The organism is Aeromonas sp. QDB31, assembly GCF_027707605.1.
Classification (GTDB): Bacteria; Pseudomonadota; Gammaproteobacteria; order Enterobacterales; family Aeromonadaceae; genus Aeromonas; species Aeromonas media.
Genome location: NZ_JAPCIX010000024.1, coordinates 1 through 47963, shown reverse-complemented (window position 1 = coordinate 47963; position 47963 = coordinate 1). Strand labels below are relative to the sequence as shown.

The window sequence follows — 47963 nt, the reverse complement described above, 5'->3', positions numbered from 1 at the left end:
CGCGGGGTGGAGCAGCTCGGTAGCTCGTCGGGCTCATAACCCGAAGGTCGTCGGTTCAAATCCGGCCCCCGCAACCAACTTGTCATCTATTCCTCTTTTTATATCCATCTCGACTCCCTCGTGTATCACCCTGATCCAGCACATTAATTTATGTGGTGGCGATCCTTTGTCCCATTTGTTCGGTATCATTCTGGCTTCTGTTCATGGATGAGGCCTCTCCCTGTGATGCACGCTTTCAACTACCTTCCTCCCAAGATAACCATGCAGACCACCACCCTGAATGAGGTGATGGCGAGCAACATTCCCGTCAAACTGCTGCTGGTAGCCGAGACCGGGCGCGATGCCCTGCTGGCGCAGCCGGCCTTCGCCGGGGTGGCGTCCCAGATAGCCCTGGGTCTGCCGGCCCCTTACCGGCTGGCGGATGGTCAGGGTCTGCAACTGGTGCTCTTCGTGGACTCGGCGCCCGTTGTGGATCACCGGCTCTACAAGCAGATCCGCACCTGGACAGCCCCCCTCGCGGGCCTCAAGGTGGCGCAGCTGGCGCTGCACCTGGAGGGCTTCGATGAGGCGCCCCGGGCGCTGCTGGCCGAGCTGGTGCTCGCCACCCTGCTGGCGGCCGATGTGCCGCTGCCCACCCAGAAGCGCGCTGACGAGGCGCCCATCGGCTATCAGAGTCTGACCCTGTCTCCCCCCTGCGTCCTTGATCTGGCCCGCATCGAGGCCGAGGCGCAGGGCAACGGGCTGGCCCGTCACCTGGCCGTCCTGCCTGCCTCAGAACTCAATGCCGGCAGTTACCGTGCCTTCGCGCGGCAGCTGGCGCAACAGGAGGGTTGGCTGTGGCAGGAGTTCGACGAGGCGGCCCTCGCCAAACTCGGTGCCGGCGCCTTCCTGGCGGTGGCCAGGGGCTCGGAGGACAACCAGGCTGCCATCGTCAGGCTCAGCTATTGCCCGGCCAATCCGGTGCGTCGCATCGCATTGGTGGGCAAGGGGATCTGCCACGACTCCGGGGGCTATAACCTGAAAGTGAGTGGCAGCATGTATGGCATGCACCTGGACATGGGGGGCAGCGCGGTGGCGCTCGGGACCCTGCATGCCATCAGCCGGGCCAAGTTGCCCGTTGAGGTACACTGCTGGCTCGCCATCGCCGAGAACCACATAGGCCCCAAAGCCTATCGACCGGGGGAGGTGGTGACCGCCCTCAATGGCACCACCATAGAGGTGGTGGACACGGACGCCGAGGGGCGCATGGTGCTGGCGGATGCCCTGGCGCTCGCGGCCCAAGGGGAGCCCGATCTGCTGATCGACTACGCAACCCTGACCGGTGCCTGCAAGCGGGCGCTCGGCAGCCGCTACAGCGGCGCCTTCACCAATCGCCCCGACTGGCTTCCCGAGCTGATACGCCTGGGGCAGCAGAGCGGTGAACGGATCTGGCCCTTCCCGCTGGACGAGGATTTCGATGACAACCTCGATAGCGAGTGGGCCGATCTGTTACAGTGCGCGCCGGGTACCTCGCCGGATCACATCGATGCGGCCCGCTTCCTCAGCCGCTTCGTGCCCGGGCAGACACCCTGGTTGCACCTCGACTTGAGCGGTTTTCGCAACAAGGGGGGCAACGGCGTGGTCGGCAGCGAAGTGACCGGGTTTGGTGTCAGGCTGTCGCTGACCCTGCTCGCCAGCCCGCTCGGGATGGCCGAGCCTGGCACCCAGGCAACGACATGAATCGCCAAGTACAACCAATAAGGACAAGCGTGAAACAAGCAAGCTATGACTGGGTGCTGTTCGATCTGGACGAGACCCTGCTCGATTTCCCGGTCGCCCAGGCACTGGAGCGCACCCTGCAGATCTATGGCGTGACGCCGACGCCCCCCAGGATGGCGGCCTATCACGAGCTGAACCACAGGCTGTGGCAGCAGTACAATTCGGGTGAGATCGATGCTACCCGGCTGCAGCAGACCCGTTTTTCGATGTTCGCCGAGCAGGTGAACGTGGCGCCCATGGCGATGAATGACACCTTCCTGCAGCAGATCATCGCCCTGAGCGTGCCGCTGGAGGGGGTGGAGGAGACCCTGCTGGCCCTGAAGAGCCGGGTCAGGATGGGGATCATCACCAATGGTTTCAGCCTGCCACAGCGCGGTCGTCTCGACAAGCTGGGCTGGAACGAGTGGTTTGAGCCCCTCGTTATCTCCGACGAGGTGCAGGTGACCAAGCCGGCCGCCGCCATCTTCCAGCACGCCCTGGATCTGATGGGGCAGCCGAGCCCGGCGCGGGTGCTGATGGTGGGGGACAACCCCAAGACCGACATCGCCGGTGCCGCCGCCCAGGGGCTGGCGACCTGCTGGTACAATCCCGCCCGCCAGCAGGGGCCCTGCGAGGCGACCCACGAGATCCATCACTTCGCCCACCTCTCTGACATAGTACTGGGACGCTGAGCTAGGCGCCAGACGACTTCGCAAAGACAAGAAAGGCAGCCCTCGGGCTGCCTTTTTCATCGGTGGCGTTCTCAACTGCCGAGGCGGCTGAGCAGCCAGGCCTCGAGCAGGGCGACGCCGGGAGCCAGCACGGCCTCGTCGAAGTCGAACTCCGGATGGTGGTGAGGCGCCGCCAGATTGGCCCCCAGAATGAGGTAGGCGGCCTCACCGCCGTGTTGCTGCACCCGCTCGATGAGAAAACCGGCATCCTCGCTGGCGCCGAAGCGGCGGGTGTGGATGGTCTCAAGCTTGAGCGCCTCGGCCAGCGGCACTATCTCCTCGAGCAGGGCCGGGCTGTTCTCTATGCCGATGGCTTCCCCCTGCTTGCGAATGAGGTAGCTGGCCCCCTGCATCATGGCGGCCCCTTCCACTATCTGCTGCACCTGGCCGAACATGTAGTCATTGAGAGCCGGGGTCGCGCCACGGGTCTCTCCCTGCAGTCGGGCGTGACCCGGGATCACGTTGCGACCGCTGCCCCCATTGAGCTGGCCAATGTTGATGCGGGTCATGCCGTCCCGGTGGCGGGCAATGCCGAGCATGGCGGTGGTGGCCATGCAGGCCGCCGCCAGGGCATTGCTGCCGGCGTTGGGCTCGAGCCCCGCGTGAGCGGCGCGCCCCATAAATTCCACGTCAAATTTTGTTGAACAGAGAAACTCGGTGGGGTTGATCACTAGTTCGCCGCTGTTGGCGTGAATGCCGATGTGAAGCGCCAGCAGGGCATCCACGTCATCGAGCTGACCGCCCGCCGCCAGCGCCTTGCCGCCGCGGCATCCCTCCTCGGCAGGCTGGAAGAACAGCTTGATGCGGCCGTTCAGACCATCGGCCAGGGCGCTGATCCGCTCGGCCAGCACCAGCCCGGTGGCGGTGTGGCCGTCGTGGGCGCAGGCGTGCATCCAGCCCGGGTTGGCGGAGTGCCAACCCTCCTGGCAGGGTTGGTGTGCCGGCTCCCTGCTCTCTTCCACTTCTACCGCATCGATGTCGAAGCGAAAGCCCAGGGTAGGGCCGGGGCGGCCGCTGTCCCAGACCCCCATCACCCCGGTGATCTCGTCGATGCGGGCCAGCCAGTCGGGGTGGGCCCCCTGACGCAGGGCACGCTCCTTCTGGGCTGCGACGTCTATCTCCCGTCCCATGATGAGGTTGCTGGCCAGCAGTTTGTCCCCCAGCATGACGGAAAAACCGAGTTCACAGAGGTGGTGGGCGATGAGGGCGCTGGTGCGAAATTCACACCAGGCGGCTTCAGGGAGACGGTGAAGGTCACGGCGCCAGTGGCGCAGAGCATCCTGAGTCATGGTGATTCCTGCATGGCAAATCCAGCGGACATTGTGACGGGCAGGGGGGCAAGAGTAAATCCCGCAGAGACAGATGCGGCAAGGGGAGCACTGAGGCTCCCCTTGCAAGAACGGCGATCATGACGTTCAGGTCGTTAAATGCTCACAGATAGCCAATAAGTCCGGACTGACATCCTGTTCCTGTGCAAGCCTTCAAAAAACCACCTTTGCGGGTGTTTTTGCGGCCTGGTGGCGCTATCAAGACGCAGGCCAAGCAGCTGCCTGACCGATTAACCGCCTTAGAGCTGTGCCAGCGAGGGCAGAGAGACGGCAACCAGAGTGAAAAACACGGTAAAAACGGCGGTAACAACGAACTCTTTCATTATTTTGTCTCCCTTGGCTGACTGATGATGAGACCAAGATACCACAATGACAGGGGATAACAATGAAAAATGTATTTATGTGGCAAAATTAAGTCACTAGTGTCGTAGTGCTATGTTTTTGTAATTTTGTGGGCGTTTTATCACCCATTCATGAGGTGGTGGATTTTTAGCATATGATATTTATCACTATATTGTTTATATACAGTCACTTATGGTTTTTTTTTTGCGTTTTTTGATGGGGTTTGTACGAGGCCATTTTGGTGGTTATCAACTTTTGTGGCGAGAAATGGCAGGGTGGTGCGCCTGAAAGTGTCGCCAATGATGGGTTGGCTGGCTGGTGGCGCCATTTCCCTTATCCCATCATTTTTATCTGCCCGCCATGGGGTAAACCCAGTAGTGACGGTGCTTTATCGCCATCACCTCCCGACATAATTTCAATTCACAGGGGAAAACAGGGTAAAACAGCAGACATTCGGCAGGGAAAAGCCCCGCTGCCCCGCCCGCCGAGCCGCGCTTTTGGGGTGGGTGTCATGGTGGGAGAGGTGGGCTTTCATTCACAGATGCCCAGAGATAAGTACGCAGAGACTGACACCCAGGCAGGGGGCTCCTGTCAGAGGAGTAGGGGCAGGGCGAGGGGGCAGAGTCTGCTGGAGAGGGGGAAACCTCAGTAGAGCGCGGCGACACGAAAGAGAGCGCCTGTATCGCCGTCTATCAGGCAGAAGCACAACAGGGCAAGCTGGCTCGTTACAGGTCGGGGAGGGCGGTTGCCTGTGTTTGCCGGGGCACTGATGCTGGCATAAAAAAACCCTCCGATGGAGGGTTTTTGTCACAACAACCTGTCTGAAGCGCGATGGCTTAGAACAGGGTGGTGGAGAGATCGTACAGCTCCTGATCGAACGGGCGCTTGAGGTTCTCGATGCAGTCGATGATGTCGTGGTGCACCATCTCGTTGCCCTGGATCCCGACGCAACGGCCACCCTGACCGGCCAGCAACTGCTCGACGGCAAAGGCACCCATGCGGCTGGACATGATGCGATCGCGGGCGGTCGGCGAGCCGCCACGCTGTATGTGACCCAGTATGGTGGCGCGGGTTTCGCGGCCTGTCATGGCTTCGATGTCCTTGGCCAGGGCATTGACGTCGGTGACGTGCTCACAGATGGTGATGATGGCGTGCTTCTTGCCTTTGGCTTCGCCTTCCTTGATCTGTTGCAGCAGCTTCTCTTTGTCAAAAGCGACTTCCGGCACGATCACGTACTCGGCGCCACCGGCAACGGCGGCGGACATGGCCAGATCGCCACAGTGGCGGCCCATGATCTCGACCACGGAGATGCGGTGGTGGGAGCTACAGGTGTCACGCAGACGGTCGATGGCGTCGACGACCACGTTCAGCGCGGTGTCAAAGCCGATGGTGAAGTCGGTACCGGCGATGTCGTTGTCGATGGTGCCCGGCAGACCGATACAGGGGAAACCCTCTTCGGTCAGCTTCTTGGCACCCATGTAGGAGCCGTCACCACCGATCACCACCAGGGCATCGATGCCGTGTTTTTTAAGGTTCTCGATCGCCTCGGCACGCACTTTCGGGTCTTTGAAGGCGGGGAAACGGGCGGAGCCTAGGAAGGTGCCGCCGCGGTTGACCACGTCGGAGACGCTGTGGCGCTCGAGCTTGACGATCCTGTCCTGATGCAGACCAAGGTAGCCATCATAGATGCCGTAGACTTCCAGGCCATGATGCAGACCGGCGCGTACCACGGCGCGAATGGCTGCGTTCATACCCGGTGCGTCACCACCACTGGTCAAAACACCAATACGTTTGATTTGTTTGGTCATGAGTGCCTCTGGATCTGAGTTGTCGAATATCAATATCTGAATAATACGGCCAGCCGTTTTTACTATATCGGCTTTCCTATGGAAGAAGGGGACCCATAGGAAAGCGATATCAAGAGAGGGGCCAGGCCCCTCTCTTGTGTCACTTACTGGGCGGCGCCAGCGATGATCTGGGAGAAGTCGTCCACTTTCAGGGACGCACCACCCACCAGGCCACCGTCGATGTCCGGCTGACCGAACAGGTCGGCAGCGGTCGCGCCAGTGACGGAACCACCGTACAGGATCTGTACCTTGGCAGCCACGGCGCCGTCGAAACCGGCCAGGTACTGACGGATGTGAGCATGCACGGACTGAGCGATTTCCGGGGTAGCGGTCTTGCCGGTGCCGATGGCCCATACCGGCTCGTAAGCCACGACGGCGTTGGCGAAGGAGGCGATGCCGCAACGGTCGATGACGGCTTTGAGCTGGGTCTCAACCACGTTCTTGGTCACACCGGCTTCGAACTGCTCCAGGGTCTCACCGATGCACAGAACCGGTACCAGGCCAGCTTTCTGGATGGCTTCGTACTTGGCAGCCACCACGTCGTCGGTCTCTGCGTGCAGGGTGCGACGCTCGCTGTGGCCGACCAGGGAGTAGGTGCAACCGAAGGCTTTGAGCATGGAGGGGGCGTTCTCGCCGGTGAAGGCGCCGGACTCGTGAACGTCGGCGTTCTGGGCACCGTAAGCAATCTTGCTGCCAGCGGTCAGCTGTTCAACCAGACCCAAAAAGATAACCGGCGGGCAGACGGCGACTTGCACGGAAGGATGAGCGGCAGCAGCCGGGGTCAGTCCTTTGATCAGAGCTTCGACAGAAGCTTTGGTGCCGTTCAGTTTCCAGTTACCCATTACCAGGTGCTGTCTCATCTTCTCAATCTCCTAGGCATTTGATTGCGCAACATTATATGAATTGAACCGAGCCCAAGATAGCTGACCCGGCGGCAAATGACGTAATTTTTTTTCGCTTTCCTGATCCAAATCAGGAATGCAAGAACCGATCGCTCATTCGTTAACCTGCCCCCGCAAACGGGCCCACCATACCCCAATCCATTCGTGAATGGCAGCCTCGGAATACATCAGGTAACGCCCCTTGGGCAGGTAGCTGTAGAGGGGTTGCGGCTCCTGACTCTGCTTGGCGGTATAGTCGGTGGGGGCCGGCACCGCATCGAGTCCCTGACCGCGATAGAGCGCCATGGCCCGGGGCAGGTGGGTGGCCGAGCTCACCAGCGCCACCCGCTTGCCCTTGAGGTGGGCGCTGATGCTGACCGCCTCGTCGTGGGTGTCTTTGTTGTTTTCAAACAACGTCATTCGGGAACGGGGGATGCCGAGGCCCGCCGCCATGCGGGCATTGACCTCGGCGTTGGAGAGGGGATCCCCCGACACATAGCCCGAGAAGACCAGCTCCGCTTGCGGGTAGGCCTGGGCCAGGCGCACCCCTTCCAGGGTGCGGGTCAGGGAGATGTTGTTCTGCCAGGCGCGTTCAGGCACTGCCGGATCGCTGACATGGCCGTTGCCGAGCACCACAATGGCGTCGATCTGGGGATGCAGGCTCACCTCGAAGGGCGGATAGGTCTGCTCCAGGCTTCGCGCCAGTTCATAGCTGACGGGCCTCATCCCCATCAGGGTAATGAGGAGCAACGAGAAGGTGGCCAGCAGTTTGCCGGTTTTCTGAAAGCGGGTGAACCAGAGTAGCGCGAGCGCCAGCAACAATAAGGAGAGGGAGAAGGGCAGCGGCATCAGCAGCTGGCCCAGCCACTTCTTGGCAGTAAACAGGTTGAGCTCAAACACAGCAGCGTCGTCCTTGAGTTTTCAGCAAATTCCGGATGTGACAGAATACCCCTCTTTTTGGTCTGGCCCAATCCTGCGGCCGAAGATGAGCATTGTCTTGAAGCAAGATCAGAGTTTTGACGGGCGCGCCGACAAGTTCGCCCGCAACATTTACGACTCCACCAAGGGGCGCATCCGCACCGCCGTGGTGTGGAGCGACATCGAAGCCTGCCTGGCGCGCCTGGGCAACCGACCCCTGCGGATCCTGGATGCCGGCGGCGGCTTTGGCTATTTCGCCCAGAAGCTGGCGGCCATGGGCCACCAGGTGGAGCTGTGTGATCTGTCGGCAGAAATGCTGGATCTGGCCCGGGAGCAGATCGCCGAAAAGGGACTGGAAGACAGAATTCGTCTCATCCATTGCCCCATTCAGGATCTCAAGCAGCATGTGATCGGCACCTTCGATCTGGTGCTCTGTCACGCGGTGCTGGAGTGGCTCGTCGAGCCCCGTCAGACCCTGCTCGGTCTGTTCCCTTTCGTCAAGGCAGGGGGCATACTGTCGCTGCTTTTTTACAACCGTCACGGCCTCTTGTTCCAGAGCCTGGTAGTGGGCAATTTTGACTATGTGCGCCAGGGGCTGAACAAGAAGCGCCAGACCGCGCTTACGCCCACCAACCCCCAGTTGCCGGAACAGGTCTACGACTGGATAGGACGGGGGGGCCTCAAGATCATCGGCAAGACGGGGGTGCGGGTCATTCACGACTACATGCGCCACAAGCAGGATCAGGTCGAAAAGTTCGAGGATCTGCTGGTCATGGAGCAGCACTATTGCCGTCAGGAACCCTTTGTGTCCCTTGGGCGCTACATCCATGTGATGGCCCAGAAACCAGCCGGTTGAGACGAACCGGCGTGAATGTGATGCGGGATCGAGCCGTCGGGGTGCCACCGACCCCGGCCTATATCACCACGGCGGGCGAGTGACCCGTCGGTTATAACAACGAGATGATAACGTCATGATGAGTACATCCCGTACCCTGCCAGAGACGGTGGGATGGGTCAGACAGGAGGGGTTGTCCCTGAACCTCCCCACCGACAGGCTGGCCTTTCTGATCGCGATCAAGACACTCTCCGAGGATGAATCGGATCTGTCGGAAGCCGCGCTGCACGACGCCTTCGGTTATGTGAGCAACGCCTTCGGCCAGATGGACGAGACCCTCTCCGGTCGCGCCAACAACGCCATCAACGATCTCATTCGCCAGCAGTTGCTGTCGCGCTTCACCACCGACATGGTGGCGGGCGAAAGCCTCTATCGCCTGTCGCGCCTTGGCATGAGCATCGTCGACTTCTTCCTGGAGAGCCGCCAGGTGGACTCCATCAAGCTCTCCATTTTGCTCGAACACCTGGCGGCCGAGCTCGATACCGCCCGCAAGGCGGCGCTTGAGACCAACACCCGGGAGCAGTGGGACGCCGAGGTGTTGCCGCGCCTCTCCTTCTCCCTGGAGGAGACCCTGGGGCGCATCGATCTCACCCAGCGCGCCATGGACGAGCAGCAGAACCAGGTCAAGAACGAGATAGCGGCCCTGCTCACCCAGAACTGGATCGACGCCATCCACAGCTGCGAAAAGCTGCTGCGCGAGACCGGCCAGACCCTGCGCGAGCTGCAAGATACCCTGGACGCCGCCGGCCACCGCCTGCAGGCGGGGCTGCTCAACATCCAGGAAGCGGCGCAAGGGCGGGACGATTTGTTCCACGTCGAGGAGCTGACCCATGCCCTGCAGGGGCGGCTCGACGTCATCACCTCCTGGGGCCAGCAGTGCATCGAGCTCTGGTCCCGCTATGACAGGCACGTCCACAAGTTCATCCGCAACGCCATCGACATGGACAAGAATCGCGCCTTCAGCCAGCGGCTGCGCGAATCCATCCGCAACTTCGAGCAGCACAACTTCTTGCTGAGGGTGGCCGAAGAGCCGCGCCTCTTGGAGCTGCGGGATGAAACCATCGCCATTCACGACGAGGAGGTGACCGGCGAGGTGCCCCTCGAGATGGAGTTCATGGAGATGGTGGACATCAATCAGGCGCTGGCGGAGCGCATCGAGCGCTATCTGGCTCGCTATCCCGAGCAGGGGCAGCAGCTGGACTTGGCCGACGTGTTGCGGGAATACCTGCTCGACTTCCCGGCCCACGCCCACTTCGACGTGGCGCGCCTCTTGATAGACCAGGCCGTGCGCCTCGGCCATGCCAGCGGTGAGCGCGAGCTGCACCGCCAACCCGCATGGAAACCCATTAACCAAGCTGGATCCAAGGTTCAGGCCTATGTCATTGATCAATTCTGAGTTCCCCTTGCCCCTGCGGCTCGCAGAGGCCATCGCCAACCCCTTGTTTCCGCGCATCGACACCGCCTTGCGCTCGGGGCGCCACATCAGTGCCGACGAGTTCGAACAGCATTCGGCCCTGGTGGAGTATCACGGCGAGCTTGAGATCTTCTACGGCCGCTATCAGGTCGAACTCATCAAGGCGCCGGAAGGCTTCTTCTACCTGCGCCCGCGCCCGAGCGCCGACATCGGCACTACCGTGCTCTCCGAGCTCGACATGCTGGTGGGCAAGGTGCTCTGTTACCTCTATTTGAGCCCGGACCGGCTCGCCTCGGAAGGGGTGTTCGCCATGGGCGAGCTGCAAGAAGAGGTGCTGGGTCTGGCCGACGAGAAGCAGCTGCTGCGCATGGTCAACAGCCGCTCCGGCGGCACCGATCTGGACAAGAAGAAGCTCTTGGAGAAGATCCGCACCTCCATGCGCCGGCTCAAGCGGCTCGGCATGATCACCGCCCTTGGCAACAGCGACAAGTTCAGGGTCAACGAATCCGTGTTCCGCTTCGCCGCCGACGTGCGCTCCGACGAGGATCCCCGCGCGGTGCAACTGCGGATGATCCAGGAAGGGGAGGCCATCTTCCACGACGACGAAATGCCGAGCAGTGACTCGCTGTTTGACGACATCGAGGGAGATCTGGATGAAGAGCAACTGGAGCTGGAGGTGGAAGATGATCTGCAACGTTAATGTTCTGGCACCGATGGCGTCTGCCGGTTTGATGGAGAGTGCGGCGTGAGAGGCAAATTCAAATCCCTGACCATGGTCAACTGGAACGGCTTCTTCGCCCGCACCTTCGATCTCGACCAGCTGGTCACCACGCTCTCCGGCGGCAACGGCGCGGGCAAGTCCACCACCATGGCGGCCTTTATCACGGCCCTCATTCCCGACCAGTCTCTGCTCCATTTTCGCAACACCACGGAGGCGGGCTCCAGCAGCGCGTCCCGTGACAAGGGGCTCTACGGCAAGCTGCAGCGCGGCCACTGCTATTCCCTGCTGGAGGTGATGAACAGCCGCGAGCAGCGGATCTGGGTCGGCGTCCACCTGGAGCAGGTGGCGAACCGGGACAACAAGGTCAACATCACCCCCTTCGCCCTGGTGGACGTGCCGGAGCAGTTGCAACCCACGGATCTGCTGCTGGAAAAACTCGAGGGCGGCAAGGGGCGGGTGCGCGCCTTTACCGATCTGAAGGGGGCCGCCGCCGAGCTCGGCGCGATGAAAGTCGCCAAGTTCAATACGGTGACCGACTATCACAACTTCATGTTCGAGTTCGGCATCACGCCCAAGAAGCTGCGTGATCAGAAGGATCGCGGCAAGTTCTATCGGCTGATCGAAGCCTCCCTCTACGGCGGTATCTCCTCGTCCATCAGCCGATCGCTTCGTGAATACCTGCTGCCGGAGAACTCCGGCGTGCGCAAGGCGTTCCAGGACATGGAGGCGGCCATCTACGAGAACCGCCGCACCCTGGAGGCCATCAAGGAGACCCAAGGCCAGCGGGATCTGTTCAAGAACCTGATCACCGAGACCACCCACTACGTGGCGGCCGAGTATGTGCGGGGCGCCGCCGAGAAGAATCGCCTCTCCGAGCTGGCCCTCAAGGCCCGTGCCGAGCTGGCGGGCAAGCGTCGCCTGCTGGCGGAAGAGAAGCAGCGCGCCATCTATCTGGCGGACGAGGTGGATCAGCTCACCAACCGCGAGAAACTGCTGACCGACGAGCTGGAGTCCGCCGCCGAGCACCTGGCCAAGGTGATGGCGGCCGTGGCCCTGCAAAAGAAGATCGCCCTCTACCGCGCCGATCTGGCGGAGCTCAACGACAAGCTCGAGCAGCAGCAGGCGATCGTGGAGGAGATCCACGGCCAGTTGCTGGAGGTGGAAGAGCGCAAGGAGCTGGCCCAGGCCGAGGTGGACAGCCTCAAGACCCAGCTCGCCGACTACCAGCAGGCGCTGGACATTCAGCAGACCCGCGCCATCCAGTACCGCCAGGCGGTGCAGGCCCTCGATGCTGCCCGCGAGCAGTGCGAGCTGCCGGGGCTGACCCCCGAGCAGGCGAGCGACACCCTGCACCAGTTCCGCGCCGCCGAGCAGAGCTTGACCGGCCGGGTGCTGGGGGCCGAGCAGCAGCTCGCCCTGGCAAAAGCCGCGGTGGCCGAGCACCAGGCCGCGCTGACGCTGCTTTTGAGCATCGCCCCCGAGACCGCCCGCGAGGCCGCCTGGCCCACGGCGCAGGCGCTGCTCAAGCGTCATATCGAGGACAAGGCCCGCGTCAGTCAGGGGCAGGGGCTGCGCGCCGCCCTGGCTCGCCTCGAGAAAGAGAGCGACAGCCAGAAGAATCTCTTCCGCTTGCGCGACGAGTTGCAGCAGGCCTCCGGTCAGCTGATCCAGAGTAGTGACGAGCTGGAGATCTTCCTCGAAGCCCAGCGCACCCGTCAGGAGGAGCTCGCCGATCAGCAGGCGGAGGTGAACCAGCGCCGCGCCAGCCTCGAGCATCAGGGCGCCCAGCTGGGGCGCGACATCAAGGATCTCACCGCACTGGCACCGCGCTGGCTGAAATCCTTTGAAAAACTCGAGCAACTGCGCGAGCAGAGTGGCTTGGCCTTGGCCACCGCCGAAGAGCTCTCTTCCGGCATGCAGAGCGTGCTCGACAAGGAGCGCGAATTCGAGCAGGAGAGCAACCGCATCGCGGCCCAGAAGCAGGCGCTGGAGCTGCAAATTCGCAACCTGCAGCTGGGGGCCGGGGAGGCGGATCCGCGTCTCGCCCGCGTTGCCGAGCAGGTGGGGGGGGTGCTGCTCTCCGATGTCTACGACGACATCTCCATCGACGATGCCCCTTACTACTCCGCGCTCTACGGCCCGGCTCGCAGCGCCCTGGTGGTGCTCGACCTTGAGGGCGCCATCGAGCGGCTGAAAAAGCTGGAGGATTGCCCGGAGGATATCTACCTCATCCAGGGCAACCCCGACTCCTTTGACGAGGATCTGGTAGAAGCCGACGAGCTGGGGGACGCCGTGCTGGTGCGCACCAGCAAGCGTCAGGTGCGCTTCTCCCGCTACCCCGAGCTGCCGCTGTTTGGCCGCGCCGCCCGGGAGAAACGCATCGAGCAGCTCGACCTTGAGCGGGAAAACCTCATCGAGGGTTACGCCAAGGCCGCCTTCGAGCAGCAGAAGTATCACCGCCTCTACGGACATTTTCGCGACTTTATCGGCCAGCATCTGGACATCGCGTTCAGACCCGACCCCGAAGCCGAAGTGCAGGCCAAGCAGGCCGAGTTGCGCACCCTGCAAGGTTCCATCGGCGAGTGCGACAAGCAGCTGGCCGAGGCCAAGGCGGCAGCCGCCCAGCTGACTCGCCATATCCAGCTGGTACAGGGGATGCTGCCCTTTGCCCACCTGTTTGCCGAGACAGACCTGGCGGCTCGTCTCGAGGCGGCTCACGCCGATGTCGAAGCCCTTAAAACAGCCGAAGCCTTTGTGGCCAGGCACGGCAAGGCGCTGGAAAAACTGGAAACCATGGTGCAGGTGCTGCGCCAGGATCCCCAGGATCTCGCCGCCCTGCAGGCCGCCTATGATGAGGCGAGCGAGCTGCTGGCCGAGCAGAAGCGCCGTTGCTACGCCCTCGATCAGCTGGTGGCCCGGCTGCCGCACTTTGCCTATCAGGATGCGCAAGACCTGCTCGGCAAGGCCTCCGAGATGAGCGAGCGACTCAAAGAGAAGCTCAAGGCGGCCGAGCTGGCGGCCCGCACCGCCGGTGAGCAGCACAAGCAGATTGCCCAGCGCCACACCGAGGCGCTGCAGCTGCGCACCGCGCTCGATTCCAGCGCCTCGGCCAAGGGCCAGACCCTGGCGGAGTTCGAGCAGGAGCTGGCGGCCATGGGGCTCACCCTGTCTGACGACATGGAGGAGAAGTCCCGCGCCCACAAGAAGGAGATCGAAGAGCTGCTGATCCGCACCCGCTCCCGTCGCACCAGCGCCGAGGCCCAGTTGCAGGTGTGCAAGCGCGAGATCGACTCCTTGGGGGGTCGTCTCAAGCTCGAAGGCAAGGACTACTTCGGCGCCCGCAAATCCCTGGTGGGCCACAAGGCGAGCTGGTCGCGGGTGGTGCGCCTGGCGCGCGACACCGACGTCGAGAAGCGTCTGAACAAGCGCGAGCTGGCTTACTTAGACAGCGACGAGCTGAGATCCATGTCGGACAAGGCCCTCGGCGCCCTGCGGGTCGCGGTGGCCCACGACGAGGCCCTGCGCGACGCGCTGCGCCTGTCGGAAGGCAACCGCAACACCGAGCAGAAGGTCGCCTTCTACGTGCAGGTCTACCGTTACCTGAAAGATCGCATCCGCAACGACATCATCCGCTCCGATGATCCGGTGGAGGCCATCGAGGAGATGGAGATCGAGCTGGCGCGGCTCGCCGACGAGCTCAAGCAGCGGGAGAACCATCTGTCCCTCTCCTCCCACGAGGTGGCGGCCAAGATCACCAACATCATCCGCCGCGAGCAGAACCGCATCCGGGTGCTGAACCAGGGGCTGCAGAACATCGCCTTCGGCCTGGTGCGCGGGGTGCGCCTCAACGTCAACATCCGCGAGGCCCACACCCGCCTGCTGACCGCGCTCGCCGATCAGAGTGCCATGCACAACGATCTGTTCGCCGACAAGGAGCTCAGCTTCTCAGAGGCGATGGCCAAGCTGTTCCAGCGCCTGAACCCGCAGATAGAGCAGGGGGAGCGCAACTATCAGGTGATGGGGGATGTGCTGCTGGACTATCGCAACTACCTGGAGCTCGAAATCGAGGTGCAGCGTGGTGCCGATGGCTGGCTGCGGGCCGAGAGCGGGGCGCTCTCCACCGGCGAGGCGATCGGGACCGGTCAGGCCATCCTCTTGATGGTGCTGATCAGCTGGGAGGAGGAGTCCCGCCGTCTGCGCGGCAAGGACATCGCCCCCTGCCGCCTGCTGTTCCTGGACGAGGCGGCGCGTCTGGATGGCAAGTCCATCGCCACCCTGTTCGAGCTGTGCGAGCGGCAGGACATGCAGCTGCTTATCGCGGCGCCGGAGAACATCAGCCCGGAGAAGGGCACCACCTACAAGCTCATCCGCAAGGTGCAGGGCAAGCACGAACACGTGCACGTGGTGGGGCTGCGGGGCTTCGGTTTCGCCGATGACAAGCTGATCGCCTGACCTCTTCCCCTGACAGGGGCTGACGGGTGAACACACAAACGGGAGGCTTGGGCCTCCCGTTTTCCATGGGAAATGTGAGAGAGTAGGCCCCTGCTCGCGGGCGCCCGCCTGGCCATGAAAGCCGGTCGGGGCCAACGCGGCATCTCATAACGGGTCGAGGAAGAGATGATGAGGATCATGGTGCAAAAAGGGCTGCTGGCCTCCCTGTGCCTGCTGCTGGCGGCCTGCAGCAGCCAGCCTGATGCGGGCACTGGTGGCAATGGGCGAGGTTATACCCAGACGGGGCTTGCCTCCTACTATGCCGATCGCTATCACAACAAGAAGACGGCGAGCGGCGAGCGATACAACAGTGGCGCGAACACCGCCGCCCACATGACGCTGCCCTTCGGCGCCATGGTGAGGGTGACCAACCTCGCCAACGGCAAGAGCGTGGTGGTGCGGGTCAACGACAGGGGCAACTTCCCGAGGGGGAGAGTGATCGATCTCTCAAGATCTGCGTTCAGCACCATAGGTAACACCCGCTCCGGCCTCATCAAGGTCAAGGTCGAGGTATTGTAGGGGGGCTGCAGCGGGGCGCCATAAGCACCGCCCATCGCACCGCTGGCAACGGCAAGACCCCGCTCTTCGCATCTCAGAGTTGACATCAGCCTCTCCCCAGCCGTATCTGTCTTGTTGCGTGACTGCCACTCAGGCAGACACCTGGCTGGTCTCTTGCTGCCCCTTGCCAGGGCGCCCATACGGAGGTTGTTGAGATGACGCACCGCACGCCCATTCAGGCCACACAGATCCCGGAGAGTACGGCAAAGTCCCTCTATCCGGAGCCTTTTGCCTCTCTGGTCAAACACCGTACCAGGCGCAAACTGGGGGAGCACTTCGGTCTTGCGAATTTCGGGGTGAACCTGACGACCCTGGCGCCGGGGGCCATCTCGGCGCTCAAGCATCACCACAGCAAGCAGGATGAGTTTGTCTATGTGATCTCGGGGACGCCTACGCTGCGCTATGGAGAGGATGAGTACCCGATGTCGCCGGGGGAGTGCATTGGCTTCAAGGGCGGCAACGGCCTGGCCCACCAGTTGCTCAACTACGGTGAGGTGGACGCCGTCTATCTCGAAGTGGGCGACCGGCTGGCGGGGGACACAGTCCAATATCCTGACGACGATCTGGCCCTGGTGCAGGGCGCCGATGGCGCCTGGATCGCCAGACACAAGGACGGGACCCCCTATCAGGAGCCCCTCACTGTTGGGAAAGCATGATAAGCCTATGAAATTCATACCCTTACACGAGGTACGCGCAGAGGATCTTCTGCCCCTGCTCAACGACGAGACGCTGCGAAAGCACCTGATTGACCACCCTCCCTTTGATGCCGCCAGAGTGCGCGCCTGGATGGATGAGAAGCGGCGAATAGACGCGCTGCCCGGCTGCCGCGTGCGTGCCGTCCTCATCGATGGTGTCCTGGTGGGGTGGTGCGGGCTCCAGCCCGATGAGGAGGGGGTCGAGATTGCCATCGTGATCGCCAGGGCGGGTTGGGGAAGGGGCATGGCCATCTTCCATGAGATGATGGGCTGGGCGCGCAGCATGGGCCATCAAGAGGTCATCTTTCATCTGCTGGACACGCGTCCCCCATACAAAGCCCTCGCCAGGCGCGCCACCAGGGTGAAGAAGACGATCCTGTCGGGGTGCCTCTTCACCAGCTATTACTTCTGCGTCGAGACCTGGTGCAGACCGTGACGGCTAACCGCTGCCACCCTTGAGGCTGGCTGACCCTGGCGGCGAGTCGTGCAGTTGCACGCTTGCAGGGATCATCTCTCTGCCGCCGCCACCTGTTGCTCGCACTGTCAGTGCCCACACGTCGAGAGCCTGCTCACCCGGACTCAGTGCTCAGCTTGTCTGAGACTCCCGCGCAATGTGGCTTCGCTATGATTGACATGGCGACGTGACAGGCATGCAAACCCTGGCCGTCACTGGCGGACCGATGGTCGGTCGCTGCGGGAGGAGTCATGAAGAGAACGCTGATCCTGATGCGTCACGGAAAGTCCAGTTGGGAACAGGCACTGCCTGATCGGGTACGCCCGCTCGCCGAGCGCGGTCTGCGTGATGCCCCCCTGATGGGCAGACGTCTGGCGCACGCGGTAGGGGTGCCCGACCTTATCCTGTCGAGCCCCGCCTGTCGGGCCTTGTCGACGGCCCGGCTTGTCGCCCATGAGCTGGGCTACCCGGCGAACGGGATTGTCATCGACGAGCGCCTCTACGGCAGCGATGTCGGGACCCTGCTTGTGCTGATGGATGAGCTTGAGGACGATCTGAGGTGCGTGATGCTCGTTGGTCACGATCCCGAGTTCACCGATCTTGCCCACTGCTTTTCCGGCAAGATCACCCGGATGCCGACCTGCGCCGTCGCCTGCTTCACCTTTGATGCCCCCTCCTGGTCGGCTGCTGTATCGCAAACGCCGGTGACGGTCGTGCTCGACTATCCGAAAAAGGGTAAGTGAATAGCAAGAGGAAGTGCAGGGTTGCCGCTCACCGGGGGCTGGGAAAGCCATGGGCAAGTAATCAAGCAAGAAGGGGAGCCCAGGCTCCCCTTCACATTCCCGTGATGTTGTTTATTTGGAGGTGATCGGTCCCTTGGTGCCCGCATCGTTGTCGACCCAGCCATCTTCCCCCTTGAGGCTACGATCCCCCTGTATGCGATAGATGACCATGCCTTCCTTGAACACCAGGGCCCCGTCGGATTTCTTGGCCTTGACCTGCTTGTCGTTGACCCACACCTGATCCTTGCCATCGATGCGGATGGTGGCGACGGTGGCGCCCGTCTCGGGGAAGGTGGCGACCCAGTTGCCTGCGTAGGGGCTGGCGCTGGTGGCCGCCGGAGCATCACCAAATCCGGCGGCCGCGTTCTCGGCCTGGGTCTTGTTGATGTCGCAGCCGCTGAGTTCGCTCACCTGGGTGCAGCCGGAGCGCTCCAGCTTCTGTGCGTAGCTCATGTTCAGACCGCCGTCCGTGGCCGGGATGACAGCACCGAATCCCGCCTTGGCATTCTCCGCCTTGGTCTTGTGAATATCGCAGCCCTGGGCTTCGCTCACCTGAGTGCAGCCGGAGCGTTCCAGCTGCTGGGCATATTTTGCGTTGATGGCGTGAGCCGGGGCCATGCCAAGCAGGGTCAGGGTCACGAGCAAAGCAGCAGTTCTAGGCATAGTTAATCCCTCAAAGTGTGAGTCTTTCCGGTTCATCGCAGCCTTGACTGCCATGAGCAACAGCCTGTGTTTGCGGCAATATCCTGGGGGCGAGAGCCTGTCTCACGTTAGCACCTGTAACAGGTGTCGCACAGGAGGGCCGATGAATCTGTGCCATTCAGAGGGAGTCCGTGAACCTGTGGGCTCAGCTCTGGGGCACCCGGATCCCCTTGTCGAGATAGAGGCTGCTGTAGTGAGCACGATGGGTGACGAACATCACCTGGTGGCGGCTGCCGTCGGAGAGGATGACGAAATCCCCTGCCTGGGCTGGGCTTTGCAGCAAGATCTCGTGCTCGGGAGCCGTCAACTTGTCGACCTCTTCCCTGAACGTAAGGGTGTATGAATACATATGGCACTCCACTGCGGGCTCATATACAGACACGTCTTCCCAACTCTAGTTGTCAGTACCCGGATCCGCGGCGCTCAAGCGGCACCTGTGCGGACGTTAATTTTATGGGTAAGCTGGACCTCTGATGCGGGCACCCGGGAAGGGACCGCAGGAATGAGCTTGTAAAAGCCACTTTTCGTGAAGCAAGAAGCCAAGGAGTTGTCATGACGGAGCTGGTCACTGAGTTGGTGCGGATCGCCGCCTTTTCCGACGGATCCCGGGGGGGTAATCCCGCCGGCGTCTGGATCGGGGCCCAACTGCCGACGGCGGAGGAGATGCAGCGGATCGCCGCAGAGGTTGGATTCTCGGAGACGGCCTTCGCCGCCCCGCTGCACGGTGAGGGGCAAGAGGCCTGCGGACGGCAATGGCGGGTGCGCTACTTCTCTCCCGAGGCGGAGGTGCCGTTTTGCGGCCATGCCACCATCGCCCTCGGGGTGGCGCTGGCGCGCCGCTTCGGGGCAGGGGATCATGCACTCTGTCTCAACCAGACCAAGATCCGGGTCTCGGGCTGGCAGGATGAGCAGGGGCAGTGGCAGGCGGCGTTGCAATCCCCGCCGACCCACAGCAAACCGGCGCCGGCGGATCTGATGCGCGAAGCCCTGGCGCTGTTTGGCTATGACGCGACCAGCCTGGATCCCCGCATCCCACCAGCGCTCATTCACGGCGGCGCCGATCATCTGGTGCTAGCGCTCAAGGATCACACAGCGCTCTCGGCCATGCACTATTCGCTGGCGCAGGGGCGTCTGCTGATGCGCCGCGAGGGCCTGGTGACCATTCTGTTGGTGCATGTGGCCGGGGATCGGCTGTTTCACACCCTCAATGCCTTCGCCTACGGCGGCGTTTATGAGGATCCGGCCACAGGCGCTGCAACCGCGGCCTTCGCCGGTTACCTGCGCGATCTGCACTGGCCCCACGGCGGCGCCATCGACATAGTGCAGGGGGAAGACATGGGCATGCCGTCGCGGCTGCATGCCGAGATCCAGGCCGAACCCGGCAGTGCTGTGCGGGTGTCCGGCGGGGCGCGCTGGATCTGAGCAGGCAGCACGGGCAATACCAGGTCAGTTGAGGCAGGCGGAGGGTGTCGATGGGGTTGTTCGAGCGAGCGGAGATCCGCGCCTTGAGCGAGAAGTTGCTGGCACTGGCGGCGGGGCAGGGGATCCTGCTCAACAGTGTCGCGGGGCGGGAGCTGGACGATATGTTGTGGCGGGTCGGCGGTGTGCAGCCGGTGGGACGCAGTGCGCGCCGCCAGCTCACCGAGCGAGGCAGGGCGTTTTTGACGACCAAGCTCGCGCAAGCAGCAGAGGAGCAACCCTGGTCGGGGGAAGTCGCGTTGGCGGCATTGGGTTGTCAATTACCCGCATCCATCAACGGTGCCACCTTGAGCGGCCTCCGGCTGCGTGACTGCAAGGCCGTGCTATCGCCACCGCAGTTGGCGCGAGTCGCCGAACTGGGCAGCCAGGTGCTGACTGACGAGGCGATCCGGCTGCGTACCCTGACCTCGCTGAGCCTGATCGATAAAGAGGGACGACTCCACAACATGACGCCCGTCATCAACCTGCTCGGGGAGCTCGCCTTGCCAGAGCGAGCCTTGACCGGGTTGCGAGGCATTGAGTGGCCGGGGCGGCAGATAGTGACGGTGGAGAACAAGGGGGCCTTCGTGGATTATCCGCTACAGCCAGGTGAGCTGCTGCTCTATGTACCGGGCCGCAACACCGCATTGGCAAAACGGGTGATGCCCCTGTTGCCGGCGGCCATCCCCTGGGCCCACTTTGGCGACCTGGATCAGCGGGGGCTGGAGATCGCCGCCGAATTGGCCCAGGCCACCGGCCGGCCCTTGGCGCTCTGGCTACCCCGCAATCTGGCCGATTATCTCCCTCACTATGCCCGCCCCCTAAGCCTCCCGTCGGCAGGATCGCAGAGCAAGATCCCTTGGCAGAGCAATGCCTGGGAGAGGGTATCCGGCTCCGCATTGACAGAGGCGCTCAACTATTTAGCCCTGAACAAGTGTTGGCTGGAACAAGAAGTGCTGGTGACCGCCAGGCACTGGCAGTCATGGCCACTGGAGTGAATATTGGCGTCATCGAGAAACAAAGAACCGCCGTCAGGCGGTTCTTTTCATGGTGCTGCGTTAACTTCCCGACCGATGGTATCCAGACAGGCACCCGTATCGGCTCAGGGTCGACCGCTGAGCAAGATGGCACCGCCGAGCGTGATGAACAGCCCGCCTGTGATGCGGCCGAACAGGCGCTGGCCGTTCCCCGGCTTTAAATAGTTGCCGGCGCGTCTGGCCAGGGCTACATAGCAGAGATGCACCAGGCTGACGATGGCACAGATGGTCAGGTACATGATGAAGAACTGGATGGGCAGCGAGCTTTGGTGATCGAGAAACTGGGGCAGCAGCGCGCAGAGGAAGATGATGGTCTTGGGGTTGCTGGCCGACACCAGAAAGGCTTCCCGCAGCAGGGAGCCTTTGCTCCGTGATGGAAGACTGACGCCAACCCGTTGCACCTTCTGACTCCCCGAGCCGGTCGCCCGCAGCGACTTGTAGCCGAGATAGATCAAGTAGCCACCGCCCGCCAGCTTGAGGGCGAGGAACAGGGGCGGCAAGGTCTGCAGCAGGGCCCCTACACCCATGGCAACCAGAAAGATGAGAATGCCCTGACAGAACAGATTCGCGCCTATGGTGAGCAGGGCCGGACGCCAGCCGAGCTGCAGGCCGTTTTTTACCACCAGCAGCACATTGGGCCCCGGGGTCAGGGTTGCCAGCAGATAGGCCAGCAGAAACAACATCCATGTATCCAGACTCATGATATCTCCTTCGTAAAGAGCACATCATGCTCCGCCCCAGGGGCCGCGTCCAGTGGCTGCTGCCGCCAGGATGTGGCTGTTTTTCAGGTGCTTAACCAAGCGCCAGTCCATTGGGAAAAGGGACGTCCGGAGACGTTGCCTGACTGGCGCAATAAAAAAACCGCCCTCAGGCGGTTTATTTATGCTGCCGACCCTTATTTCAGGGCTTTCTTCAGCTTCTTGATCTTGCCTTCGTGCTTGGCAATCTTCTCCTGGCGGGCGGCGATTTTCTTCTTGATATCTTTCTTGCTGGCTTTGGCCATAGGTCGTGCTCCTTGTTTCAAGCGGACATCATGGGGTCATGATGTTCAGGATCTGTCCATGTGAGGAGCCCAGAGTGCCACATGAATTCCATCCGGGCCAGTGCTTCAGGGTGCCGGGAGTGGATCATCCTCTGACGGAAAATACGGCAAAGGGGTGGCTAGCTCATCGGGACTGGTTTGCAGGATAGCCCAGTTTCCCCGCGGCGCCACTGTGGCCGCGCCGACTTAGGCTTTGGCCCGGCAACAAAAAAGCGCCCCCGGGGGCGCTTCTTGCATCATTCAAACCACAGGCCTAAGGGATCAGGCCTTCTTCAGGTAGGCCGCGACCAGCACTATCTGCACGCCGTTGACCTTGCCTTCGATGTGCAGCGGGTTGTTGGTGAGGCGAATGCCCTTGACCAGGGTGCCGCGCTTGGCGGTGAAGCCGCCGCCCTTGACCTCCAGATCCTTGATCAGGGTGACGGAATCCCCCTCCTGCAGCACGGCGCCGTTGGAGTCGACGGTGGGCACGCTGTCGTCATCGTCGCTTGCGCTGCCCGCCTCGGCCCAGGCCTTGGTCTCTTCTTCCATGTACATCATGTCCAGCATGTCCTGGGCCCAGATCTCGCCCTGGGCGGACAGGGCTTTAAGCTGGCGCCATGCCATCACTTGCACCGCTGGCACCTGGCTCCACATGCTGTCACCCAGGCAGCGCCAGTGGTTGACCTCGGTGGTGTCCGGCTGCTCTAGCTGGCCACGGCAGGTGGAACACAGCACCACGCTGTGGTCATCGTCACTGGCGGGGGAGTGTGGCACCGGGAAGGCAGTCAGCGCATGTTCTGCGCCACACAGCTCACACTTGGCGTCCGCACGCGCTTGCAGGATGGCATTGATGGTCATGTTTTGGTTCCGTTCATATGGGTAAAACGACCCGCGTGGGCGAGTCGCGCTAATGAGGGGGCGGAATATAGCACAAGTCCCTGCTTTTTGTCAGGCTACCAGCAAGGGGTGGGCGGATACGCTGGCGAGTGCTTTTTGATGGCAGATCGCTAGAATGAGCCTCCCTTTTGGATAGCAGGACAAGCTCACCGTGCTGGCTCACCATTTTCGACAACTGGACTGCTTGCTGACCGACGAGAGACGCTGGTGGCAATATCAGCCCTATCATCATCTGAGCCTGGCCTTCGCCGATGAGGCCCCCGAGCTTGCCGCCTGCCTCAATGACCTCGACCTTGACGAGATAGCGCGGCTCGACGCCGACATGGGCGCACTTTGCACCCTGCTTGCCCCCTGGATCCCGGCAGGGGCCGAGCTCCATGCCCTGAGCGAGCTAGACACCTTTGTCCCCGAACCCATTCACTGCGCCAGGGCCATGGCGATGTACATGCCGGGGCGCAAGCAGGCGCAGATAGAAGCCTTCACCGGCTGCCTGCCCGCCCATCAGGGCCCCTATCTGGAGTGGTGTGCCGGCAAGGGCCACCTGGGGCGCCTGGTCTCTCTGCACCGGGGGGCCGAGATCCTGAGCCTCGAATTGCAGCGCACGCTCTGCGAGGAGGGGCGGCAGCTCGCGGCGCGCGATGGTGCCCGCATGCAGTTTGTGGAGGCCGACGCCTTCGCCGCCGAGTCGGGGGCGCTCATCGCCCCGCACCATCACGCCATGGCGCTCCATGCCTGCGGTGAGCTGCATACCCATCTGCTGGAGCAGGTGGCCGAGCGCGGAGCCCGGGGCGTGACCCTCTCCCCCTGTTGCTATCACCTGATCCGCACCAGCCATTACCGTCCCCTGTCGCAGGCCGCCAAGGCCAGCGCCCTGCACCTTGGCAAGAGCGACCTGAAGCTGCCGCTGCAGGAGACGGTGACCGGCGGTGCCCGCATCTCCCGCCTGCGCGAGCAGGAGGTGATCTGGCGTCTCGCCTTCGATTGCCTGCAACGGGAGGTACGCAGGGTGGATGAGTACCTGCCGGTACCCAACCTGCAAAAGAGCCTGCTGGCGGGTAGTTTCGAGGCCTTCTGTGACTGGGCCGCCGAGCGCAAGGAGATAGTGCTGCCTGGGGGGATAGATCATGGAGATTTTCTCGCCAGGGGGGAGCGGCGCTTTGGGGACGTCGCCCGCATGGAGCTGGTGCGCCATCTGTTTCGTCGTCCGCTGGAGATCTGGCTCGCCCTGGATCGGGCCCTCTTCCTCGAGGAGCAGGGCTACCAGGTCGAGCTGGGGACGTTTTGCGACAAACCCATGACACCTCGCAATCTGCTGATCCGGGCGGTGCGCGTTCAGACTGCATGAAGAGCGAGCGTGACGGGGTCAAAATGAGGCTGTGATGCGGTTTCATCTGAGTGCAGAGTGAAATGGCTCGCAAAATCGCCAAACTCTTAATTCTTGTCGTGAATTTAGTTGTCAGGATGCCTATGCTCGCCCTGACATTGTCAAGACAAGGATGGTTACCCATGTTCATGCTCAAGCGCACCGCCTGGCTGGTTGCGGGGCTCTGCGCCTCGCCAGCTTATGCGGCCATGACTATTCAGCCCGACCCACAAAATAGTGGTGGCTATGTGATTGCCGCCTCCGATGTAGCGGCCGTTGAAAAGGCCAAGACGGCCAACCCCATGTATGGCATCTGGTCAAAGGCATTGGCCACCAGACCCAACATCCTGGTGGAGGCGATTGTGCCGAGGCGAGTCGACAACCCGGACAACGTCAAACGGGTCGAGCGGGTCTTTACCGAATCGGACTGGGACTTTCTGACCCAGATGGCGGCCCCTGAATATACTTATGAGCGCTTCTTGCGGGCGGTCGGCAAGTTCCCCGCCTTCTGCGGCGACTACACGGACGGGCGCAATGCGGACGCCATCTGCAAAAAATCCATCGTCACCGCCTTCGCCCACTTCGCCCAGGAGACGGGCGGTCACATCGCCAGGGAGAATGTCTCCGACAACCCGCTGGGGCTCGAGGAGTGGCAGCAGGCGCTGGTGCATGTGCGCGAGTTGGGCTGGGCCGAGGGGCAACTCGGCTATACCACCGGCTGTGGCCAGAATGACTGGCAGAACAGGAAATGGCCCTGCAGCACGGAGCAGGGCTACTTTGGCCGTGGCGCGAAACAGCTCTCCTATCACTTCAACTACGGCGCCTTCTCCGAGGCGATGTTTGACGGCAACGCCACCGTGCTGCTGAACAACCCCGGTCTGGTGGCCGACTCCTGGCTCAACCTCGCCTCCGCCATCTGGTTCTTCCTGACGCCGCAAGCCCCCAAACCCGCCATGTTGCACGTCATCGACAGAACCTGGGTGCCCTCCCAGCGCGAGCTCGCGGCGGGCATCGGCTATGGCTTTGGCACCACCATCAACGTCATCAACGGTGGCATAGAGTGTGGCGAGCAGAACAAGAACAAAGGGCAGCCGGTCAACCGCATCCGCTACTGGGAAGGGCTGGCCGCCCATTACGGGATCCCGCTGCTCCCGGACGAGAAGAACACCTGCTGGCAGCAGACCCCCTATGGCAGCCTCAACCTGAACGGCGCCACCGACGTGCTCTACACCAACTGGGACGGCAACTGGAAATATTATACCGACAGGCCAGGTGGCTACTCGTTCGAGTGCGAGCTGGTGGGATTCCAGACCGCCTATTCGGCCCTGGTGCCGGGGGATTACGAGAAGTGCGTGACCAACGTCTACGGCTCCCACGCCAGCTGGCCCAAGGTACGGGTGGTCGCCAAACTCGATCCTGCGCCCGTTGATCCGACCGACCCGCCCGTGGGGGATGTGCCCGCCTGGGAGGCCAGCAAGGTCTACACCGCCGGCAACAAGGTGAGCCACAAGGGTGTCATCTATCAGGCCAAGTGGTGGACCCAGGGCAACGAACCGGGCAAGGGAGACCCTTGGGCGCCGGTGACCTGATCCCGGCGAGGGTGCATCATCAGCCATGATGGGGAAGGGGGGATCCCTTCCCCTCTTTCATGGGGAGCCGGCGCAAGGGCGCCTCTGATAGGCCCGGCCGGTACTTGCCTGCGGTCTTCATCTATTCGAGGGAGCTTGGGATCTCATCCCACACAGAGGAGTGACACATGAATATCGCCATCCATTTTGAAATTCCGGTGCAGGATCTGACGCGAGCCATTCGCTTCTATGAAGCTGTCTTCGAGATAGCCCTCGAGCGGGCGCACATAGATGGCAACGAGATGGCGTTGTTCCCGCTGTTTGACGGCATGGCGGGCTGCTCCGGCGCCCTGGCGAAGGGGGAAAGTTATGTGCCGAGCCAGGACGGCACCCGGGTCTATCTGAAGGTCGCGGACATAGAGCGGACCATGGCCCGGGCACTGACGGCGGGAGGCGAGTCTCTCTATCCCGTCACCCGGGTGAGCGAGCAGGTCCGGGTGGCCGAGCTCAGGGATCCCGAAGGCAACCGCATCGCCTTGCAGGAGGGGCCCTGAGTGTCATTCATCTGGCGCATGGGGATTCTTTGGTAATTCATGACATGAATAAAGGGGGCGAATCTCCCCTTTTGGGGGGAGGCCAGGGTCGTCGGCCCCGCGGTGGGGCCCCGGGATGGTCAGTTGCCGCCACCCGGATCCCGTGCTAATTCATCTGGTGCGGCAAGGAGTCAAGATCCACTTAGCCCCCTCTGCCGCTCAGCACTCAAGGAGGCATCATGGAAGGTCATTGTCTGTGTGGCGGGATCACCGTTTCAAGCGGCGATCACAAGGAGGTCAACCTGTGTCACTGCGCCATGTGCCGGCGCTGGTCCGGCGGGCCCATGTTCGCGGTGCATGGCGGCAAGGGGGTCAGTTTCAAGGGGCTCAGCCCTGTGGCCTACCGCTCGTCCGAGTGGGCGGAGCGCGGCTTCTGTCCCACCTGCGGCACCCACCTTTTCTATCATCTGTTGCCGACGGACGAGTACATCCTCTGTGCCGGGCTGTTTCAGGAACAGGCGTTCGAGCTCACCGGGCAGATCTTTATCGACGAGAAACCGGACTTCTACGAGCTGAAAAACGACACCCCGACCCTGACCGGGCAGCAGGTGTTCGAGCAGTTCGCCCCCAAACCCTGAGCCCGTCGCTGCGCCAGCAGTGTCGGCAAAACCCCAAGGAGACTGTCATGGATGAGCAACAGAAGGTGAGGGGGCCTGCCTCCTATTTTCCCTCCATCGAGAAAACCTATGGGCAGCCGATTGCCCACTGGCTGGCCCTGCTGGCGGGCCGGGAGGAGCGCAAACACATGGCCCTGGTGGCCTGGCTCAAGGCCGAGCACGGCCTGGGCCACGGCCATGCCAATGCCCTAGTGGCCCACCATCTGGCGCAGCACCCCACGCCCTGAAGGCACGATAGGAGCCGATGCCGTGTCGTTGCGCAGGGGGTCTGCCCGCCGCCGCGCCGGATCAGCGGGTAAATGTAAAGGAGAAGAGGGATGAAGATAAGCGTCAGCGTCCGGGTCGAGCGGCCACTCGCTCTGGTATGGGAGGGGTGGAACACTCCCGCCAGCATCATGGCATGGAACGCCGCCTCCCCCGAGTGGCACTGTCCCGGCAGCCGGGTGGATCTGCGGGTCGGCGGGCTTTTTTGTCACCGTATGGCCGCCCGGGATGGCAGCATGGGATTTGATTTCGAGGGCACCTTCACCGAGGTGGTGCCCCTAACCTCCCTGGGTTACGTCATGGACGATGGCCGCGCCGTCAGGGTGACGTTCGTGGCGGAGCAGGGAGGCACCCGGGTGCACGAGGAGTTCGACGCCGAATCCGAACACAGCGGCGAGCAGCAGCGCGCCGGCTGGCAGAGCATACTCGACAACTTCAAACGCTATATGGAAAGCGCGTCCTGAGACGCGCTTTTCGATCAACCTTCTCCTGCCCGGCGCCGGGCTACTCCTCGATATCCAGCAGCACCAGGATGGCGCTCTCGCCCCCCCATTCCCGCGGGGCCTGATGGAAGGCGCGCACATTGGGGTGCTGGGCCAGCCAGCTCGGAATGCGCTGCTTGAGCACATGTTTGCCGATGCCGTGCATCACGGAGGCGACGTGAATGTTCTCTTTTTGGCACAGGGTGAGCAGGGCGGCCAGCTCCTGCTTGGCCTGGAGCTGACTCATGCCATGAAGATCCAGATAGATCTCCGGCGGATAGAGGCCGCGCTTGAGCTTTTTCAGCTCGAATTTTGACACGTCTTCACGCACAAATCGGGTCGGGCCCTCTTCGTCCAGATGAGGCTGGTACTCGTCGCTGAAAAAGTGGTCAACCCCAAGCTTTTCGCGGCTCTCACGCAGTTCGCGTTTCTGCTTGACCGGGCTTGAGGAGGCCCTTATGGTATCTTGCTTAATTTTCCGGGTACCTTTGACAGCATCACGAAACAGCAGGCTTTCCTCGTCTGTGGGTGAGGGCGATTTTTTCATCAGGTACTCGTCTTGCTCGCTGTATAGAATTCTCGGGCCGGATATTACTCGACTTGGAGGTGGATTTGGACAAGATATTTATCGACGAGGTGGTTGCCGAGATGCACACCATCCAGGACATGTTGCGCTGGGCCATGAGTCGTTTCAACGACGCCGGGATCTTCTACGGACATGGTACCGACAACGCCTGGGATGAGGCCGTGCAACTGGTGCTGCCCGCGTTACATCTGCCGCCGGACGTGGATCCGGGCATGCGCCACTCCCGCCTGACCACCAGCGAGCGCCACCGCATCGCCGAGCTGATCATCCGCCGGGTACAGGAGCGGGTGCCTGCCGCCTACCTGACCAACAAGGCCTGGTACGCGGGTTGGGAGTTCTACGTGGACGAGCGGGTGCTGATCCCGCGCTCCCCCATCGCCGAGATGGTGGCCAACCGCTTCGCCCCCTTCCTCAAACATGAGCCGACCCGGATCATGGATCTCTGCACGGGCTCGGGTTGCATCGCCATCATCATGGCCCACGAGTTCCCCCATGCGGAAGTGGATGCCATCGACATCAGCGTCGATGCCCTCAACGTGGCCGAGCGCAACATCAACGATCATGGCCTCGAGCAGCAGGTCATCCCGATCCGCTCCGATCTGATGCGCGACCTGCCCGCCGGTGACAAGTACGATCTCATCGTCTCCAACCCGCCCTACGTGGACTCCGAGGACATGTCGGACTTGCCGGAGGAGTTTCGCCACGAGCCGGAGCTGGCGCTGGCATCGGGCTCCGACGGCCTCAAGCTCACCAAGCGCATCCTAGCCAATGCCGCGGACTTCCTCAAGGATGACGGCGTGCTGGTGGTCGAGGTGGGCAACAGCATGATCCACCTGGAAGCCCAATTCCCCGAAGTGCCCTTCACCTGGGTCGAGTTCGAGAACGGTGGTCACGGCGTCTTCGTGATGACCAAGGCAGAGCTCGAGCAGTACCAGGCCCATTTCGCGATTTACAAGAGCTAAGCAGCAAGGAGCATCCATGGCAGGGAACAGTTTTGGCCAACTCTTTCGGGTCACCACCTTTGGCGAGAGCCACGGCCTCGCACTCGGCGCCGTGGTCGACGGCTGCCCGCCGGGGCTGGAGATAAGCGAAGCGGATCTGCAAATCGATCTGGACAGGCGCAAGCCCGGCACCTCCCGCTACACCACCCAGCGCCGCGAAGCGGACGAAGTGAAGATCCTGGCCGGGGTGTTCGAGGGACGCACCACGGGTACCTCCATCGGGCTCTTGATCGAGAACACCGATCAGCGCTCCAAGGACTACTCCGAGATCAAGGATCTGTTCCGCCCGGGCCACGCCGACTACACCTATCACCAGAAGTACGGTCAGCGTGACTACCGCGGCGGTGGCCGCTCCTCGGCACGTGAGACCGCCATGCGGGTGGCGGCGGGGGCCATCGCCAAGAAGTACCTCAAGCAGATGCACGGTATCGAGATAGTGGGCTTTCTCTCCCAGCTCGGCCCCATCAAGGCCGAGGCCTTCGATGCGAGCCAGATCGAGCAGAACCCCTTCTTCTTCCCCGATGCGGGCAAGCTGGAGGCCCTCGACGAGTACATGCGGGCGCTCAAGAAAGAGGGCAACAGCATAGGCGCCAAGGTGGCTGTCATTGCGCGCAACGTGCCGGTGGGCCTGGGTGAGCCGGTATTCGACCGGCTCGACGCCGACATCGCCCACGCCATGATGGGCATCAATGCGGTGAAAGGGGTCGAGATAGGTGACGGTTTCGCCGTGGTGGAGCAAAAAGGCTCGGAGCATCGCGACGAGATGACCCCGGCCGGCTTTGCCAGCAACCATGCGGGCGGCATCCTCGGTGGCATCTCCTCCGGCCAGGACATAGTGGTGAGCATGGCGCTCAAGCCCACCTCCAGCATCACTGTGCCGGGCAAGACCATCAACACCAGCGGCGAGGCCACCGAGATGATCACCAAGGGGCGCCACGATCCTTGTGTCGGCATCCGTGCCGTGCCCATCGCCGAGGCCATGCTGGCCCTGGTGCTGATGGATCACCTGCTGCGCCACCGTGCCCAGAACCAGGGCGTGCATACCCATACCCCGCTGCTGCGCTGATCTGCAAGCAGCGCTGTTAGCTGATCACCATGCTCGGCAAAAAGGCGACCCTAGGGTCGCCTTTCTCGTTTGTGCGGGGTTCTCAGCCCTGAGCCCCTTCCTCCCGGGGCTGGCTGCCATCAAAACGGCACTCCGGCGGGGCAAATGCCGTGTCCAAAGGGGGGAGGGCGGCGATGGCCGCATCGATGCGGGCGAGCTCCTCTTCGCTGACCGTCTCCCTGGCCAACATCAGGCTGACCGGCTGCTGGTGCAACAGCACCTGACACAGGGTGAACCCCTCTGCCCCTAGTTGGGCCAGCCGATGCCGGGCGTATTGCCACTCGATGATGACCCCATCGAGTCGCCGCGCCAGCAGGAGGGCGATCAACCTGTCGTCCGAGTTGTATTCGCTCGCCTGCCGAAGGGAGGGGCAGGCGTCGCTCAGAGGCAGGGGACGGGTGCCCCGCAGCTTGCCAAGGCGCAGCCCGGTCTGCTGGCACAGGTCTGCAAGGTGCGTTATTCCCTGCCAGCGATCGGTGCTCCCGGGCGCAGGCTTATGGCTGAGCAGCACGAAGCTGGCGCGCCGGTACGGGGCCGAGAAGCGGGCAAAACGGGCCCGCTCCGGGGTCTTCAGGGCCCCCATGGCGATATCCAGTTGCTGGCGTGCCATGAGGTGAAGGGCCCGGGCCCAGGGGAGGTTGCGAAATGCGGGCTCAAGATCGGTGCCGCGGAGGATCTGGCGGGTCAGTGTCACGTCCAGCCCGCCGAGTTCGCCATCGGCCTCGATCTGGCTGAAGGGTGGCCAGTGGCTCCAGGCCACCGACAGTGTCTCTTTGGCGCCCAGAGGCAGGTTCGGTGCGAACAGCAGGCCGAGGCTCAATGCGCAGTGAATAGCGGTCTGGATATGTTTCCTGATCAAGCAGAACCTCCCTGTTCTGTGTCGTGGATCCCTGAGTACGTGTCCCAAGGTGGAACGGGTCCTGACGAGCGTCATCATCGCCATTCTGCCCCGCCATAGTGGGCTTTTCCACCCAGGCTGGGAGGCGTATCACATTTTTCTCGTGTAACGGCGCCAACTCCGTTAGACTGCGCCTCTATTCTTTCCCCTTTGCTCTGCTCCCCGGGGAAATCGTTGTTTTCTCTATAGGCCCAGATCCTGTGAGATGGCATCGGCTCAGCAGAGGAGCCCCACCACAGATCCCCGGCGCCCCTATCCCTAGCAGGTAACTATGAGTTTTACTTCCCTCGGTCTGGCCGAACCCTTGTTGCGTGCCGTTGCCGAGCAAGGCTACGACACCCCGTCTCCCATCCAGCAACAAGCGATCCCGGCCGTCCTGGCTGGCCGTGACCTGATGGCCGCCGCCCAGACCGGGACCGGCAAGACCGCAGGCTTTACCCTGCCGATGCTGCAGCGCCTCACCGAGAGCAAGCGCAAAGTATCCCCGAACCGCATTCGTGCCCTGGTGCTGACACCGACCCGCGAGCTGGCCGCCCAGGTAGGCGAGAGCGTGCGCAACTACGGCAAGCACCTGCCGATCCGCAGCCACGTCGTCTTCGGCGGCGTCAGCATCAACCCGCAGATGATGGCAACCCGCCGTGGTCTGGACGTGCTGGTGGCCTGTCCGGGCCGCCTGATGGATCTCTACAACCAGAACGCCGTCAAGTTCGACGAAGTCGAGATCCTGGTGCTGGATGAAGCGGACCGCATGCTCGACATGGGCTTTATCCGCGACATCCGCCGCATTCTGGCCCTGTTGCCGAAGAAGCGCCAGAACCTGCTCTTCTCCGCCACCTTCGCCGAGGAAATTCGCGAGCTGGCCACCGGCCTGCTGGACAACCCGGCGGTGATCGAAGTGGCGCCGCGCAACAGCACCGCCGAGCGTATCGAGCAGCTGGTGCACCCGTGCGACAAGGCCAACAAGATCGCGCTGCTGAGCCACCTGGTCACCAGCAACGACTGGCAGCAGGTACTGGTGTTCACCCGTACCAAGCACATGGCCAACCGCGTTGCCGAGACCCTCGACAAGAACGGCGTCAGCGCCGCCGCCATCCACGGCAACAAGAGCCAGGGTGCCCGTACCCGCGCCCTGGCCGGTTTCAAGGAAGGTAGCGTCAAGGTGCTGGTCGCGACCGACATCGCCGCCCGTGGTCTGGACATCGACAAGCTGCCGCAAGTGGTCAACTTCGAGCTGCCGAACGTGGCGGAAGACTATGTGCACCGCATCGGCCGTACCGGCCGCGCCGGCGCAGCCGGTCACGCCATCTCTCTGGTCGCCGCCGATGAAGGCAAGCTCATCAAGGCCATCGAGCGTCTGACCAAGCAGAACATCCCTTGCGAGCAGGTGGCCGGTTTTGAAGCCTCCCGCGAGACCCTCGACAACATCGCTCGTGGTATCGGCGCGCCGCTGCGCAAAGAGCCCCGCGATCCGAGTGAGCAGCGCCGTGCACCGCGCCCGCAGGGTCAGGGTCAGCGTCAGGGTGCCGGTCGTTCTGCCTCCAATGGCAATGCAGGTGGTGCCCGTACCGGTAACGGTGGCAAACCCAAGCCGCAAGGTGGTCAGCGTCCCGCCGATGGCGCCGCCAAACCGGCCCAGGCTCGTCGTCCCCGCCGCGCCAGCCACAACCAGTAAGCGGCTCGGGAGCCAGGCTCCCCGGCTGTTCGGTTGCTAAAAAAGCCCCGCCAATCTGGCGGGGCTTTTCTCGTTCTGGCCGGCAGTGAAATGGTCAGGGAATGATTGCCGTGATCAGGATATGAGCCGCGCACACCAGGATCACGCCGAAGGTCAACCCCATCCCCACCACCCGGTAGCGGAAGTTCTCCGGCGTGCGGCTCATGCCAAAGGCGTGACAGAGGCGACCGCACAGCAAGCTGGCCCCCAGCAGATGGATGAGCCAGGGTGTCTGGCTGGAGGTTTCGACAAAATAGATGAGCAGCAGGGCCAGGGGAACATACTCGGCAAAGTTGGCGTGCACCCGCATGGCCCGCAGCATGGCGGGATCATCGCCATGCCCCAGCGCCACTCCCCGACGGTGGCGGGTGCGAATGGTACGCTCGCCGAGCAAGACAAAGAGCAAGGCGAGCAGGGCCGCGTAGATGGGCACTATGGTCATGATATCTGGCTCTCGAGTGGATGTGTTTGCCTGGATATTGCTTGGCGCCTCAATGGCTTGCCTCTGATGGTAGCAGCAGGATGTGGCGAGTGGCGCAACCAGCTGCCGAGGGCGCCTGGGACCAGATCACAAAAAGCCCCGCCAACTTATGCTGGCGGGGCTTTTCAATGTGGGGCATTCAAGGCGGGTAAGGATCAGAGCGCGGGCAGCATGCCGAGGCTAACGCTCACCTGGACGCCGACGATCAGCACCCCCATGGCGCCGGCGAGACCCAGCGCAACCACGCCGCCCGGAACCCGGTAATGGTGAGCGGCGGCCTGCTTGCGGCTTTGCCACACCAGAGCCACTGGCAGCAGCACCGCCAGCACCGCTAGGGCGATGGCGGCGTAACCCAGCGCCATGATGAAGCCCTGCGGGAAGTAGAGGGCAAACAGCAGGGGCGGCACGAAGGTGATCATGCCGGTCTGGCTGCGGCCCTGCCAGTTGTCCTTGCGGCGGGTCACCTTGGCCATGAAGTCAAATAGCCCCAGCGTCACCCCGAGGAAGGAGGTGGCGAGCGCCAAGTCAGCAAAGAGATGCATCGCCTGATTGAAGGCGGGCCAGTTCACCAGGTTGCCGACGCTGGCAAGCAGGCTGTCGAGCGCCCCGCCGGTCTGGATCAGGCTCTGCTGGCCGAGCAGGCCGAGGATGGCTACCTGCCACAGCACGTAGAGGATAAGCGGCAGGGCAGAGCCCCACACGAAGACTCGGCGCAACTGCTTGGGGCAGTCGCCGAGGTAGAGCATGACGCTCGGGATGGAGCCGTGGAAACCGAACGAGGTGAATATGACTGGCAGCCCCGCCAGCAGCAAGCCCTGGCCGAGCGGCATGGAGAGCAGGTGCTGCCCCTCGGCGCGGGGCAGCAGCAGCGCCAGCACCCCTACCATGATCACCAGTTTGACGGTGAACATCAGTCGATTGAGGTAATCCACTTGCTTGGTGCCCACACACACCATGCCGCCAAACAGCAGGGTGAAGGCCCAGGCCGCCTGCTCCTGGCTGACGGTGGTGCCCGCATCCGCCAGCGCCTGGGCCAGCAGGCTGCTGCCGCCGCTGATGTAGGCGGAGGCCAGGGAGTAGAACAGCATCAAAATGCAGAAGGAGGCGATGCGCTTGCCCCAGGGGCCGAGCAGGTGATCCGCCAGTTGGTGCAGGTACCACTTGCCGGTATTGAGGCTGGCCTCCACCTGCAGCATGGCGGTGAAGGCCATCAGGGCCCAGAGCCCGATCATCAGCGCCAGGGTGGCGGGGCCGCCCAGAGACGAGGAGGCCAGCGGCAGGGCCAGCATGCCGGCGCCTATGGTGGTGCCGGCGATAAGCAGCGTACAACCCAGGGTTTTGGTATTCATGGTGTGCATCCAGATAGAGAAACTGCGTAGTAAAAAAAGCGTGCCAGTGGCGGAGTCGGCCAGGTGCCTCCGAGGGCGGGACCGGAGGCTAGCAATATCGGAGTGGACGCATCGTTACGAAAAATCCGTGGGTTGTAAAAGATGGTTGCCACGTTAACGGATCAAAAAAGTGGAAACAAGCCTGTAAAGGCGGATTTTGTACTGCGAGGTGGCAATAGGTGGAAATAAAAGATGACAGCAGACGGTGTTGACTGGTGGAAAAGCGCGCCGGCGTGGCAGGAGAGCGCCGGCACGTGAGGGGCGTCAGCGGCGACGCTTGAGGGTGCGGCTCACACAGTGCAGGCCAGCGCGGTAGTGGCCGTTGATGGCCTCGAAGGCGAGGGCAAGGGCCTGGGCAGCCAGGGCGTCGTGCTGCTGGGGCAGGGAGTTGATGCCAAAGGGGAGGAAGTCCAGCAGCCGATCGTCCCCGAAGGTGGCCATGGCAATCTGGCTCATGTCGGCCTCCTGCTCCAGCAGATAGTCGAGCACCCCCTCCATCAATATGTAGGAGGTGGCGACCAGCGCCTCGGGCAACTGGCCGAGGCGCTGGTGCAGCTCTTTGATCAGGCGATAGCCCTCGACGCGGGAGAAGTGGGCCCCCTCACAGACATGGGGTGTCAGCAGGGCGGCGCTGGCGTGGCTGCTCAGCGCCTGCTCGAAACCGGCGCGGCGCTCCTGGCTGATCGTGAGGCCTGGCAGCGCGGTGATCAGCGCCACATGGCGAAGGGTGGTGGTGAGCAGGGAGGCGGTGAGATCGCAGCTCGCCTTCTGGTTTTCACTCGCCACAGTGATGAAGTGGTCGGCGGCCAGGGCCCGATCGATGGCCAGGATTTGCACACCATGAGCTTGCTGCTCCCGATAGAAAGGGTCCGCCGGCGGCAGGCAGCTCGCCACCAGCAGCGCATCCACATGGCGGCTGACCAGCATTCTGGCCAGCTCCTTCTCGGTATCCGGCTCGTCTTCCGAGCAGACGATCAGCAGCTGATAGCCCTGAGCCCGCGCGCCCTGCTCGAGGCGCTTGGCGAGTTTGGCATAGCTGGCATTCTCAAGGTCCGGCAGGATGAAACCCAGGGTCCTGGTCTGGCCGCCGCGCAGGGAGGCGGCGCGGCTGTCCGGCTGATAGTTGTGGGCATGGACCACGGCCATCACCTTGTCACGGGTGGCCTGGCTGATGCGATATTGATTCGCCTTGCCGTTGATCACATAGCTGGCGGTGGTACGCGAGACACCGGCCAGGGCGGCGATTTCATCCAGTTTCATCATATTGGCTCTGTTTGAGTTGCAAGGCCCGCGACGGTTTCAGGTGGGGGCACCGAAAAGTGTGCGCGGGATCATATCATTGAAAAGCACTCTCCGTGGGATCTTGAACAATTGGCTGAAACGATTCAGTCTTAGTGTAAGTGAAACGATTCAGCTTGTCAGTAAGCGATGAATGTTCGACCAGGAAATGCCGAGATGGCCCACCTGGGGGGAGATTCCCGTCTATTGTCAGCAGGCAAATTACCCGAAATCCAAGTTGAGTTGAGCCGGTGTGCCGCGAGGCGAAGCCGGACCTGATGGAGAATCTCTATGTTGAAGTTGGCGCGACAGCAAATCCTGCTGGGACAATCGGTGGCGACCAAGACGGACGCCATCGCCCTGCTGGCAGGCAAACTGACCGACGCGGGTCTGGTGGAGGCCGGTTATGTGGACGGCATGCTGGCGCGGGAAGCCCAGCACGCCACCTACCTTGGTAGCGGCATCGCCATTCCCCACGGCACCACGGACACCCGTCATCTGGTCAAGAGCACCGGCGTCATGGTGGCCCAGTTCCCTCAGGGGATCGAATGGGATGAGGGGCAGATTGCCTATGTGGCCATCGGCATCGCCGCCAAGTCCGACGAGCATCTGGGCATCTTGCGCCAGCTCACCCATGTGCTGGGTGACGAGCAGGCCGCCGCGCAGTTGAGAGAGGCCACCGATGAAGAGACCATCATCAACATCCTGACCGGTGCAAGTGCGGCGAGAGAGGTGCAATACCTGACCCTGGCGGACTTCCCGGCCGACGATCGCGACCAGCTGCTGCTGGGAGCCGCCGCCCGCGCCAAATCCGCCGGCTGGGGTGAGGCCGCCATGGTGACCTCCCTGCTGGCAAGCGAGCCCGCCTATCTGGGGGATGGCGTCTGGCTGGCCCGTGCGCAAGCGACCCAGACCGGCTGGGTGCTGGCAACCCCGAGCAGCGCGCTCAGCGCAGGGGATCTGCCCGTCAGCGCCCTGCTACTGCTGTGCGCCGCTGATGCGGGTCATCTGGCGCAGCTCGACAACCTGGCCAAGCTTGCCGCCGCCGGTCAGCTCGGGACGCTCGCAGGGAGCGACGGTCTGGCCATGCTGCAGGCAGGTCCGGCGAGCGGTCTCTCCGACACCTTCACCATCATCAACCCCCATGGCCTGCACGCTCGTCCGGGCGCCATGCTGGTCAAAGTGGCCAAGGAGTATGCATCCGACATTCGCGTGGCGAACCTGGATGGCAGCGGTGAAGCCGTCTCCGCCAAGAGCCTGATGAAGGTCATCGGCCTGGGCGTCAAGTGCGGCCATCGTCTCGCCTTCCGCGCCGAAGGGACCGATGCCGAGGCGGCCCTCAAGGGGATAGGCGAAGCCATTGCCGCCGGTCTGGGTGAGGGGGCGCACTGATGGACATCGTCACCATCACCCTCAATCCTGCGCTGGATCTCACCACCCGCCTGGGCGCCATGAGCCTCGGCGAGGTAAACCTGGTGAGCGAAGCCAACTTGCGCGCCGCGGGCAAGGGGATCAACGTCGCCATGGTGCTCAAAGACCTTGGCCGTGACGTGGGCCTGACCGGCTGGCTCGGGACTGACAATCAGCAGAGCTTCGTCTCCCTGTTTGAAGCGCGGGCCCTGGACGATCATTTCGTGCGCGTGGCAGGCAGCACCCGGATCAACGTGAAGATCTCCGAGCAATCTGGCCGGGTCACGGATCTCAATCTGCCGGGGCTCACCGTGCATCAGGCTGAAGTGGCCGCGCTGGAGGCCGAGATAGAGAAGCTGGCGCCACGCGCCGACTGGTTCGTGCTGGCGGGCAGCCTGCCCAAGGGTGTCGAGCCTGGCTACTGCGCCCGTCTCATCAGCCTGCTCAAGGCCAAAGGCAAGCAGGTGATCTTCGATTGCAGCGGCGTGGCCCTCACCGAAGGGATCAAGGCTGCGCCTACCCTGGTCAAACCCAATCTGGAGGAGCTCAGCCAGTGGGCCGGTCGCTCTGTCGAGACCCTCGCCGAGCAGGCCGAGTGTGCCCGTGCCCTGCAGGCCGCGGGGATCCCCCATGTGGTGATATCCAATGGCGCTGACGGCCTGGTCTGGTTTGGCCCCGATGCCACCTGGCAGGCCATTCCGCCGCGCATGCCGGTGGTCAGCACGGTCGGTGCCGGCGACTCCCTGGTGGCGGGATTGGCCCATGGCCTCAGCCTCGGCTGGGCGCTGGAGCAGACCCTGCGTCTGGCTACCGCCGTCTCGGCACTGGCGGTGAGCCAGGTGGCGGTCGGCTTTGACGATATCAAGGTACTCACCCCCTTACTCGAGCAGGTGCGCGTGCAGCGTCTGGATGACCTGGCACCGGCTCAATCCAACCCCCTTTCGATGACACACTCAGGAGATGCCCAATGAAAGCAATTCTGGTTACGGCTTGCCCGGCGGGCATTGCCACCAGCTTTCTCGCTGCAAAACGGATAGAACAGCAGGCCAAACTGGCGGGCTGGGAGCTTATCCTCGATGTCGGCTCCAGCGTACAACCCCGCCAGGTTCCCTCGAAAGAGCAGATTGCCGCCGCCGACCTGGTGCTGGTGGTGGCAAGTGCCCCGGTGGATCTCGCCGCCTATGACGGCAAGCGCCTCTATCAGGGAAGCATGGATCTGGCGCTGCAGGATCCTGCCGCCCTGCTGGAGGCCGCCGCGAGCGGTGCCAGCCTCTATCGCCACCAGGCTGCGCCCGCCGTTGCCAATGCCGCCGCCAAGGCTGCCAGCGGTGCCAAGCGCATCGTTGCGGTCACTGCCTGTCCGACCGGGGTGGCCCACACTTTCATGTCGGCGGAAGCGCTGGAGACCATGGCCAAGCAGCTGGGTCATCAGATCCGCGTCGAAACCCAGGGCTCGGTCGGTGCCCAGAACGCCCTGACCGCGGACGAGATCGCCGCCGCCGATCTGGTGTTCCTCGCCACCGACATCGAGGTGGACATGGCCCGCTTCGACGGCAAGCCCGTCTATCGCACCAGCACGGGCGCTGCCCTGAAGAAGACCCGCGCCGAGCTCGACAAGGCGTGGACAGAGGCGAAGACCTATCGTCACAGCGGCGCTGCCGCGGCCAAGAAAGAGGAGAAGGCTGGCCCCTACAAGCACCTGCTGACCGGTGTCTCCTTCATGCTGCCCATGGTAGTGGCCGGTGGTCTCATCATCGCGCTTTCCTTCATCTTCGGCATCGAGGCGTTCAAGGAAGAGGGGACGCTCGCGGCGGCCCTGATGAAGATCGGCGGCGGCTCCGCCTTCGCCCTGATGATCCCGGTACTGGCCGGTTACATCGCCTACTCCATCGCCGACCGTCCGGGTCTCGCCCCCGGCATGATTGGCGGTATGCTTGCCAGCTCGCTCGGCGCCGGTTTCCTCGGCGGCATAGTCGCCGGTTTCCTCGCCGGTTACAGTGCCAAGTACCTGAGTGACAAGGTGCGCCTGCCGGTGACCCTGGAAGCGCTCAAGCCCATCCTCATCATTCCGTTGGTGGCCAGCCTGTTTACCGGCCTCGTCATGATCTACGTGGTGGGCGGCCCGGTGGCCGGCATCATGAATGCCATGACCGAGTTCCTGAACAACATGGGCTCCGCCAACGCCGTGCTGCTGGGTGTCATCATCGGCGCCATGATGTGCTTCGACATGGGCGGTCCGGTCAACAAGGCGGCCTACGCCTTCGGGGTCGGCCTGCTCGCCTCCAAGACCTATGCCCCCATGGCTGCAGTGATGGCCGCCGGCATGGTGCCGGCCCTGGGGATGGGGATCGCGACCTTCCTGGCCAGCAAGAAGTTCATCAAGGCGGAGCAGGAAGCGGGCAAGGCCTCCTTCGTGCTGGGTCTGTGCTTCATCTCCGAGGGGGCAATCCCGTTTGCGGCCAAAGATCCGATGCGGGTCATCCCGGCCTGCATGGTGGGCGGCGCCCTGACCGGTGCGCTCTCCATGCTGTTCGGCTGCGAACTGGTGGCGCCCCACGGCGGCCTGTTCGTGCTCTTCATCCCGAACGCCATCAGCAACGTGCTGATGTATATCGTGGCGATTGCGGCGGGGTCGCTGTTGACCGGCGTCTCCTACGCCATGCTCAAGCGCGGCGAGGAGCAGGCCAAGCTGGCAACGGCCTGATTGACGTCCATCCGATGAATGACAAGGCGGCCTGCGGGCCGCCTTTTGTTTATGACAGAGACCTTGCTTGGCCGGGCTGTAGGTGCACGGGCCACTGAAAGGAATCAGGCCTGGCTGCCGCAGGATTGGCGCACCACCAAAGTGGGCGGCAGGATCAGGCTCTTGGCGGGTTCATCGTTGCCGGCGATGCGCTCAAGCAGCAGCTCGCCGGCCTTGCGGCCAAGTTCCCTGGCCGCCACCGAGACGGTGGTCAGGGCCGGCTCCACCAGCGCAGTTTCCGGCAGATCGTCGAATCCCACCAGGGCGAATTCCTCGCCTATCGCCCGGTTCAACCGCCGTAGGGCCAGCATGGCCCCGAGTGCCACCACGTCCTGATAGCAGACCGCCGCCGTCACCTCGGGGTGATCCTCCAGCAGCCTGGCCATGGCTTGGGTGCCTTCGGTGCGGCTGGCACCGCAGCCGATGATCCACTCGGGCTTGGGGGAAATGCCGTGCTCCAGCAGCTTGCTCATGTAACCGCCAAGACGCTGGGAGCGGCTGATGGAGGAGAGGGATCCGCCAATGAAGGCGATGTGGCGATGGCCAAGCCGGATCAGGTGCTCGGTCGCCAGCTGGCAACCAAGGAAGTTATCGGTACCGACGAAATCCAGGGCCACGTCTGGCACCTGGCGGACCACCAGGATTGTGGGGATCCGGCGTCTTAGCAGGCTGTCGAAAAAGCTGTGGGGGGTGGGCTGGGCGGCGCAGATAACCATGCCTGCGGCGTTGTTGCGCTGCAGGGAGTCCATGAACTGCTGTTGGCGCTCGGCTGACTCCTCGCTGTTGGCGAGAAACAGCATCAGATCATGGTCCTCCATCTCCCGGCTAAGGCCTACCGTCATCTCGGCATAGAAGGGGTTGGTGATGTCGTGCAGCAGCAGGCCGACCAGGTTGCTGCTCTTGTTGCGCAGGTTGGCGGCGGTCTGGTTGTAGACATAGCCCAGCTCATCGATCGCCTTGAGCACCCGTTGCCGGGTCTGCTCGGAGATCCGTCCCTTGTTGCGCAGAGTCATGGAAACGGTGGCGGTGGAGATGCCAAGGTGGCGGGCGATGTCGGCTACGGTCACATTACTCATGGGGTATTTTGTCTGTCGTGATGAGAAGTGATAGGTATATCGATTAACCTAGTGTGTGTCAAATGGTGATGGTTACCTGAGATTAACCTCTCATTTAATTTTATTTCCCTCGATATGAATCAAATACTGTGAGGTTAATCTTGTTTACCCATTATGTGTTGATGGTTAATCGATTTATCTTTCACCCCATCACAGTATGAGAGGTAAAGCGAAGATGAAAACCATGGGGTTGCCCAATTATGACAAATTCCCCGAAGTGAAGGTGAAGGGGTTCGATGACGCCGCCTGTCAGGGCTGGGCGAGCATAGCCCGGCGACTTCGCGAGGCGGTAGGTGAGATCGGTCGGCGAGTCCTGGTGATCGACAGCTACCACGGCGTGGATCTGGCGCAGATCAAGGGCTGGCTCACCGAGTCGTTTGGCGCGCTGCATCTGATCGAGGTCGAGCAGGCCCTGCTCCCCGAACCCCAGATTTTTGCCATGTTGGAGCGTTTCATCACCGAGGATCGGGTGTTTGGAGTCCTGGCTCCACACAAGATGAGTGAATTCTTCGATCCCGCCAAGCTGGCGGCCTTGCAAGCCGAGGTGGTGGCGGTGCAGGAGGGGTTGATCGTGGTGCTGGGGGGCGGCGCCTCGCTGGTTTGTCAGGGGGATGTGCGGGTCTATGCGGATCTGGCGCGCTGGGAGATCCAACAACGCCTGCGGCGCAAAGAGATCGGCAACTGGGGCGTCGACAACCTGGATGAAGATATACTGCGCCGCTACAAGCGTGCCTTCTTCATCGAGTGGCGGGTGTTCGATCGCCACAAGCTGGCCCAGTTGCCCGCTATCGACTTCCTGCTCGACACCAACGACAAGACCAACCCGGCCATGGTGGAGGGGGATGCTCTGCGTGGCGCCCTGCACCAGGCGGCCCATCAGCCGCTGCGACTGGTCCCCTTCTTCGATCCCGGTGTCTGGGGCGGCCAGTGGATGAAGGAAGTCTGTGATCTGGACCCCGCGCAGGCCAATTACGCTTGGTGTTTTGACTGCGTGCCCGAGGAAAATAGTCTCTATCTGCGCTTTGGCGACGTCCGGGTCGAGATCCCCTCCCAGAACCTGGTACTCAGCGAGCCGCGAGCCCTGCTCGGCGAGCAGGTACACGCCCGCTTTGGGGCAGAGTTCCCCATTCGTTTCGACTTCCTCGATACCATGGGCGGCCAGCACCTCAGTTTGCAGGTGCATCCCCTGACTGAGTACATCCAGCAAGAATTCGGCATGCACTACACCCAGGACGAGAGCTACTACATGCTGGATACCGCCCCCGAGGCTTGCGTCTATCTGGGGACCAAGGCGGGCATAGATCCGGATGAGATGCTGGGGGATCTCGCCGCCGCCGAGCGGGGAGACAAAGCCTTTGACGACGAGCGCTTCGTCAACTGCTTCCCGGCCAAAAAGCACGATCACTTCCTGATCCCGGCCGGCACCGTGCACTGCTCGGGTTCCGGTGCCATGGTGCTGGAGATTAGCGCCACTCCCTACATCTTCACCTTCAAGTTGTGGGACTGGGGTCGGGTCGGGATGGACGGCATCCCGCGCCCCATTCACCTCGAGCATGGTCGTCAGGTGATCCAGTGGGAGCGCGACACCGATTGGGTGGAGCAGAACCTGGTCAACTGCATCGAGCCTCTGGGGGAGGGTGAGGGGTGGCGCGAGGAGCGCACCGGCCTGCACGAGCGCGAGTTCATCGAGACCCGTCGCCACTGGTTCAGCGTGCCGGTCGAACACCACACCCGGGGCACCGTTCAGGTGCTGAACCTGGTGGAGGGGCGCGAGGCCACGGTGGAGAGCCCAGATCACGCCTTCGAACCTTTCGTGGTGCACTACGCCGAGACCTTCATCATACCGGCGTCGGTGGGTCCTTATCGCATCCGCCCGAGCGGAGAGAGCGAGGGGAAGATCATCGCCACCATCAAGGCCTATGTCAGAGGCTGAGACTCGAATTAGTACAATGATTTAAAAATATTCAGATGGGGCTATCTGCCATCCGTACCCTGCATGGCAGATAGCTTATTTCACGCACTTAGCAAGTTAGGTATAAATATGAATAAAGCCTTGTTGAGTAAACTGCAATTCTTCGCCAAGTCGATGTTATTTGCGGCTACCTTTGTCCTGCCCTTTGCAGCCATGATGATTGCAATCGGATCTGTTGGAATGAACGAGTCCTTATTGGGAGGCGTTCCCCTCCTGGGTCCGTTATTTTCCTTTATCGGAAAATATATGAACATGGCCGGTTGGGTTGTGCTCGGTAATTTGCCATTCTTCTTTGCTCTTTGTGTGGCTGCGGCCCTTACCAAAGAGAAACAAGCCGGTGCCATCGTCATCGCCGGCTTATTCTTTTTAACCTTCCACAAGATATTGGGTGAATTATCCCTAGTCTATTTCAGCCAGTTCAAGGGATTCGTCGATATTAAGGTGGCCACGGATCTGCTCTCGCCGGATAAGAACCCGGAATATTACAACCTGTTTGAGAGTGTCTTTGGCATAGTGACCATGCGGGTCGGCGTCATCGGCGCCATTATAGTCGGTGCTCTGGCTGCCCAGCTGTGGGAGAAATACAAAACCTTCGAGCGTTTGCCCATCTGGCTGGATTTCTTCAATGGTCAGCGTTTCACCGTGTTGATGACCTTCTTCTATGCTCTCGTATTGGCGTTGATCATCCTGTTCGTGTGGCCGCTGATCGGTATCGGTCTGGAGCACATCGCCCGTGCGGTAGAAAATTCGGGATCTTTCGTCGCGCCTTTCTTCAAGACCTTCCTGGAAGTAGGCCTGCGTACCGTCGGCATGCACCATATTACCAACTATGTCTTTGAATACACCCCGGTGGGCGGCACTCTCTACTCCACCCTGCAGCAGGTGAACCTGATCGGTATCGCCCAGGTCTGCCCGGCGCGGCTGGACGAGATCGTCAACCTGGTCAACCAGGGCCAGCAGGTAATGGCCATGGACGTGTTCAACAAGCCGAACATGTGCAACATCTTCTATGCCCAGGACATCACCGGCCTGTTTGCCCTACCGGGCGCCGCCATCGGCATGTTCTTCGCGATTCCCAAGGAGAAGCGCACCAAGAAGGTCAAGGCACTCTATGTCAGCACCACGGCCGCCGTCATCTTCACCGGCTTCGCCGAGCCGCTGGAGTTCATGTTCGTGCTGGTCTCCCCGATCCTCTACGTGGTGCACGTGTTGTTGCTCTCGACCTTCGCCATGATCCCGGACCTGCTCAGCTCCATCATGGGGGAGCCGGTCTTCACTTGGAAGATGTTCGGTCTGGTCAACGTGGTGGCCTCCGGGATCCTGCAAGTCGGCGTGGTACTGGGTCGCTGGTGGGAACTGGCACTCTGGTTTGCCGTCGGTTTCTGCATCACTGGCATCTATGCGGCGGTATTCCGTTATTTCGTGGTGAAGTTTGATATCACCGTATTTGGTCGGGAGCCAGATGGAGAAATAGAGGAGGAGCCGAAGAAAGAGAGTCTGCTCGGTAATATCGTCAGCAGCGACGATTCCAAATTCGCCAAGATAGTTGAAGCTTTGGGGGGCGCAGACAATATCATCTCAGTGGGTAATTGCTTCACCCGTCTGCGAGTTGAAGTCAAAGACCATAAAATGGTGAATAACCAGAAGCGGGTCTGGATGAAATTGGGGGCCATGGATGTGGTCGTTCTCGAGGGCGGCGTGCAGGCGATTTATGGTGCCAGCGTCGATCGGCTTAAGGCACAACTGGAAGATTATATCACCAAGCAAGCCTAATTAAATTCAAGGAGGGGAGGTGGCTCCCCTCTCAATAACACTTATCATGGGTATGTCGTAAAAATGAAAAAACTTGGCCACGTTGTATATCAGACCCACTGGGATAACGAATGGTATTTCACCGATCGCGAATCACAGGTGCAACTTGTCTACCACATGCGCGAAACCATCAAGATGCTGGAGGAGGGGGCGGTCGATCACTTCCTGCTGGATGGTCAGACGGCGATCGTCGAAGATTACCTCGCCCTCTGCCCGGAGGATCGGGGCCGGATTGAGGCCTTGATCAAGGCAGAACGTCTCTTTATCGGGCCCTGGCACACCCAGACCGAGACCTTCGCCGTGAGCGGCGAGGCCATGATCAACAACCTGCGCCTCGGCATCGAGTACGCGAACGCCCTGGGGGGATCCTCCATGGTCTCCTACCTGCCGGACAGCTTCGGCCACCCCGTGGACTTCCCGCAGATCTTCAACGGCGTCGGCATCACCAAGTTCTCCTTCCGCCGCGGTATGGGTGACAAACACGGCCTGCCGACCGAGTTCTTCTGGGACGGTCCTGGCGGCAGCCGGGTTATCACCAATGTTTTGATCGACGGCTATGGCTGGTCCTACGATCCCTTCTTCAACGGCACCCTGCTCTCCAAGGATCTGGCGTCCGAGTGCAAGACCAACAGCCTGACTCCCCTCGAGCTGGTGGCTAGCAAGTCGCCGTTCGACGAGTTCCTGCTGACCATGGGCAACGATCAGACGCCGATCCGTGAAGACTTCAAGGAGAAGCTGGCGGCCTACAATGCCGAGTCCGACGAGTACCACTTCGTCGAGACCACCTTCGATCGTTACTTCGATCGCCTGCAGGTGGAGTGTGGCGAGCGCCTGCCGAGCTACTTTGGTGAGTTCCTCGATACCCAGTACTCCCGGGTACACAAGTCCATCAACTCGGTGCGCTATGACGTCAAGCAGTTGCAGGACAAGATTGAACGGCTGATGACCTACAACCTGCAGCCCCTGATGGCGATGGCCGACAAGCTGGGACTGCCCTGGGAGCAGGGGTTGGTGGACGAGATCTGGCGCTTGCTGGCCCGGGCCCAAACCCACAGCGTCTGCACCAACACCGACCGCACCAACGCCCGCATCTTCGAGCGGCTGAAGATGGCTCATGAGCTAGCCGAGAGCACCCACGTCTATCTGCTGCGCAAGCTGGCGCTGAGCTGTGAGGTGACAGCCGGTCGCTCCCCCCTGATCCTGGTCAACCCCTTGCCCGAGGCGGACAGGGTCATCGCCCGCTACCGAGTGTTCACCGCGAACGCCGATTTCAGCCTCTGGATCGACGAGGCACCCGTCGCCTACGGCGTTGTAGCCCAGAGTCGTGACTACGGTGGCATCTGGCGCAAGGATGAGTCCTTGCACGACGAGCGCAAATACTACTATCTGACCGAGATCGAGGTGATGATCGATCTGCCGGCCTTCGGCTACAAGGTGCTCGAGGTGATGGACGGAGGCGAGCCGGCCGGCCGCAGCTTGGCACTGGCGTCCCCAACCGCCGTGATCGTGAACGAGTACTATCGGCTATGGGTGGCGGAGGGGGAGATCCATCTGTTCGATCGTCGTCTCGGCAAGGAGTTCACCAATGTGCTCAGCTTCGAGAACGACGGGGATGCCGGTGACAACTACGATCACTGCCCGCCCGAGCGGGACTGGTGCCTGGACCTCGATCTGGCCGGGGCCGAGGTGACGGTCACCGAGCTACCGCACTCCGCGACCTTGCGCCTCGAGGGGAGGTGGTGGGTGCCGAGCGATCTTGCGCACCGCGCCAAGCAGGAGGCCGATCGGGCCCTGCCATTTAGCCTGGTTCTGACCCTCAAAGAGGGGTCAGATGTCATCGGCCTGCAGATCAGCGTCGACAACCAGAGCCTGAATCACCGCCTGCGTATGCTGGTGAATAGCCAGATTGCCAGCCGCTTCTCCCGCGCCGGCACTCAATTCTTTGAGGTCGAGCGAGATACCCAACCGGCGGAGCTAGCCGACTGGCGGGAGAAAGGGTTCGTGGAAGAGCCGACCACGACCGAGCCCTTGCTCAACTACGTCTCCCTGATAGGGGAAGGGTATTACACCTCGGTGTTCACTCAGGGTTGCAAGGAGTATCAGGTGGTGGGGGAGGCGTTCGACAGGCTCGCCATCACCCTGTTCCGGGCCTGTGGTCACTTCGGTCTGCCGGATTTGTCACGTCGTCCCGGCCGGGCCAGCGGTTTGGCGGAGAAGATTATCCCTACCCCGGACAGCCAACTGCAGAAGTCGCTGAGCTTCGAATTGGCGCTGCACCTCGGTCAGCATTATGAGGCCAACCGAGTCCGCCAACGCTACGTGAAGTTTGCAGCCATCAACCCCTACTATCACGAGCAGTCCCTGTCGCGCACCGGGGAGTTCAACATCAGCTACTTCCACACCAACCCGCTGGGGTTCAAGGTGTCGAACAGGTTCAGCCTGGGAGAACTGCGGGGCTCGGAGGCGGTATTCAGCACCCTGCTCAAGAGGCCGGACGGCGGCTATCTGCTGCGGCTGTGTAACTGTGAAGGCAGAGCCATCCAGCCGGGGGCATTTTGCTCGGAAGAGGGAGGCGGCATGAAGGCCATGTAACCGTTCACCGGGACGGTGTTGACAGCACCAACTCCTCCGGGAACGGGTAGTCGGTTTTCTCGATGCAGGACC

General features: G+C 62.2%; 41 protein-coding genes and 1 tRNA gene. 28 read left to right on the top strand and 14 right to left on the bottom strand.

Translation table 11 applies throughout. The features are described from left to right. The 3 genes from PG898_RS18170 (at window position 1) to yjjG (ending at window position 2429) form a co-directional block, all read left to right on the top strand. Window positions 1-77: transfer RNA gene (locus PG898_RS18170), tRNA-Met, on the top strand. Window positions 78-222: 145 nt separating this feature from the next. Next, a complete protein-coding gene (locus PG898_RS18165; RefSeq protein ID WP_270824296.1) occupies window positions 223-1719 on the top strand; it encodes a M17 family metallopeptidase in 1497 nt (498 codons plus the stop codon). A gap of 29 nt (window positions 1720-1748) precedes the next feature. Beyond that, on the top strand, window positions 1749-2429 hold the full coding sequence (yjjG, locus tag PG898_RS18160; RefSeq protein ID WP_043131948.1) for a pyrimidine 5'-nucleotidase: 681 nt from the start codon (window positions 1749-1751) through the stop codon (window positions 2427-2429). Between the two features lie 71 nt (window positions 2430-2500). On the opposite strand, the gene PG898_RS18155 is transcribed toward yjjG, so the two are convergent. From PG898_RS18155 to elyC, 4 genes are all read right to left on the bottom strand, one after another. Continuing rightward, on the bottom strand, window positions 2501-3757 hold the full coding sequence (locus PG898_RS18155) for an amidohydrolase (protein WP_270824295.1): 1257 nt from the start codon (window positions 3755-3757) through the stop codon (window positions 2501-2503). 1217 nt (window positions 3758-4974) lie between these two features. Beyond that, window positions 4975-5946 carry a 6-phosphofructokinase gene (pfkA, locus tag PG898_RS18150; protein WP_005326082.1) on the bottom strand — a complete coding sequence of 324 codons (972 nt, stop codon included), beginning with the start codon at window positions 5944-5946 and terminating at the stop codon, window positions 4975-4977. Between the two features lie 143 nt (window positions 5947-6089). Further along, on the bottom strand, window positions 6090-6845 hold the full coding sequence (tpiA, locus tag PG898_RS18145) for a triose-phosphate isomerase (RefSeq protein ID WP_042650052.1): 756 nt from the start codon (window positions 6843-6845) through the stop codon (window positions 6090-6092). Window positions 6846-6980: 135 nt separating this feature from the next. Next, the gene (elyC, locus tag PG898_RS18140; protein ID WP_041206946.1) at window positions 6981-7751 is read right to left on the bottom strand and encodes an envelope biogenesis factor ElyC; all 771 of its coding nucleotides are present in this window, start codon (window positions 7749-7751) and stop codon (window positions 6981-6983) included. Window positions 7752-7863: 112 nt separating this feature from the next. Between elyC and cmoM the strand changes: the two genes are divergently transcribed. The 8 genes from cmoM to PG898_RS18100 all read left to right on the top strand — a co-directional run bounded on the left by cmoM (window position 7864) and on the right by PG898_RS18100 (window position 17755). After that, complete coding sequence (gene cmoM / locus PG898_RS18135; protein ID WP_041205841.1) at window positions 7864-8640, top strand: tRNA uridine 5-oxyacetic acid(34) methyltransferase CmoM; 777 nt, start codon at window positions 7864-7866, stop codon at window positions 8638-8640. A gap of 115 nt (window positions 8641-8755) precedes the next feature. Beyond that, a complete protein-coding gene (gene mukF, locus PG898_RS18130; protein WP_270824294.1) occupies window positions 8756-10075 on the top strand; it encodes a chromosome partition protein MukF in 1320 nt (439 codons plus the stop codon). Then, window positions 10056-10793 (top strand): chromosome partition protein MukE, encoded by a 738-nt coding sequence (mukE, locus tag PG898_RS18125; RefSeq protein ID WP_270824293.1) that lies wholly within the window; start codon window positions 10056-10058, stop codon window positions 10791-10793. Before mukF ends, mukE begins: the two co-directional genes overlap by 20 nt. A gap of 45 nt (window positions 10794-10838) precedes the next feature. Next, window positions 10839-15266 carry a chromosome partition protein MukB gene (gene mukB / locus PG898_RS18120; RefSeq protein ID WP_270824292.1) on the top strand — a complete coding sequence of 1476 codons (4428 nt, stop codon included), beginning with the start codon at window positions 10839-10841 and terminating at the stop codon, window positions 15264-15266. A gap of 168 nt (window positions 15267-15434) precedes the next feature. Then, on the top strand, window positions 15435-15824 hold the full coding sequence (locus PG898_RS18115; RefSeq protein WP_270824339.1) for a septal ring lytic transglycosylase RlpA family protein: 390 nt from the start codon (window positions 15435-15437) through the stop codon (window positions 15822-15824). Window positions 15825-16018: 194 nt separating this feature from the next. Beyond that, window positions 16019-16519, top strand: a complete 501-nt coding sequence (locus tag PG898_RS18110; protein ID WP_270824291.1) for a cupin domain-containing protein — start codon at window positions 16019-16021, stop codon at window positions 16517-16519. 7 nt (window positions 16520-16526) lie between these two features. Then, window positions 16527-16994, top strand: a complete 468-nt coding sequence (locus PG898_RS18105) for a GNAT family N-acetyltransferase (RefSeq protein WP_270824290.1) — start codon at window positions 16527-16529, stop codon at window positions 16992-16994. A 269-nt stretch (window positions 16995-17263) separates the two neighbouring features. After that, window positions 17264-17755 carry a SixA phosphatase family protein gene (locus tag PG898_RS18100; RefSeq protein WP_270824289.1) on the top strand — a complete coding sequence of 164 codons (492 nt, stop codon included), beginning with the start codon at window positions 17264-17266 and terminating at the stop codon, window positions 17753-17755. A gap of 111 nt (window positions 17756-17866) precedes the next feature. On the opposite strand, the gene PG898_RS18095 is transcribed toward PG898_RS18100, so the two are convergent. Both PG898_RS18095 and PG898_RS18090 read right to left on the bottom strand, forming a co-directional pair. Continuing rightward, a complete protein-coding gene (locus PG898_RS18095) occupies window positions 17867-18457 on the bottom strand; it encodes a hypothetical protein (RefSeq protein WP_270824288.1) in 591 nt (196 codons plus the stop codon). Between the two features lie 184 nt (window positions 18458-18641). Next, the gene (locus tag PG898_RS18090; protein WP_005326065.1) at window positions 18642-18845 is read right to left on the bottom strand and encodes a hypothetical protein; all 204 of its coding nucleotides are present in this window, start codon (window positions 18843-18845) and stop codon (window positions 18642-18644) included. Between the two features lie 203 nt (window positions 18846-19048). Here PG898_RS18090 and PG898_RS18085 point away from each other — a divergent pair, with 203 nt between their 5' ends. Then, on the top strand, window positions 19049-19918 hold the full coding sequence (locus PG898_RS18085) for a PhzF family phenazine biosynthesis protein (RefSeq protein WP_270824287.1): 870 nt from the start codon (window positions 19049-19051) through the stop codon (window positions 19916-19918). 50 nt (window positions 19919-19968) lie between these two features. Beyond that, window positions 19969-20952 (top strand): Wadjet anti-phage system protein JetD domain-containing protein, encoded by a 984-nt coding sequence (locus tag PG898_RS18080; RefSeq protein ID WP_270824286.1) that lies wholly within the window; start codon window positions 19969-19971, stop codon window positions 20950-20952. Between the two features lie 104 nt (window positions 20953-21056). Here PG898_RS18080 and PG898_RS18075 read toward each other — a convergent pair whose 3' ends face one another. Together PG898_RS18075 and PG898_RS18070 are read right to left on the bottom strand one after the other, a co-directional pair. Then, complete coding sequence (locus tag PG898_RS18075; protein ID WP_182785524.1) at window positions 21057-21692, bottom strand: LysE family translocator; 636 nt, start codon at window positions 21690-21692, stop codon at window positions 21057-21059. Window positions 21693-22294: 602 nt separating this feature from the next. After that, window positions 22295-22873: a PhnA domain-containing protein gene (locus tag PG898_RS18070; protein WP_139750841.1), complete on the bottom strand. Its 579-nt coding sequence runs from the start codon at window positions 22871-22873 to the stop codon at window positions 22295-22297. A 190-nt stretch (window positions 22874-23063) separates the two neighbouring features. Here PG898_RS18070 and PG898_RS18065 point away from each other — a divergent pair, with 190 nt between their 5' ends. The 6 genes from PG898_RS18065 to PG898_RS18040 all read left to right on the top strand — a co-directional run bounded on the left by PG898_RS18065 (window position 23064) and on the right by PG898_RS18040 (window position 27781). After that, the gene (locus PG898_RS18065) at window positions 23064-24257 is read left to right on the top strand and encodes a methyltransferase (RefSeq protein ID WP_270824285.1); all 1194 of its coding nucleotides are present in this window, start codon (window positions 23064-23066) and stop codon (window positions 24255-24257) included. A gap of 161 nt (window positions 24258-24418) precedes the next feature. Then, the gene (locus PG898_RS18060; RefSeq protein ID WP_270824284.1) at window positions 24419-25864 is read left to right on the top strand and encodes a chitinase; all 1446 of its coding nucleotides are present in this window, start codon (window positions 24419-24421) and stop codon (window positions 25862-25864) included. Window positions 25865-26031: 167 nt separating this feature from the next. Beyond that, a complete protein-coding gene (locus PG898_RS18055) occupies window positions 26032-26397 on the top strand; it encodes a VOC family protein (RefSeq protein WP_270824283.1) in 366 nt (121 codons plus the stop codon). 218 nt (window positions 26398-26615) lie between these two features. Continuing rightward, the gene (locus tag PG898_RS18050; protein ID WP_025327064.1) at window positions 26616-27014 is read left to right on the top strand and encodes a GFA family protein; all 399 of its coding nucleotides are present in this window, start codon (window positions 26616-26618) and stop codon (window positions 27012-27014) included. A gap of 47 nt (window positions 27015-27061) precedes the next feature. Next, on the top strand, window positions 27062-27280 hold the full coding sequence (locus PG898_RS18045) for a DUF4287 domain-containing protein (RefSeq protein ID WP_270824282.1): 219 nt from the start codon (window positions 27062-27064) through the stop codon (window positions 27278-27280). 90 nt (window positions 27281-27370) lie between these two features. After that, a complete protein-coding gene (locus PG898_RS18040; RefSeq protein ID WP_168235151.1) occupies window positions 27371-27781 on the top strand; it encodes an SRPBCC family protein in 411 nt (136 codons plus the stop codon). Window positions 27782-27821: 40 nt separating this feature from the next. Here the strand turns inward: PG898_RS18040 and smrB are convergent, their stop codons facing one another. Beyond that, window positions 27822-28346: an endonuclease SmrB gene (gene smrB, locus PG898_RS18035; protein WP_025327061.1), complete on the bottom strand. Its 525-nt coding sequence runs from the start codon at window positions 28344-28346 to the stop codon at window positions 27822-27824. Window positions 28347-28411: 65 nt separating this feature from the next. On the opposite strand from smrB, the gene prmB reads away from it, so the two are divergent. Together prmB and aroC are read left to right on the top strand one after the other, a co-directional pair. Then, window positions 28412-29347 carry a 50S ribosomal protein L3 N(5)-glutamine methyltransferase gene (gene prmB, locus PG898_RS18030; RefSeq protein ID WP_270824281.1) on the top strand — a complete coding sequence of 312 codons (936 nt, stop codon included), beginning with the start codon at window positions 28412-28414 and terminating at the stop codon, window positions 29345-29347. A gap of 16 nt (window positions 29348-29363) precedes the next feature. Continuing rightward, entirely contained in the window at window positions 29364-30452 is a 1089-nt protein-coding gene (gene aroC / locus PG898_RS18025) for a chorismate synthase (RefSeq protein WP_270824280.1), read from the top strand. Window positions 30453-30534: 82 nt separating this feature from the next. Here the strand turns inward: aroC and PG898_RS18020 are convergent, their stop codons facing one another. Further along, the gene (locus PG898_RS18020) at window positions 30535-31347 is read right to left on the bottom strand and encodes a substrate-binding periplasmic protein (protein ID WP_408750785.1); all 813 of its coding nucleotides are present in this window, start codon (window positions 31345-31347) and stop codon (window positions 30535-30537) included. Window positions 31348-31660: 313 nt separating this feature from the next. Between PG898_RS18020 and PG898_RS18015 the strand changes: the two genes are divergently transcribed. Continuing rightward, the gene (locus tag PG898_RS18015; RefSeq protein WP_005326024.1) at window positions 31661-33061 is read left to right on the top strand and encodes a DEAD/DEAH box helicase; all 1401 of its coding nucleotides are present in this window, start codon (window positions 31661-31663) and stop codon (window positions 33059-33061) included. A gap of 94 nt (window positions 33062-33155) precedes the next feature. Here PG898_RS18015 and PG898_RS18010 read toward each other — a convergent pair whose 3' ends face one another. From PG898_RS18010 to cra, 3 genes are all read right to left on the bottom strand, one after another. Next, window positions 33156-33542: an MAPEG family protein gene (locus PG898_RS18010; protein WP_042650149.1), complete on the bottom strand. Its 387-nt coding sequence runs from the start codon at window positions 33540-33542 to the stop codon at window positions 33156-33158. A 194-nt stretch (window positions 33543-33736) separates the two neighbouring features. Continuing rightward, window positions 33737-34930 carry an aromatic amino acid transport family protein gene (locus PG898_RS18005; RefSeq protein WP_043131751.1) on the bottom strand — a complete coding sequence of 398 codons (1194 nt, stop codon included), beginning with the start codon at window positions 34928-34930 and terminating at the stop codon, window positions 33737-33739. A 303-nt stretch (window positions 34931-35233) separates the two neighbouring features. Next, a complete protein-coding gene (gene cra / locus PG898_RS18000) occupies window positions 35234-36232 on the bottom strand; it encodes a catabolite repressor/activator (RefSeq protein WP_161507206.1) in 999 nt (332 codons plus the stop codon). A gap of 306 nt (window positions 36233-36538) precedes the next feature. Between cra and fruB the strand changes: the two genes are divergently transcribed. Genes fruB through fruA form a run of 3 tightly spaced genes read left to right on the top strand, consistent with a single transcriptional unit; the run spans window position 36539 to window position 40361 of the window. Next, window positions 36539-37639, top strand: a complete 1101-nt coding sequence (fruB, locus tag PG898_RS17995; RefSeq protein ID WP_043131754.1) for a fused PTS fructose transporter subunit IIA/HPr protein — start codon at window positions 36539-36541, stop codon at window positions 37637-37639. After that, entirely contained in the window at window positions 37639-38628 is a 990-nt protein-coding gene (gene pfkB / locus PG898_RS17990) for a 1-phosphofructokinase (RefSeq protein WP_043131755.1), read from the top strand. The genes fruB and pfkB overlap by 1 nt, the downstream gene beginning before the upstream one ends. After that, window positions 38625-40361 (top strand): PTS fructose transporter subunit IIBC, encoded by a 1737-nt coding sequence (fruA, locus tag PG898_RS17985; RefSeq protein WP_043131756.1) that lies wholly within the window; start codon window positions 38625-38627, stop codon window positions 40359-40361. The genes pfkB and fruA overlap by 4 nt, the downstream gene beginning before the upstream one ends. Window positions 40362-40465: 104 nt before the next feature. Here fruA and PG898_RS17980 read toward each other — a convergent pair whose 3' ends face one another. Then, window positions 40466-41476, bottom strand: coding sequence for a LacI family DNA-binding transcriptional regulator (locus PG898_RS17980; RefSeq protein ID WP_270824279.1), 1011 nt, complete (start codon window positions 41474-41476; stop codon window positions 40466-40468). Between the two features lie 223 nt (window positions 41477-41699). On the opposite strand from PG898_RS17980, the gene PG898_RS17975 reads away from it, so the two are divergent. The 3 genes from PG898_RS17975 to PG898_RS17965 all read left to right on the top strand — a co-directional run bounded on the left by PG898_RS17975 (window position 41700) and on the right by PG898_RS17965 (window position 47891). Beyond that, window positions 41700-43448 (top strand): class I mannose-6-phosphate isomerase, encoded by a 1749-nt coding sequence (locus PG898_RS17975; protein ID WP_270824278.1) that lies wholly within the window; start codon window positions 41700-41702, stop codon window positions 43446-43448. Between the two features lie 108 nt (window positions 43449-43556). Continuing rightward, window positions 43557-45260 (top strand): PTS transporter subunit EIIC, encoded by a 1704-nt coding sequence (locus PG898_RS17970; RefSeq protein ID WP_270824277.1) that lies wholly within the window; start codon window positions 43557-43559, stop codon window positions 45258-45260. Between the two features lie 63 nt (window positions 45261-45323). Then, window positions 45324-47891, top strand: a complete 2568-nt coding sequence (locus tag PG898_RS17965) for a glycoside hydrolase family 38 C-terminal domain-containing protein (RefSeq protein WP_270824276.1) — start codon at window positions 45324-45326, stop codon at window positions 47889-47891. Window positions 47892-47963: the final 72 nt, after the last annotated feature.

Excerpts from the sequence above, each read along its gene's own strand:
- PG898_RS18155 (WP_270824295.1), bottom strand. The coding sequence starts at position 3,757 with ATGACTCAGGATGCTCTGCGCCACTGGCGCCGTGACCTTCACCGTCTC.
- pfkA (WP_005326082.1), bottom strand. The coding sequence starts at position 5,946 with ATGACCAAACAAATCAAACGTATTGGTGTTTTGACCAGTGGTGGTGAC.
- tpiA (WP_042650052.1), bottom strand. The coding sequence starts at position 6,845 with ATGAGACAGCACCTGGTAATGGGTAACTGGAAACTGAACGGCACCAAA.
- mukF (WP_270824294.1), top strand. The coding sequence starts at position 8,756 with ATGATGAGTACATCCCGTACCCTGCCAGAGACGGTGGGATGGGTCAGA.
- mukE (WP_270824293.1), top strand. The coding sequence starts at position 10,056 with ATGTCATTGATCAATTCTGAGTTCCCCTTGCCCCTGCGGCTCGCAGAG.
- PG898_RS18115 (WP_270824339.1), top strand. The coding sequence starts at position 15,435 with ATGAGGATCATGGTGCAAAAAGGGCTGCTGGCCTCCCTGTGCCTGCTG.
- PG898_RS18110 (WP_270824291.1), top strand. The coding sequence starts at position 16,019 with ATGACGCACCGCACGCCCATTCAGGCCACACAGATCCCGGAGAGTACG.
- PG898_RS18105 (WP_270824290.1), top strand. The coding sequence starts at position 16,527 with ATGAAATTCATACCCTTACACGAGGTACGCGCAGAGGATCTTCTGCCC.
- PG898_RS18100 (WP_270824289.1), top strand. The coding sequence starts at position 17,264 with ATGAAGAGAACGCTGATCCTGATGCGTCACGGAAAGTCCAGTTGGGAA.
- PG898_RS18095 (WP_270824288.1), bottom strand. The coding sequence starts at position 18,457 with ATGCCTAGAACTGCTGCTTTGCTCGTGACCCTGACCCTGCTTGGCATG.
- PG898_RS18090 (WP_005326065.1), bottom strand. The coding sequence starts at position 18,845 with ATGTATTCATACACCCTTACGTTCAGGGAAGAGGTCGACAAGTTGACG.
- PG898_RS18085 (WP_270824287.1), top strand. The coding sequence starts at position 19,049 with ATGACGGAGCTGGTCACTGAGTTGGTGCGGATCGCCGCCTTTTCCGAC.
- PG898_RS18080 (WP_270824286.1), top strand. The coding sequence starts at position 19,969 with ATGGGGTTGTTCGAGCGAGCGGAGATCCGCGCCTTGAGCGAGAAGTTG.
- PG898_RS18075 (WP_182785524.1), bottom strand. The coding sequence starts at position 21,692 with ATGAGTCTGGATACATGGATGTTGTTTCTGCTGGCCTATCTGCTGGCA.
- PG898_RS18070 (WP_139750841.1), bottom strand. The coding sequence starts at position 22,873 with ATGACCATCAATGCCATCCTGCAAGCGCGTGCGGACGCCAAGTGTGAG.
- PG898_RS18060 (WP_270824284.1), top strand. The coding sequence starts at position 24,419 with ATGTTCATGCTCAAGCGCACCGCCTGGCTGGTTGCGGGGCTCTGCGCC.
- PG898_RS18055 (WP_270824283.1), top strand. The coding sequence starts at position 26,032 with ATGAATATCGCCATCCATTTTGAAATTCCGGTGCAGGATCTGACGCGA.
- PG898_RS18050 (WP_025327064.1), top strand. The coding sequence starts at position 26,616 with ATGGAAGGTCATTGTCTGTGTGGCGGGATCACCGTTTCAAGCGGCGAT.
- PG898_RS18045 (WP_270824282.1), top strand. The coding sequence starts at position 27,062 with ATGGATGAGCAACAGAAGGTGAGGGGGCCTGCCTCCTATTTTCCCTCC.
- PG898_RS18040 (WP_168235151.1), top strand. The coding sequence starts at position 27,371 with ATGAAGATAAGCGTCAGCGTCCGGGTCGAGCGGCCACTCGCTCTGGTA.
- smrB (WP_025327061.1), bottom strand. The coding sequence starts at position 28,346 with ATGAAAAAATCGCCCTCACCCACAGACGAGGAAAGCCTGCTGTTTCGT.
- aroC (WP_270824280.1), top strand. The coding sequence starts at position 29,364 with ATGGCAGGGAACAGTTTTGGCCAACTCTTTCGGGTCACCACCTTTGGC.
- PG898_RS18015 (WP_005326024.1), top strand. The coding sequence starts at position 31,661 with ATGAGTTTTACTTCCCTCGGTCTGGCCGAACCCTTGTTGCGTGCCGTT.
- PG898_RS18010 (WP_042650149.1), bottom strand. The coding sequence starts at position 33,542 with ATGACCATAGTGCCCATCTACGCGGCCCTGCTCGCCTTGCTCTTTGTC.
- PG898_RS18005 (WP_043131751.1), bottom strand. The coding sequence starts at position 34,930 with ATGAATACCAAAACCCTGGGTTGTACGCTGCTTATCGCCGGCACCACC.
- cra (WP_161507206.1), bottom strand. The coding sequence starts at position 36,232 with ATGATGAAACTGGATGAAATCGCCGCCCTGGCCGGTGTCTCGCGTACC.
- fruB (WP_043131754.1), top strand. The coding sequence starts at position 36,539 with ATGTTGAAGTTGGCGCGACAGCAAATCCTGCTGGGACAATCGGTGGCG.
- pfkB (WP_043131755.1), top strand. The coding sequence starts at position 37,639 with ATGGACATCGTCACCATCACCCTCAATCCTGCGCTGGATCTCACCACC.
- fruA (WP_043131756.1), top strand. The coding sequence starts at position 38,625 with ATGAAAGCAATTCTGGTTACGGCTTGCCCGGCGGGCATTGCCACCAGC.
- PG898_RS17980 (WP_270824279.1), bottom strand. The coding sequence starts at position 41,476 with ATGAGTAATGTGACCGTAGCCGACATCGCCCGCCACCTTGGCATCTCC.
- PG898_RS17975 (WP_270824278.1), top strand. The coding sequence starts at position 41,700 with ATGGGGTTGCCCAATTATGACAAATTCCCCGAAGTGAAGGTGAAGGGG.
- PG898_RS17970 (WP_270824277.1), top strand. The coding sequence starts at position 43,557 with ATGAATAAAGCCTTGTTGAGTAAACTGCAATTCTTCGCCAAGTCGATG.
- PG898_RS17965 (WP_270824276.1), top strand. The coding sequence starts at position 45,324 with ATGAAAAAACTTGGCCACGTTGTATATCAGACCCACTGGGATAACGAA.